The organism is Leyella stercorea, assembly GCF_021531355.1.
Classification (GTDB): domain Bacteria; phylum Bacteroidota; class Bacteroidia; order Bacteroidales; family Bacteroidaceae; genus Prevotella.
Window position 1 is genome coordinate 1 of the sequence record NZ_JADYTS010000016.1, and the last position, 43928, is coordinate 43928.

Genomic DNA, 43928 nt, shown 5'->3' on the forward strand with positions numbered 1-43928 from the left:
AGAAATGATGAATTCTTCACGTTAAAGCTATACGCTCTACACGACAAGCGTCTACGCATTTAACGGAAGAACCGTTTTTAGGCTCTTGTTTACAATTAAAAACTTAATATATGTCAATTATAGATTGACAAAAAAGCAATAAACACTACGATATTTTACAATATGATAGTAAAACAATGCAGTGCCTATTGCCTTTACTTGTTATTTTTATCTTTTTGTTAGACTGAGCTTCTCGTGTCCATTATTTTGTCTCGTCGGTCACGGCAAACAAGTCGTCGAGAGTGACTTCGTCATCGACAATTGCCGAATGTTTTCCAGGTAAAACCCCGTATGTAGTAACCATTGTCATGCGTGTACTGCAACGTGTAGCCGTCTCGGCACGGAAAATAGCCATACGCTCACGTAAGCGACGTTCGTAGTCGGCGCTTATTATATAAGGTGTACCGGAAAACTTCATTTCACAGATGTTTATATTCCGGTCGGCACGCTCTATCACAAGGTCAATCTGTGTGCCATGTCCGCCTTGTCGGCTACGCCATGCGCTTGAATCGTTGAGTATACGGTCGATGCCAAGAGCCTGCTTTATCTCGTCAAGATGCATAAGACACAACAATTCGAAACTGAATCCTTGCCAACTCACCACTTGCTGACTTGAAGACAGATGGGTCCAGCGGTGCGGGTCTTTCGTGTCTACACCTTGTATATATTTATAGAAGAACAGAGTGTAGAAGTCTTTAATGCGGTAGATTGTATTGTTGCGCTTATTGCCGTAGCGTGCGTATGGCAGCACAAAATCGCATTGCTCCAAATCAGAAAGTACCTTCGTGAGCGTAGCTCCACCCAACCCCGTATTTTCTGAAATTTCCTTGCGTGTATATCCTTCCTTTCGTTGTGTGAGCAGACGAATTACCGTAAGATAATTGTCGGGACGCTTGAAGAGCGTAGCGTAGAGTTCGTTGTGTTCAGTACGGAGCATGGCGTGGCTGTCAGCAAAGAACAGCTCGTCGATGTTAGACAATAACGACATGTGCGGATTGAGAAGTGTCAGATAGAAAGGCACACCTCCCAATATCATGTAGCACTGTGCTATCTGATAGCGACTCCAATTGAAGTGGTGTTCGTCCATATATTGTTCCACTTCATACAGACGGAACGGACGCAGATATATCTTGCGCGTGATACGATTGAACAGTCCTCCCTGATTGTGTAGCAGGCTGTCAATCATCCACGACGTAGCCGAACCGCATGCCACAAACACTATGTCGTCGCGCATTGCTGCCCATCCATTCCAAAAATTCTCCAACGACGACACAAAATCAGACTTTGGCGTATCCATCCACGGCATTTCGTCAAAGAAAACCACTTTCTTCTTACTCTTGTCCTTTGCCTCAAGCAGACTGGCAAGGCAGTCGAAAGCCTGTGTCCAGTTCTTCAGTTCTGGGGCGAATTCAGACGATGAGTAGCGCTGCAATGCCTTGGCGAAATCGGCAAGCTGCTGTTCGCGCGGCATCTCGTGCTTGCCTACAAACGAAAAGTCGTAGGTGTCGTTGAAGAAACGACGCACAAGAAAAGTCTTGCCTATACGGCGACGACCGTATATTACAACAAACTCCGAACGTCCCGATTCAAGACAGTTATTCAGTATCGACTGCTCTTTATGTCTTCCTATTAACTTGTCCATAAGCCATTTATTATTGATAACTTGCCAAAATTACGAAAAAAATGCGGTTTTGGCAAGTTATCCAAATCGATAACTTGCCAAAACTTCAAAAAAATCGCAGTTTTGGCAAGTTATCGGATTTTCCAAGGTCACATTACGCCTAACGACTGCATCACTTTTTTGTTGGCTTCAGCCAGCGACGGGTCGAGCAACGCGCGTATATATATTAAGGTGGTGGAGAGTTTGGTGTGCCCCATGGCTTTGGCTATGAGCGAAATGTCTATGCCCGAGCGATAGGCAAGGCTCGCCCACGAGTGGCGCGCAACGTACGACGACAGTGTACGACTGCTGTCGATGAGCTGTGAGAGGCGACGGAGGGCGTAATTGTACGCACGCAACCGTTTTAGGTAAGTGTGGTGAATGTTGGCGGCTGTGGTGTCGGCAAGCATCGGAAAAACATATTCGCAGCCCTGCGTTGTGTGCCGACTGATGATTTCAGCCATATATGGCTCGATAGCCACGCACACCTTATGCCCCGTCTTATGGCGGGCATAGTGCAGCACGCCGTCGTGTATCTGTTGCCATTTCAGATAGGCAATGTCTACAAACGGCATTCCCATAGCCATGAAACTGAACATGAATATGTCGCGAGCAAAGGCGAGGTGTGGCAGATGGTCGAGTTGCAGCGCGAGCAGTCGGCGTATCTCTTCATCAGTGACGCTGCGTTTGGCTGTTTGATCATTGCCGGTGAAGACAGCAGTGAAGGGATTGTCGGCACCATTGCCTGCCGCCCGGTTGTACAAGCTACGCAATGAGCGCATATATGCCGACACGGTATTGAGACGTATGCCTCGGTCGCAAAGCCACCGCTGATAGCATTGGAGCATTGCGGCAGTAATGTCGGCAAAGCTCCATCTGCTATTGTCGAGAAAGCGTGACAACGAGCGTGCAGCCGTAAGATAATTGGCAGCAGTCTTGTGGCGTGCTTGTTTCTGCATGCGCTCAGCCTCAGCCATGGCAAAGCTCATTCCGTCCAGATTCATTGCATTGGTTGCGCTACACTCCTTCTTCTTTGGACTATGACCCAAACCCATCTCTATTCTAAAGTATACCATAATAATAATGTATTAAAAGGTTAGACACTTGTTTTATATTTGTATTTCTAACGCTCAGAATTGTGAGTTGAACTCACGAAGAAATCTTTAGCTCAAAATTCTCGAGTTTTGCGCAGTTTTAGTTACATCGTTCATACTCAGATAGTTATAGTCGCCATTAGCCAATCTTGCAAAATGTACGTTTGCAAAAAAACTCATTTTTATCGCAAATGGGCTACATTTATACATCAAATGGGCTACAGTTGGAGTTCAAATGTTGTCCTTATGCCTTGCAAAAGTAGTCCATTTAGAAAGTAAATATAGTTCATTTGAAGAACTGACGAAGTGAATTGCTGCCAAACCCTATAAAAAACAGCCTCTGAAATCTCTAGAATGGATTTTTTATTTGTAACACTTTTTTACTGCATGTACGATATTTGCATAGCCTTCTCCACCTCCCGGCAAGAGGTAGCGAGGCTCATGTTATATCCATCACAGACATAAAGCTCGATAAAAATACAATTAATTATATTATTCACCAAAAGAGAGAGATTTTATGGTAAAGAAAATTGCACTCACGCTTTGCACAGCGCTCGTTGCCAGCTCTATGGCTATGGCACAGAATCGTACTGTGAAGGGCAAAATCACCGATGCCAACGGCAATCCTATCATAGGAGCTACCGTAAAGGTTGAAGGTTCGAAGACTGTAGGTGCCGTTACCGCTGGTGATGGACAGTTCTCCATCTCGGTGCCTGCTAACAGTAAGCTTAATGTCACTTATATCGGCTACAAGCCCCAGACCGTGCAGGTGAACAACCGTACAAATCTTGTTATTGTCATCGAAGAAGACAACGAGCAGTTGGGCGAGGTGACAGTAGTGGCTTATGGTACTAAGCGCAAGCAGGATGTTGTAGGTTCGGTGACAAACGTCAACAAGAACATTATTGCCAATGCGCAGTCGTCTTCTGTATCAAGTGCTCTTGAGGGTGCTGTAGCAGGTGTACAGGTGCTCAGCGGTTCAGGTCAGCCGGGTAGCGATGCCGCCATCTATGTACGTGGTATCGGTTCTATGTCTGCCAGCAACGCAGCCCTTATCGTAGTCGACGGTGTGCCTTTCAACGGCAAATTGTCAGACATCAACCCCCAGGATATCCAGTCGATTTCAGTGTCTAAGGACGCTGTGTCTAACTCACTTTACGGTTCGCGTGCAGCAGGCGGCGTGGTTATGGTGACCACAAAGTCGGGCAGCAAGGAGAAGGTTGCTATCAACTTCCGTGGCACATGGGGTGTTTCTAACCGTGCCTACAAGGACTATGACATGGCTACCGACCAGAGTGAGTTCTATCGCCTTACATGGTACGGTATCCGCAACACAGAGTGGGCTGCAGGCAAGTCGCTTGCGGAGGCAGCAGAAACAGCAAGTAGCAGCTTGCTCGGCGAGCTGGGCAACTACAATGCCTACATTGTTCCAGAGGGTGAGTATCTCGTCAACACCGACGGTACATTTAATAAGAATGCCAAGCTGCGCTACAACGACTCGTTCGCTGACGCACTGTTCAAGTCGGCATTCCGTCAGGAATACACCATTTCTGCATCGGGTGGCAACGACCGCACCAACTTCTATTTGTCAGCAGGCTATCTTGACAACCAGTCGTACGTTATCGGTTCTTCATACGAGCGCTATACAATGCGTGCCAACGTCAGCTCACAGCTGAAGTCATGGCTTAAGGTGGGTACCAACATCGCTTACTCGCACACCAAGAGCAACGGTGTACAGGAGTCTTCGGGTTCGGCTTCTAACCCGTTTGAGACAGCTCGCGGTTGGGCTCCTATCTATCCGGTACATGCCTATGACGCTCAGGGCAACATGAAACGCGATGAGAATGGCAAACCGATTTATGATGCCGGTACAGGCCAAACTGACGGCACAAAATCACGTCCTACAGCTCAGAACCAGAACATCATATGCTCAATGAACGAGGATATCAACGAGAATATCTACAACAACATCTCTACACGTTCGTTCATCGAGGTGAAGTTGCCGCTCAACTTCAAGTTCGTGACCAACTATGCTTACGACTTCACCAATGTAACAAGCAACAGCTTCATGACTCCTACCATCGGCGACGGTGCTTCGTTCAATGGTCGTGGCACACGTGCAAGTGGTACAGATATGACAAGCAACTTCAACCAGATTCTCTCTTATGAGAATGTGTTCAACGAGGATCACAACTTCTCTGCCAAACTTGGCCATGAGTACTATACATACAAGACAACTTATCTGGAAGGACAGAAGACAAACTTCTTCGATCCGTACAACTCAGAGCTTTACAATGGTGGTCAGATTCAGTCACTGACGAGCAACTCTGTAACTCACAACATCGAGGGCTACTTCGCAATGGCTGACTACAACTATGCTCACAAGTACTACCTCTCGGCTGCGTTCCGTCGCGACGGTACATCACGCTTCCTCGACCGTTGGGGTAACTTCTGGTCAGTAGGTGCCGGATGGCGTATCTCGTCAGAGAAGTTTATGGAGAGCACCAACTCATGGCTCAATGACTTGAAGCTCCGTGCATCTTACGGTACACAGGGTAACGAGGCTATCCTTCCGGGTTATTCTTATGGCTACACTCCGTATGTAGACATGTATGATGTGACATGGGACGGTTCAAAGCTTGGCTACGCTGTAGCTTTCTATGGCAACAAGAACCTCTCTTGGGAGACTCAGAAGACATTCGACCTCGGTCTTGACTTCCGTTTCCTCGACCGTATCTACGGTAACATCGACTTCTTCACACGTCGCACTGACGACATGCTGTTCAAGCGTCCTCTGGCTACATCAAGTGGCCGTCCTTACAACTGGGAGAATATCGGTGCAATGCGCAACAACGGTATCGAGTTTGAACTGAACGCCGACATCATCAAGAACAAGGATATGAAGTGGACCGTTACATTGCTTGGCTCACACTACTCTAACAAGGTGCTCACACTGCCTGAGGAGAACCGTGAGGACGGTATCGTAAGCGGTGTATTCAAGCTCATGGAGGGTAAGAGCCGCTACGAGTACTTCACATACAAGTATGCCGGTATGGACGAGAAGGGCAACCCAATGTGGTATAAAGACGAAAAGGACGAGAATGGAAACGTTACCGGCCAGACTACTACAGGCAAATATACCGAGGCTACAAAGTACTGGCTTGGCAAGCAGGCTCTGCCCGACTTCAACGGTGGTCTGAATACTTCATTCTCATACAAGGGCTTCGACGTGAACATCGCTACTGCATTCCAGCTTGGCGGATGGGCATACGACTCACAGTACCTCAGCGGTATGAGCGTTTCGTACTACGTAGGCCACAGCAGAGATATGTGGGATACATGGAATCCGGAGACAGGCAAGGGTAAGTATCCTATCTGGAACGCCAACAACACGTCTAACTCATACACCCAGACTTCAGATGCCCACCTTATCAGTGCATCTTACTTCAGCATCCGCAACATTACGCTCGGCTACACATTGCCGTCAAGCTTGATGAAGCGTTGGGGTATCGGTTCTATCCGCGTGTTCGCAACAGGTGACAACTTGGCTCTCTTCTCTAAGCGTCAGGGCTTCGACCCGCGCGTTTCAATGAGTGGCGGCAACAGCAGCTATGGTGGCTATTCACCAATGCGCACAATCACTGGCGGTATCAACATCACATTCTAAGTTCATCAAATTTTAAAACAGGAAAACAATGAAAAAAGGAAAAATATTTTTGCTGGCACTTGCGTCGCTTCCACTCTTCACCTCCTGTATCGACGATGCCGAGCAGAACACATATCTGACGGAAGACCGTCGCACAGAGCTGGCCAATGAGAATCCTGACAAGGTGTTCTCGTCAGCAGTAGCTGGTATGTACAGCGATATGCAGAGTTACGTGTATAGTGACATGAGTCACAACTACTTCGGCCAGAAGAGTTTCGACTATCTTACATCGCTTATGGGCAACGATATGGTTATGACCGGCCGATTCGCTATGAGTCTTTATCACTATCTTTGCGACTATTGGGCACAGAACTATACTGCTACTGCCAACCGTTGGCGTGAGTATTATCGTTGCATTGACAATGCCAACCAGATTCTCAAGACCATCGATCCGGAAACTACCGATGAGGCAGTCTTGAAGTATCGTGCCATAGCTCTCGGCATGCGTGGTTATGCCTACCTGCAGCTCTCTTATCTCTATCAGCAGAGCTACTATGTAGGATGCGACGACACCAAGTGGGGTAAGGGTCAGCACTACGACTTCTCAGAGTCGAAGTGTGTACCTATTGTAACAGAGAAGACAGAGGGCGACCAGCCTCTGAGCACTGTCAAGCAGGTTATGGATCAGATTAAGGGCGACCTCGGCACTGCATACGACATCTTCAATAAAATCGGCATGCAGAAGACAACAGATCCTACCGATTTTGACGGATGCGTTGCTGCAAATTACCTTGCACGTGCATACATGATTACTCACGATTGGGATAAGGCTCTGACCTATGCACAGGTGATAGTCGACAACTTCCCCGTTCTTAAGGGCGAGGATCAGATTCTTCAGGGATTCAGCGATATCAATCTTCCTGACGTAGTGTATGGATGCGACATCACTGCCGACAATACTACTCTATACATGTCGTGGTTCTCGCAGATGGACAGCTACAGTAAAGGATATGCAGGTATCGGCGTATGGCGTGCTGCCTATGGTCCGTTTGTAGACAAGATTGCTGACGACGACTTGCGTCTGAAGTGGTTCTGCTGCGACCGTTCTACAGGTATCGACTACAAGGGTGGCCGTCTGACATTGAAGCGCGATGTTATGGCTCCTGCTGCTTGTGAGTATCAGGCTGTGAAGTTCATCGGTGCTGGTCGTGACGCTGTCATTGCCAACGCCAAGAGCATCGCTCAGGGCAATGGCGCTCCAGGTTGGGAACTTGGCGACTACATCTATCTCCGTTCGGAGGAGGCTTACCTCATGAAGGCAGAGATTCTGGCTCATAAGGGCGACCTCGCAGGTGCTAAGACTGCTCTTGAGGAGTTCATGAAGACACGTCAGCCCAGCTACACCTACGCTAAGGGCAACACCAAGGCTGACCTCATTGAGGAAATCAACTTCCAGAAGCGTGTTGAGTTCTGGGGTGAGGGTATCGAGTTCCTTGACAACCGTCGTCTTAACATCACGGTTGACCGCACTTCTACCGACCCGCACAACAACCACTTGCCAGCTGCTCGTCTGAAGCTCGATCAGGAGTCTCGCAACTTCCGTTATCAGATTCCTATCTCAGAGATTGAGAACAACAAGGCTCTCACACCTGACGATCAGAACTAAAATAATAGATTGAACATAACATAAAGAAAGCGTATATCCCGTCCACGCTGTGGTTAGGGATATACGCTTTCTTTTTTTGCTTACGCAGTTAGCGTTTTTATATTATCGATTTATTATCATTTCTCGCAAAAAAGTTATACTTTTGCACGTCGCAACTAATAACAAGTAAGAAATGATAACATTTGTAATTTGTCTCGTAGCCCTTGTGTTGGGCTACGCAATCTATGGCCGTTTCGTTGAGCGCATTATCGCTCCCGACGACCGCCCCACCCCAGCCATTACCAAAGCCGACGGCGTCGACTACGTAGTGATGCCCTACTGGAAGGTGTTCATGATTCAGTTTCTGAACATTGCGGGCACCGGTCCTATCTTCGGAGCTATCATGGGCGCCAAGTTCGGACCCGTTGCCTATCTGTGGATCATATTCGGATGCATCTTTGCAGGAGCCGTTCACGACTACCTTTCGGGCATGCTGTCGCTGCGCAATGGCGGTAGTGATTTGCCGTCGCTTGTACGCCAGTATCTCGGAGGTACCGCTGCCAAGGTGCTGCTGGTGTTTGCCGTATTCCTGCTTATTATGGTCGGAACGGTGTTTGTGTACAGTCCGGCTGAGATATTGGGACACATGGGCGGCTCGAAGGTGATGTGGATGGGCGTAATCTTCGCCTACTACATCGTAGCAACTATGCTGCCTATCGACAAGATTATCGGCAAGATATACCCCGTTTTCTCCTTCTCGCTGCTGTTTATGGCTGTGGCTCTGGTGGTGATGCTATTTGTAAAGATGCCGGCTCTGCCCGAACTGTGGGACGGACTGGGCAACATGGGACAGCAGACCGACCCTGCCGGCTTCACCGACAGCATCTTCCCCTGCCTCTTCATCACTATAGCCTGTGGCGCAATTAGCGGTTTTCACGCTACACAGAGTCCGCTTATGGCTCGCTGCCTGAAGTCGGAACGCAAGGGAAGGCCTATATTCTACGGTGCTATGATTACTGAGGGTATGGTGGCTCTGGTTTGGGCTACGGTGGCAATGTGGTTCTTCTACGACGCTCCGCAGCCGGGCTATGAGCAGATTGCAGGTGGCGCTGCCAACGGATTCCATACTTCAGCCCCGATGGTTGTCAATCTCGTGTGCAACGACTGGCTCGGTGTGCTGGGTGGAATACTGGCAATGCTGGGCGTTGTGGCTGCTCCTATCACGAGCGGCGACACGGCTTTCCGCTCTGCACGACTCATCGTTGCGCAGGCATTGAAGATTAACCAGCTCCCGAAGGCAAACCGTCTGTACATCTGTATTCCGCTGTTCGTGGCATCGTTCGCCCTGCTTATCTGGCAGATCAGCAATCCCGACGGTTTCAACACGATATGGCAATACTTCGGATGGGCCAACCAGACGCTGTCGGTATTCACTCTGTGGAGCATCACCGTCTATCTGGTGCGCGAGAAGAAGCCCTACATCATCACACTCATACCCGCTCTGTTCATGACCTGTGTCTGCACGACGTTCCTGGCTGTGTCGAAGACAGCGTTCGGACTGCCGCTTGGCGTGAGCTATGCGGTTGGAGCAGCTGCCCTCGTGATTGCTGCTGCGTGGTTTGGAATGTGGTTGAAGAAATACAAGAAGGCATAAAAGAGGGAGTGTCAAAATAGAAGTTAGAGGAAGTTTGGGCTTTGCCCGAAGTTAACAGAAGTCAACAGAAGTTAGCAGACGTATGTATATTTTACTGAAAACAAAGCATTTGTCTGTTAACTTCCATCCATCGTAGATGGATTAACTTCTTCTTAAATCCCGATAACTCCCTCTGGTTGTCACAGTTTTCCTTCTTCCGAATAACTGAAATAGCGTCCGTCGGTGACGATGACGTGGTCGACCATATATATCCGCATGGTCTCGCACGCCTTCTTCAGGCGTAGGGTCAGACGGTCGTCGTCGCCGCTGGGCCGTGTGTTGCCCGAAGGATGGTTGTGGACAAGGGTTATGACGGTGGCGTTGTTGAGCAACGCCTCGCGCAGGATTATGCGCACATCGACAGCCGTTTCCGACAGTCCGCCGTGCGAGAGTCGCACCGCCTTGATGAGTCGCATGCGCTGGTTCATCAGCAACACCCACGCCTCTTCGGTATCGAGGTCTTGCATCTTCGGCAACATATACTCATATACCGCCATGGCAGAACCCATATCGGGTCGCTCAGCCGCCCCAACAGCCTGTCGCCGCTTGCCCAATTCGCAAGCGGCAATAATCGTTATGGCCTTCGCCTCACCAATGCCGTTGTAGCTCATCAGCTCGTTGAGCGACATCTTTCCAAGCGTATTGAGGTTGTTATCGCAGTCGGCAAGTATGCGTTGCATCAATCCAACAGCGCTCTCCTTGGTCGAACCCGACCCTATAAGAATTGCAAGCAACTCAGAATCGGACAATGCCGCAGGACCTTTTGCCATGAGCTTCTCGCGAGGTCGGTCTCCATCAGCCCATCGGGTGATGGAGAGTTGAGAGTTGAAAGTTGAGGGTTGAGAGTTATGATTTGTTTTGTCTGTTATACCATTCATAAACAATGCCTTTCTTTAGTCGTTTTTATTATCTTTACAAGGATTCGTACTATCTCTTGAATATCATTATTCATTGATGAATATTGCGCCTCAGTTATATATTCACCTCCATAAAGACATTTCAGCCAATAAGTCGTTTCGTCGGCTTCCTTTAAAGCAATACTAAGCTTGCTAATGAAATCGGAAGTACTCTGAGCATTCCTGCTTTCATTCACATTAGCCCCGACACTTGTTCCACTTCGAAGAACCTGTTTAGACAAAACACGTTCGTTCTTTTGGGAAGAAAGGTATTTGTACATCCTTATCACCCTTATGGAAAAGGCTTCCGACTTTTGCTTGATTATAGATTCTTTATGAGGTAGCATATCAATAGATTTTCAACAGATTTCATTAATCAATGTATATACAATCGTTTTAGCATTAAGAGTAATCATAACTCTCAATTCTCAACTCTCAATTCTCAACTACTTGTAGAATGTTTTTTCGAAGGCAGAGAACTCTGACTTACCTCTGACGCAGCGTTTCCACCACGACTCGATGAATCCGAAGCCGTAGCCCATGAGCTGTATGTAGGCTGAGATGATGCTGAGGAAACCTATTTTAATGCTACGATTCACGCACGAAGAATCAACGAATATCAGCACACAGTAGAGCACTAACGGAACAAGCGGAACCCATGCCAACGCCGGGCTTACAACCAACAGCACCAGACAGAGCAGGAGCATGGCGAGAACGCCTACTGTGAACACCATAGGAAGCATGTGTACAAGCTTCAACGATTCGGGATATTTCTTATAGAGATTGATGCGTGCAATGCCGGAGTTGTACACCTGACGGAAGAACTTGCTGAAATCGGTGCGACGCTTGTGCCATACCCATGCCTCGGGGAACAGGCGGCAACGGCAACCTGCCTTGAATATACGGATAGAGAAGTCGATATCTTCGCCGAAGCGCATCTTGGAGAATCCGCCCAAGCGCTCGTACACATCACGACGCACACCCATATTGAACGAACGCGGATAGAACTTGTCGAGCTTCTTCTTGCCACCTCGTATGCCACCTGTGGTGAAGAACGATGTCATAGAATAGCTAATCGCCTTCTGAGTGTCGGTGAACGACGAGTGGGCAGAATCGGGTCCGCCGAACGCATCGGCCTCCTCACGCTGCAACTCGGCGTTGACGGCTACGAGATAGTTCTCGGGCAGCACTACGTCGGAATCGAGTATGAGCACATACTCGCCCTTGGCACGCTCCACACCGTAGTTGCGACTCTGACCGGGTCCGCTGTTGGGCTTGGCAAAGTAGTGAAGGTCGAGTCTGTCGGCATATTTATTGCACACGTCTTGGCATGGTACAGCCGAACCGTCCTCAACTACTATCACCTCAAAATCGGTCAGCTTCTGCCGTGTGAGGCTGTCGAGCAACTCGTCTACTTCATCAGGACGATTGTATACTGGAATTATAAAACTGAACTTCATGGTTTAAGAGAAAAGTGAAAAGTGAAAAACGAAAAGAGATAACCGAAAAGAGCAAAGTGGAATGTGTAAAACGAAAAAGAGTAAAAAAGTAGAAAGCACTATTACGGGCATACGCATAACGTCATCCCAAATGCTTTTTACTTTTTTACTCTTTTACTATTTTACCTTTAAAAGCTCTTTACTTTCAAGAGTCTCTTACTCCTTAACGCGCTGCAGATAGCTGCCGTCGCGTGTGTCTACCTGTACAAGGTCGCCCTCGTTAACGAAGAGAGGTACACGAATCTCAACGCCAGTCTCAAGAGTAGCAGGCTTCAGAGTGTTTGTAGCTGTATCGCCCTTGATGCCCGGCTCTGAGTGAGTAACGCGCAGATTGGTCTTCACCGGCATCTCACCGAAGAGAACAGTCTCAGTAGAAGCGTCAGAAACAACCTCAACGATGTCGCTCTCCTTCATGAAGTCAACACCTGTGATAAGGTTGCCAGAGATAGGAATCTGGTCGTAAGTCTCCTGATTCATGAAGATATAGTCCTCACCCTCCTTGTAAAGGTACTGGTAGGGGCGGCGCTCTACGCGAACGTCCTCGAGCTTCTCAGAGATGTCGAAACGACGCTCCAACACGCGGCCGTCAACAACGTTCTTAAGCTTAACGCGCATAAATGTGTTGCCCTTACCTGGTTTAACGTGGAGGAAGTCGATGACGAAGAACAGCTTGCCATCCATACGGATGCAGGTTCCCATCTTGATGTCTTGTGAATTGATCATTGCTGTGTATATTATTGTATTATTAATTATTCGTTACGACGGATTGTCCTGTTCGTTACAATCATTTGTCTTATCCGTTATATTCATTCACGGGGCGAATACCTGAAAATAGCCCAAGTGTTTGAGTGTGTCTATGTTAAGACGATGCAAAGTTACTGAAATTCACTCAATAATGAGCAATGGGCGGTTGATTTTTTTATTATTATACGTATTCAGCGAGAAAAGAGGGGCATTTTTACAAAAAAATACATAAAATCATGGCTAAAAGGACTTTAAATCTTGCTTGTTTCAAAAATAATGAGTAATTTTGCAACCCAAAAGTGTGAACATATAACAAATAAATAAAAACAAGACAATGAAAAGAACATTTCAGCCTCACAATCGTCGCCGCGTAAACAAGCATGGCTTCCGCGAGCGCATGGCTACAAAGAATGGTCGCCGCGTGTTGGCTTCTCGCCGCGCTCATGGCCGCAAGAAGTTGACAGTATCTGACGAGCACCACGGAAAATAATCCGGTGCACGCACTGTAACGGCAGGGTGTGAAACCCAGTCGGTAGCGACGACAAAAGCGGCAGGTCATACCATGCTTGGTGTGTACGGTCTGCTGCTTTTAAAAATTAACCCCACAACGATTTGCGGACAATGCCGCAAACATGTATAACCAAATTAATTAAAAGTAAAAAAAATGATTATTGTACCAGTAAAAGATGGTGAGAACATCGAAAGAGCACTCAAGAAGTTCAAGAGAAAATTCGAAAAGACAGGCGTTGTAAAGGAGCTCCGCGCTCGTCAGCAGTACAACAAGCCTTCTGTTTTGAAGCGTCTCAAGATGGAGCACGCTATCTATGTTCAGCAGCTCCGTGCTAACGAGGAATAATCCACGTCCCTCACATTCTCACATTATTAATCTTTAATGACCGCGCACACGCACGAACGGCACAAGCCACGAATGCAGCGACGGATCGGATGGACCAGGAGGTGTATTTCCCCTTTAGACATATAATCATTTATACATAGAAATAAGCCTGCGACAACGGCATGATACCGGTGACGATATGGCAAAAAAGAGATGACAACACATCTAACCGTTTGGTTGAATGTGTTGCCATCTCTTTTTTTGTGTATTCTATTCTCTGTGGTCGGCTATTGCCTGCTTGATGAGACCCTCGAGTTCTTCCATGAGTTCGGGATTGTCCTTGAGCAGCGACTTTGTGGCGTCGCGACCCTGTGCCAGCTTCGATCCGTTGTACGAATACCATGAGCCTGACTTCTGGATGATGCCGTACTCTACGCCGAGGTCAACGATTTCGCCCACCTTAGAGATGCCTTCGCCGAACGTAATCTCAAACTCGGTCTTGCGGAACGGAGGTGCCACCTTGTTCTTGATAACCTTGACGCGCACCTGATTGCCTATAATCTGGTCGCCGTCCTTGATGCCCGTTACCTTACGGATGTCGAGACGTACTGATGCATAGAACTTCAGAGCGTTACCGCCGGTAGTGGTCTCGGGATTGCCGAACATCACACCAATCTTCTCACGCAGCTGATTGATGAAGATACATGTAGTGTTGGTCTTGGAGATTGTAGAAGTAAGCTTGCGCAGAGCCTGCGACATGAGGCGTGCCTGGAGGCCAACCTTGTTGTCGCCCATATCGCCTTCGATCTCAGCCTTAGGTGTAAGCGCAGCTACAGAGTCGATAACGATGATGTCGATGGCAGACGAACGGATGAGCTGATCGGCAATTTCGAGAGCCTGCTCGCCGTTGTCGGGCTGCGAAATCCACAAGTTGTCGACGTCAACGCCAAGCTTTGCCGCATAGAAACGGTCGAAAGCGTGCTCGGCATCGATAAAGGCTGCGATGCCGCCAGCCTTCTGCGACTCTGCAATAGCGTGAATGGCGAGTGTTGTCTTACCAGACGACTCCGGACCATAAATCTCTATAATACGTCCCTTCGGGTATCCGCCTACGCCAAGAGCAGCGTCAAGGCCGATACTTCCGGTAGGAATCACCTCGACATTCTCCACCTGCTCGTCGCCAAGCTTCATGATGGAGCCTTTGCCGAAGTCCTTTTCTATCTTTGACATCGCTGCCTGGAGTGCCTTGAGCTTGCCCTCCTGAGCGAGTGAAAGTTCTTCTGATTTAGCCATATTTTAAGTTTTGAATTTTGAATTTTGAGTTTTGAATTGTTGCCTTCGGCAATTTTGAATTTTGAATTTTGAGTTTTGAATTATCGCTACGCGATTTTGAATTATTCAATTTTGAATTGCTGTGAACAATCTTGTATATTGTCTGCTATTGTCATTTTCTTTGTTATGGACACAAGCATGCGTTTCAGTTCTTCACAATCTTTATATATAGACTCGTATTGTTTGTTCGTTATATATTGCGTTCGTTGTAGAAGACGCAACCAATACAAAGTCTCGTTTGACTCTTTAAGCGATATATATAGTTTTGCAATAAAATCCTTTTTACTTATTGCGCATTGTGCTTCCGCGATGTTTGCACCGATACTCGTACCACTGCGGAACATCTGGTCAGCAATTCTATATTCATGCTTTTCCTCATTCAGAAATCGGCATAGTCCTATTATACGAATAGAAAAATTCATGCACTTATCTTCCAAGAGGTGTCCAAAGTCACTCATAGACCGTAATTTTAAAGTAATTCAAAATTGAACAATTCAAAATCGCGTAGCGATAATTCAAAACTCAAAATTCAAAACTCAAAATTTTTACAACTCCAGGTCTCCTCCGAAGATCTCATGCCAAGGCAGACCCTGCTTGTTGAGCTGCTCCATGAACGGATCGGGATCGAACTCCTCGACGTTCCAAACGCCCGGCTTGCGCCACAGACCCTTGAAGAACATCATGGCACCGATCATTGCCGGGACACCAGTGGTGTAGCTTACGCCCTGCATACCGGTCTCCTTGTAGGCAGCCTCGTGCGAACAGTTGTTGTAAACGTAGTAGGTCTGCTCCTTGCCGTTCTTCAATCCGCGGATGCGGCAACCGATAGAGGTCTGTCCGTCGTAGTTCTCGCCGAGGTCCTGAGGGTTAGGCAGCACAGCCTTGAGGATCTGCAGAGGAACTATCTTCACCTTAACCTTCTCGTTAGGATTGTCGGCGAGCGGAGCCTCATAGGTAATCTCGTCGATGCGCGACATTCCGAGGTTCTGTATGCAGTCAAGGTATGTGAGGTACTGCTGGCCGAATGTCATCCAGAAACGTGCGCGCTTGATGGTAGGATAGTTCTTCACGAGCGATTCAATCTCCTCATGGTGGAGCAGGTAGCTCTCCTTAGGTCCTACCTCAGGATATGTGAGCGGCTTGTGGATTTCGAGCGGCTTGGTCTCCACCCACTTTCCGTCTTCCCAGTAGAGACCCTTCTGAGTGATCTCGCGGATATTGATTTCGGGGTTGAAGTTGGTAGCAAAAGCCTTGTGGTGGTTGCCTGCGTTGCAGTCGACGATGTCGAGATACTGAATCTCGTCGAAGTGATGCTTGGCGGCATAAGCGGTGAAGATGCTTGTAACACCGGGGTCGAAGCCACATCCGAGGATAGCTGTCAGTCCGGCATCTTCAAAGCGTTTCTTGTAAGCCCACTGCCAAGAGTACTCGAAGTGAGCCTCGTCCTTAGGCTCGTAGTTGGCGGTGTCGAGATAAGAGCATCCGCAAGCCAGACATGCCTCCATGATGGTGAGGTCCTGATAGGGCAATGCGAGGTTGATGACGAGCTCTGGCTTGTAGTCGTTGAAGAGCGCCTTGAGCTGCTCTACATCGTCGGCATCCACCTGAGCGGTCTTGATGTTAGGGTTGCCGATAGCCTCAACGATGCGGTCGCACTTGGCCTTTGTGCGGCTTGCGATCATGAAATCGGTGAAAACGTCAGCGTTCTGTGCAATCTTGAACGCTGCAACTGTAGCGACGCCACCGGCGCCGATCATAAGTACTTTTCCCATTGTTTCCTGTTATTTTAGTTTGTTTTAATCAAGTAAATTGCTTCTGACATCCGGAAGGATGAGCATTACAGCTCACTGCCCTTTATTCCCAAAGCGTTCATGAGCGAGTAGCCCAGTATCTCCTGACGGAAATTGCCGCCTTCGAGCGGTTGCATGGCGAAGAGCGTGACGCGCTTGTCCTCGTCGTCGACATCGCGCAGGGCGTGGCGCAGAGCGTCCCACAGTGCGGGATGTTCGGCGTTGGGTATTGCCATGACACGGTGTACGTCCTTGTGGTTGACTACCGTCTTGAGTATGTCGAGGAAGAAGTCGTCGTGCTTCACCACCTCCTCTACGGGATACGAACTGATGATGAACTCGCCCAACGTGTCCTTGAAGGCACGTGCATTGAGGTCGTCCTCGTAAGAACCGGGAGTAAAGTTGTCGAGCGCCGGCTTGTCCTTGGAGTGTATGAATATCACCTGTGTCTCGCCGTCGGCGTCGCGTTGCTCGCGCATTCCGCCGTCGAGAGCCACGCAGTCAATCCATCGTGCGGTGTCGGCCTTTGGTATGCGTCTGCCGAGCATACGTTCGAAGTTGACTATAAGATTGAAAGCCACCGAGTCGACGTAGTCGCCGTCGACGAGTATCACGTTACGGCTCCACTTTGTATTGTTGAATTCCTGTATGTCCATGTATTGATTTTTGCAGAATTACGTTGCGCCTGCAGGGCGTGTTCAGACACGGTGCATGCGCTCTACAAAGTTAAAAAAAAATTGCGAGAATATCAGTTTTGAATTGCGAGATTATTGGTTTTGAGCACAAAAGATTTGCATCAACAAAAAAGGTGCGCCAAGACGAAACCGCAGTCTCGTCCTGGCGCACCCATTGCGCTGCCCTATCCAGGGCATTATCGTAAGATTTGATTACTTCTGGAGAAGGTTCATTGTGTCCTTGGCAATCATCAGCTCCTCGTCAGTCGGGATAACGCAAACGGTAACCTTTGAGTCAGGAGCAGAGATGATGGCCTCTTCGCCACGCACCTTGTTGGCCTCTGCGTCCATCTTAACGCCGAGGAACTCGAGTCCTGAGCATGATTCGAGACGTGTGCCAACCTGGTTTTCGCCTACGCCTGCTGTCCAAACGATGATATCAACGCCACCCATTGCAGCTGCATAAGCGCCGATGTACTTCTTGATGCGGTAGTTGTACATCTTCAGAGCGAGCTGAGCACGCTCGTTGCCCTCTTCGGCTGCCGACTCAATCTCGCGCATGTCGCTTGAGATGCCGGTAATACCGAGCACGCCACTCTCCTTGTTGAGGAAGTCAGCCATTTCCTGAGGCTTCTTGCCGAGCTTCTCCATGAGGAATGTAACGGCTGAAGGATCGATGTCGCCCGAACGGCTACCCATCATAACACCTGCCAACGGAGTGAGACCCATTGATGTGTCTACGCACTTGCCGAACTTAACGGCTGATACAGAAGCACCGTTGCCGATGTGGCAGGTGATAATGCGCTGAGTGTTGATGTCGCGTCCGAGGAACTCGCAAACGCGCTGTGAAACGTAGCGATGGCTGGTTCCGTGGAAGCCGTAACGACGTACGTGATACTTCTCGTACAACTCGTAAGGAATTGCATAGAGGTAAGCGTAGTCGGGCATTGTGCTGTGGAAGGCGTTGTCGAACACGCAAACCTGCGGTGTGTTAGGCATGAGCTTGTCTACAGCACGCAAGCCTTTGAGGTGTCCGGCGTTGTGAACGGGAGCGAGGTCGCACAGACTCTCGATGCCATCCTCTACGCTCTTGTCAACAATGACGCTCTTCTCGAAGAGGTCGCCACCCTGCACGATACGGTGACCTACTGCATCTATCTCGTCAAGGCTCTTGATTGCGCCGATTTCCGAGTCGAGCAGACACTGGAATACGAAGTTGACACCTTCCTTGTGGTCGGGCATGTCGTGCATGATCTTCTTCTTCTCGCCATTAGGCAGAGTCACCTTGATGAATGCTTCGTCAAGACCGATACGCTCAACACCGCCTGCTGCGAGGACAGAGTTGTCGTCCATGTTGTACAACTTGTATTTGATTGATGAACTTCCGCAGTTCAATACTAAGATTTTCATGTTTAGAATTTTGAATTTTGAGTTTTGAGTTTTGAATTGTCGGCTTACAGCCGATTTTGAGTTTTGAGTTTTGAGTTTTGAATTGTTGCGACAATGCCGCAATTTTGATTTATTTATTTTTGATTTGGTCAATCACCTTTGTCTGTCATCTTTTTTGTGATGGATACAAGCATACGCTTTAGTTCTTCACAATCATTATTTACAGACTCAAACTGCCTGTTGTTAATAAACTGCGTTCTTTGCAGAAGGCGCAGCCAATAAAGAGTTTCGTTAGCCTCTTTTAAAGAGATGTAGAGTTTTGCAATGAAATCGCTCTTGCTTATGGCACACTGTGCCTCAGCTACATTTGCGCCAATGCTTGTTCCGCTTCGGAACATCTGGTCGGCAATTCGGTATTCGTGCTTTTCTTCGTTCAGAAATTTGCACAATCCGACTATACGAATGGAGAAGTTCATACACTTCTCTTCCAAGAGTTTACCAAAGTCACTCATAGGCGTAAGGCGCTTCCTGCCAATTCAAAATTGGGAAATTCAAAATCGGCTTGCCGATAATTCAAAATTCAAAACTCAAAACTCAAAATTGTAATAACGCATCTGCGTTATTACTTTGCGTCCATTGCCTGGCAAGCTGTGATAGCTACCATGTAGTAGATGTCCTCTACTGAGCAACCACGAGAGAGGTCGTTGACCGGACGTGCGATACCCTGAAGGATCGGACCGATGGCAATGGCATCGCCGAGACGCTGTACGAGCTTGTAAGAGATGTTGCCTACTTCGAGGTTTGGAACAACGAGTACGTTGGCATGACCGGCAATAGGTGAACCAGGAGCCTTCTTCTCGCCTACTGCAGGAACGAGAGCGGCATCAGCCTGAAGCTCGCCGTCGAGCTTGAGCTCGGGAGCCATTTCGTGAGCCAGACGTGTAGCCTCAACTACCTTGTCTACAACCTCGTGGCTTGCAGAACCCTTAGTTGAGAAGCTGAGCATAGCAACGCGCGGATCCTGGATGCCGGCAACTGAGCGTGCAGTCTGTGCTGTACATACAGCAATCTGAGCAAGCTGGTCGGCTGTAGGAACCGGTGTTACGGCAACGTCACCCATAACGATGATGCCGTCGTCGCCATACTGATGCTCGTGTGTGAGCATAAGCATTGCACCGCTGACACATGTCACGCCCGGAGCGCACTTGATAATCTGCAAAGCAGGACGCAGTGTGTCGCCAGTTGTGCTCAACGCACCCGAAATCTGACCGTCAGCACCCTCTGTCTTGATGATCATGCAACCGAGATAGAGCGGGTTCTTCACGAGTTCGCGAGCCTGCTCGATGGTCATGCCCTTCTTCTTGCGCAGTTCGGCAAGCAGTGTGGCATACTCCTCGGCCTTGGGATTGTTCTCTGGGTCGACAATTGTTGCCTTGTCGATGTTGTGGAGATCCCACTTCTCGGCGAGAGTCTTGAGTTCCTCAGGGTTGCCGATGAGGATAAGATTGGCAATGTCGTCGGCCAATACGCGGTCGGCTGCTCTAAGTGTACGCTCCTCGGTAGCCTCGGGGAGCACGATGCGCTGTTTGTCGCTCTTGGCGCGCGCAACGATGTGTTCAAGTAAGTTCATAATTATGTGGAATAACTTTAGTTTTTAATAATTCGTGTTTAGCTGTTTTGTCACGTTGACTTTGCAAAATTAGTAAAAATAAATGAGCTACGCACCGCGTAACTCATTTATTTTAGAAGTTCATCTCTTTAGAGAGTATATTCTCCAGTTTCTCAGCCGAAAGACGCAGTTGGAACTCGCCTTTTATTGCCACACTGATGCCTCCGGTCTCTTCGGACACCACAATGGCTATACAGTCGCTATCCTGCGAAATGCCGAGTGCGGCACGATGGCGCAGTCCTAATTCCTTGGGAATGTCATGGTTGTGGGCAACAGGCAGAATGCAGCCGGCGGCACGTATGCGCTTGCCGGTGATAATCATGGCTCCGTCGTGCAGCGGCGAGTTCTTGAAGAAGATGTTCTCGATGAGCCGCTGGTTGATACGCGCGTCGATAAGGTCGCCCGTGTCCACGATGTCGTCAAGCCGTACGCCTCGCTCTATCACCATGAGGGCACCCACCTTGCCACGCGACATATCCATACACGCCAGCACGATGGGCATGATGGTCTCCTTGTCAATGAGTTTCTTCTTGTCCTTGCCGCCTACCATGAACAGCTGCGTGAACTGCTTGAAGCGCTGATGGGCGCCAAGCGAGTAAAGGAATCGGCGTATCTCTTCCTGAAAGAGCACTATCAATCCGATTACTCCCACACTTACCAGCTTGTCCATAATGGCACCCAAGAGTCGCATCTCAAGCACCTGGCTCACGAAGAGCCACACCATTACAAACACGATAATACCGATGAAGACATTGAGCGAGCGGCTCTCCTTCATCAGACGGTAGATGTAGTAGAGCATCAAGGCGACAAGCAATATGTCGATGATGTCTTTTATTCCGAATGCGAACATATATTCTAAATTTTGAGTTTTGAATTTTGAATTTTGAATTATTGCGGTATGTTACCGCAATTTTGAGTTTTGAATTTTGAATTTTAAATGATGAGTTCATATAGTATATGTTGGCTGAGAACTCAACATTGAACAATTCACAATCGGCTATAAGCCGACAATTCAAAACTCAAAATTCAAAATTCAAAATTGTTGAAGCAACCGAGTTGCTTCTACCGCCTCCTTCACATCATGCACACGAAGTATTGAGGTTCTCTTCTGCAAAGCTATGGTGTTGAGTACGGTGGTGCCGTTGAGCGATGTAGTAGGGTCGCCGCCCAGAAGCTTGTATATCATGCTCTTGCGCGAGATGCCCACGAGCACGGGCAGACCAAATTCCAGCAACCGCTCCGAATGCTTCATAATCTCGTAGTTCTGCTCAAGCGTCTTGCCGAAGCCGTAGCCGGGATCGAGTATGATGTCCTTGGCACCCAGGCTATGCAGTCGCTGCACCTCTTCGGCAAAACCGAGCATCATCTTCTCAAGCGTGGGCTGCACCGACATTAATATATAAGGTACGCCAAGACGCGCCACCGTCTCAAACATGTCGCCCTCTTCGTGTATCGCCTGACCTACAATGCCAGTCAGTCCGCCCTCCGACACATCGTTGATTATGTCGGCACCGAACTCCTCTACACATCTACGTGCCACAAGCGGACGATAGGTATCGACGCTGACTATGGCATCGGGCTGCTCACGGTGCACTATCTGGAGGGCGCGCTTCAAGCGCGCTGTCTCCTCCTCAACACTCACCACTTCAGCACCGGGACGTGTCGAGAAGGCACCGACATCAATGATTCTGCCACCTTCGGCAATGATTTGGTTGGCTCGCTCGGCTATCTCAGCCTCTGTCTGCTTGCGCGAACCGCTATAGAAAGAGTCGGGTGTTGCATTGAGTATGCCCATTACCATGGGTTGTGAGAGGTCAACGAGTCGGCCTCTTACATTAATAGTATATTGCATTGTAGATTATTGTTTTCGTTATTAGGCGCAAATTACGCAATAAAAATCGAAACAGCCAAATTATTCAAGTGAATTAAGTGTAATTGCATATAAAAAGCAAAAGCCGCCTGGCATCACTGTCAGACGGCCCGATTCAAATTGTCATTATCAAACAATTACAAACTGCTTTTACTTGTTTTCTGTTTCTAAAAAAGAATAGCTGCTACTCTTGCAGCCCAAAAATAATGTTCGATTCTACATTACTGATTTTTTAATTCATTGTTTCAGCTCATCAATCTGCTTTGTGTACAACCTTCAGTCTACACGCAGCACATGAGCCATTATATATTGAAGTTTCTGTGTCGTCACTTTCCTGCTCATTTTACCTTGTGTGTTCTATCTCTAAGCAGCGATAGCAAAGGTAGAAAATTGTTTCTTTAAACGCGTGTCATTCAGTAAAAATGATGTACCATAAAGTAAAAAGTGAGACGCAAAAAAACAAAAGAAGTTGGAGTCCATTTGTCAAAACTTTGCGAAACGCACGTTATGCGACTCTCACAAAGCCATTTCGCTTCGATATTGTTGCGGACTACATCCATTCTTCTGGATGAAAGCGCGTCGGAATGTTGACAGCGAATTGAAGCCGGACATCTCTGCTATTATCTCAAGAGTATAGTCGGTGTCGCTCAGAAGCCCCATTGAATGACGCACACGATAGTTGTTCACATACTCGTAGAACGACTGTTCGCACGTATGATTGAAATACTGGCTCATATAGGTTCGGTTGGTGCCGATACGTGCAGCAAGGTCTGACAGACGTAGTTTCGGATTAAGATAAATCTTGTCTTCTTCGAAGGCTTTATATATATCAGCAACCATCTGCTCGTCTACATCTGATGTCTGTGGCGAGGACTCCACACTGACGGGAGCTGGAACTGCAGGTTGCGGACATGGTTGTTGTTCTGAACTGTCTGTTGTCTGCGCCTCAATATCACTACTATCCATCGCCCCACTGCCACTGCTACCCACCACTTCGCGGAACACAACGTCCTGTCTGTTGATGAAATAGCACACTACCGACCACGACACAAGCGAGACTGTCATATAAACCAAGTCGGAGAAATAGCCTTTGAACAAAGCCTGGTATACCCAGGCGGCAAGTATAATATAGAAAAATATCATCACTCCACGAAGCCAATGCAGATTGATTTCTTCATCGTACGAGTATTCCTCTTTCAGTCTTCGGTGGTATATGGGCAATTCGTGCAAGGTCCACACGGCACACCATGTGCCATAGGCAATAGACATGGCTATAAGAGCATAGAAAAAGAATGAGTTGACGAAGACTATATATAATAAGGAGAATATCAGAAACGGCAACTCAGCCAGTAAGCCACGACGCAACGTAACAGAACCTGGACGACAGAACTCGAACAACACCATGGCGTAAACCGGTACGGTGACCATGTCTAAACACGTTGACAAACGATCACGAAAACAATCGTCGGTATAAAAAAAACTCACCCATGGCAAGTCCTTGATATACTGAAACGCTATCAACAGCATAAGAGCACCTATCAGTCGTTTGGACAACGGCAGACCACGACGGCTGAATATCCAAGCCATCATCAAGTGAAACATGATGCACATTCCGTACATCAAATAAAGAATATGTTCGAGTTCCATAGTTAGCAGTTTGTGCAGGCTATGGCTTCAAAACCATAGCCTGGTGAAAATTCAGGTAAATAAGCGTATCAGAACATCTGACTAACTCTTCTCACGCCAGCGACAAGAGCGTCGATTTCTTCCTTTGTATTATACAGTGCGAACGATGCACGCACTACGCCTTGCACACCAAGACGGTCCATTACGGGCTGGGCGCAGTGATGACCGGTGCGCACGGCTATGCCAAGACGGTCGAGCAATGTTCCCATGTCGAGATGATGTATGTCGCCAACGAGGAACGACACTACCGCATCCTTACCCTCGGTGGTGCCGAAAAGGCGCATATCGGGTATCTCAGCCAACTGCTTCATACAGTATTCGGTGAGTTCGTGCTCATGTCGGGCGATGTTGTCCATGCCGAGAGCCGACACATAATCGATGGCTGTTGCGAGTCCGTGAGTGGCTACATAGTCGGGAGTGCCTGCCTCAAACTTGAACGGAAGTTTCTCGAACACCGTCTTCTCGAAGCTCACACTCTCTATCATCTCACCTCCACCCTGATAGGGCGGCATACGGTCGAGCCACTCTTCCTTGCCATACAGCACTCCGATGCCCGTCGGACCGTAAATCTTATGACCCGAGAAGGCGAAGAAGTCACAGTCCATAGCCTGCACGTCTACTGCAAAATGAGGAGTCGACTGCGCTCCGTCTACCAATACGGGCACGCCATGGTCGTGGGCTATGCGGATGATGTCATTCACGGGATTGACTGTTCCGAGCGTATTGCTTACGTGGGCTATGCTGACAATCTTGGTCTTGTCGCTGAACAGCTGCTCGTAAGTCTCCATATCGAGCTTTCCGCTGTCGTCCATCGGTATCACCTTGAGCGCAATGCCACGCTTGGCGGCTTGCAACTGCCAAGGCACAATGTTGGAGTGATGCTCCATGACCGACACTATCACCTCGTCGCCCTCGTGCATAAACTCCTCGCAGAACGAAGAAACGACAAGATTGATGCTCTCCGTTGTGCCGCGTGTGAAGATAATCTCCTCAGTCTTGGGAGCATTGATAAACTTGCGTACGGTTTCACGGGCAGCCTCGTGCAGGTCGGTGGCACGCTGCGACAGATAATGCACTCCACGATGTACGTTGGCATTAGCGTTGAGATATTCATCGCGCATGGCATCAAGCACACACAATGGCTTCTGTGTCGTAGCCGCATTGTCGAGATATACGAGTGGGCGGTCGTAGACGGTGCGAGACAGTATTGGGAAGTCCTCGCGAACTTTATTGATATCGTACATTTGTATATTAGTTAAGAATTGAGAGTTGAGAGTTATGAAATGTAATACAATTATAACTCTCAATTCTTAATTTTCAATTTACTTGCACATTTTGCAGCCTTCACACTTGCTCAGTTCGCCACGGAATCGCTTCTCTACAAGATAGTGCAGGCGGTCGCGCAGTGGTTCAAGCTGTATCTGGTCTATCACTTCATTGACAAAAGCGAACTCAAGGAGCAGTTTGGCCTCCTTCTCGCTGATGCCACGCTGTCGCATATAGAACAATGCGGCATCATTGAGCTGTCCTACGGTAGAGCCATGCGAGCATTTCACGTCGTCGGCGTATATCTCAAGCATCGGCTGGGTGTACATTCTGGCTGTCTTTGTGGTGCAAAGGTTCTGGTTTACTTCTTCACTGACAGTCTTCTGTGCTCCATGACGCACGAGAACACGACCTGCGAACGCTCCAGTCGACTTGTCGTCGAGCACATACTTGTAGAGTTCGTGACTCGTGCAGTGGCTCACCTGATGGTCGATGAGCGTGTTGTTGTCGACGTGCTGTGTCTTGTCGGCTATCACGCAGCCGTTGCACCAGCACTCAGCACCCTCACCCTTCAGCATCACGTCGAGACGGTTGCGGGTCACGCCGTTATGCAGGGTGATTACGTTGTGGTGGAAACGTGAGTCGCGCTGCTGCTCAACATATACGTTCGACACGCGTGTGTTCTTGTAGTGGGTCTCCTCCATGCAGTACAGCTCAAGCGAAGCGTTGGCTCCGACATAAGCCTCTATGATCTGCGTTGTAAGGAACTGGCTGTCGTCGGCGGCATGGTCGCAGAAAAGAAACTTGGCATTGGCGCCTTCCTCCATGACGATGAGCACACGACGGTTTACCATCAGGTCTACAGCAGAGCGCAGAATGTTTATCACCTGCACCGTCTTGTCTACTACGACATTCTTCTTCACGTACACCAACAGTCCGTCCTGTGCCAGCATTGTGTTGAGAGCGGTGATGCCGTCCTCGTCGGTCTTTGCCAGACGGGCGTAGTATTTGGCAACAAACTCAGGGTTCTGCTTGGCATAATCGGCAAGCGACGCCACTACGATGCCCTCCGGAAGATTCTCCTTAGGCTGCAAAGCCTGGCGGAACTGGTCGTTTACGATGAAGTAGAGCGATGTGCTTAGATTGGGCACGTCACAACGGAATGCCTTATACGGGTCGACAGGCACTTCAATACGGTTGATGTTCAATCCGTAGTTTGGTTCGAAGAGCTTGTCGTTGGTTGTGTATTTATATCTCTCAACCTTTCGCGACGGGAAACCCAAGCGCTCAAAATCAGCAAAAGCAGCGTCACGCACGGCGTTCAGTGCGTCGGCGCTGTGTGCGCAGATTTGTTCGCGTGTGTCGCGATATAGGTCGATGTATTGTTGTTCGCTGTTCATTATTACTCCTCTCCTATCTCTGCTTTAATCCAGTCGTATCCTCTCTGCTCAATCTCCTTGGCAAGTTCTGGTCCGGCAGTCTTCACGATGCGTCCCTTGTAGAGCACGTGCACAACGTCGGGCTTGATCATATCGAGCAGACGCTCGTAGTGAGTGATTACGATGGCTGATGTCTCGGGATTGTGCATCTTGTTTACACCGTCGGCAACAATGCGCATTGCGTCGACATCAAGTCCTGAGTCTGTTTCGTCGAGTATGGCAAGCTTCGGTTCGAGCATTGCCATCTGGAATATCTCGTTGCGCTTCTTCTCTCCGCCCGAGAAGCCCTCGTTTACAGAGCGGCGTGTGAACTTAGAGTCAAGTTCTACAATCTTGCGCTTCTCGTTCATGAGCTTAAGGAAGTCGCCTGCCTTCAGTTCGGGCAGACCCTGATACTTGCGTTTCTCGTTGACAGCAGCCTTGAGGAAGTTGGTCATCGACACGCCCGGTATCTCCACCGGATACTGGAACGAGAGGAAGAGTCCCTCGTGTGCGCGGTCTTCAGGCTTCATCTCAAGGATGTTCTTGCCGTTAAACCAAGCCTCGCCCTCAGTGACCTCATAGAGAGGGTTGCCGGTGAGCACAGCACTAAGAGTAGACTTACCGGAACCGTTAGGTCCCATGATGGCGTGGATTTCGCCGTCTTTTATTGTGAGGTTGATGCCTCGTAGTATTTCCTTGCCAGCAATTGTGGCGTGGAGGTTCTTAACTTCTAACATATTGAATTTTGAATTTTGAGTTTTGAATTTTGAGTTTTGAATTTTGAGTTTTGAGTTTTGAATTGTTGCGGCAAGCCGCAATTTTGAGTTTATCAATTTTGAATTTTATCAATTTTGAATTCAAAATTCAAAAATGTTCAATTCAAAATCGGCTCTGCCGATAATTCAAAACTCAAAACTCAAAATTCAAAACTCCTTTTATCCAACTGTTCCCTCAAGCGATACGCTCAGCAGCTTCTGAGCCTCAACGGCAAACTCCATCGGAAGCTTGTTGAGCACTTCCTTGGCGTATCCGTTTACGATGAGTCCTACTGCCTGCTCAGTCGGTATGCCACGCTGATTGCAGTAGAATAGCTGGTCTTCTGAGATTTTTGAGGTTGTAGCCTCATGCTCTACTACAGCAGTATCGTTGTGAATATCCATATATGGGAAGGTGTGTGCTCCGCAGTCGGAACCGAGCAGCAACGAGTCGCACGACGAATAGTTGCGGGCGTTGTCGGCATTGCTTGTGGCACGTACCAGTCCACGGTATGAGTTCTGGCTGTGCCCAGCAGATATACCCTTCGAGATGATTGTCGACTTGGTGTTCTTGCCCATATGAATCATCTTCGTTCCAGTGTCTGCCTCCTGATAGTTATTGGTCACTGCCACTGAGTAGAACTCTGCCTGCGAACCGTCGCCACGCAGAATGCACGACGGATACTTCCATGTTATGGCAGAACCTGTCTCCACCTGAGTCCACGACAGTTTTGAGTTGACACCGCGCAGGTCGCCACGCTTTGTAACAAGGTTGAGCACACCGCCCTTGCCATGCTCGTCACCCGGATACCAGTTCTGCACAGTTGAGTACTTCACCTCGGCGTTGTCGTTGACGATAATCTCCACGATAGCGGCGTGCAGCTGGTTCTCGTCGCGCATCGGAGCGGTACATCCTTCAAGATACGAAACGTATGCATCGTCATCAGCAATGATGAGAGTACGCTCAAACTGACCCGTATTGCGGGCGTTGATGCGGAAGTAAGAGCTCAGCTCCATCGGACAGCGCACGCCCTTAGGGATATATACGAACGAACCGTCGCTGAATACGGCGCTGTTGAGCGCTGCATAGAAGTTGTCACGATACGGCACTACCGAACCGAGATACTGCTTCACGAGGTCGGGATGATTCTTTATGGCGTCGCCGATAGAGCAGAATATGATGCCCTTTTCGGCAAGATGCTGTGAGAATGTTGTCTTCACCGACACTGAGTCCATGATGGCATCTACAGCAACGCCGCTCAGTGCGAGACGTTCCTCAAGAGGAATGCCAAGCTTGTCGAATGTCTTCATCAGCTCCGGGTCAATCTCCTTCTTCTCGTCCTTGGGCTTCTTTGCGAGCGGGTCGGCATAATAGGATATTGCCTGATAGTCGATTTCGGGCAGATGAACATGTCCCCATGTGGGCTGTTCGAGTGTCTGCCAGTGGCGGAACGCCTTCAATCGGAACTCGAGCATCCATTCCGGCTCTCCCTTCTTTTGGGAAATCAGGCGCACGACGTCCTCGTTGAGTCCCTTCTCTATGATGTCGGTATGCACGTCGGTGGTGAAGCCGTATTCGTATTTCTGCTCTGCCACCTGGCGCACAAAGGCATTTTTTGTATCTTTATTTTCCATTTTTGCAGTAAGTTAGCCGGATGCCGGGCGCTCATTTGAGCCGTGCATTCCGACGTTCTGTTTTAAAATGCAAAATTACTAAATCCGTAGTGATTTAACGAAAAATATACATTATTTTATTATAACAAAAAATTGCCGTGCAAGGAACTAATTCCCAACACGGCAATTTTGCTTATGTAAGTATTATTACAGAGTCTGCTTAACCTCAATCTCGGTGAAGGTCTCGAGCACGTCACCCTGCTGGATGTCGTTGAAGTTGACGAGCGAGATACCACACTCGAAGTTGGTGGCAACCTCCTTAACGTCGTCCTTGTAGCGCTTGAGGGCTGCAATCTCGGCGGTGTGAACCACGATACCGTCGCGTACGACGCGGGCCTTGTCGGCACGGTGTACCTTACCCTCAGTGACGTAACATCCGGCAACGGTTCCGACCTTAGAAATCTTGTAAACCTCGCGTACCTCAACCTGACCGGTGATAACTTCCTTCTTCACCTTGTCGAGCATACCGATCATGGCTGACTTGACGTCGTCGATAGCGTCGTAGATGACTGAGTAGGTATTGATTTCTACACCCTCCTGCTCAGCAAGCTTGCGTGCTGCTGCCGAAGGACGCACCTGGAAGCCTACGATGATGGCATCGGAAGCATCGGCAAGCGTAACGTCGCTCTCCGAAATCTGTCCCACAGCCTTGTATATAACGTCCACCTTGATTTTCTCGGTAGACATCTTGATGAACGAATCCGACAAAGCCTCGATAGAACCGTCGGTGTCGCCCTTGACGATGATGTTGAGCTCCTTGAACGATCCGAGTGCGATACGGTGAGAGATGTCCGACAGTGTAAGACGCTTCTGAGTACGCAGACCCTGCTCACGCTGCAGCTGCAGACGCTTGTTGGCAATGTCGCGTGCCTCCTGTTCGGTCTCAAGAGTGTGGAATGAGTCACCTGCAGTAGGAGCACCGTTGAGACCGAGGATGATAGCCGGCTCAGCCGGTCCTGCCGACTCGATGCGCTGGTTACGCTCGTTGAACATAGCCTTGATACGGCCCCATGATGTTCCGGCGATGATGTTGTCGCCTACGCGCAGTGTACCGTTGCTTACGAGCACTGTCGAAACATAGCCACGACCCTTGTCGAGCGACGACTCGATGATAGAGCCTGTAGCCTTGCGGTTAGGATTGGCCTTGAGGTCAAGCATTTCTGCCTCAAGCAGCACCTTCTCCAGAAGGTCGTTAACGCCCTGACCCTTCTTGGCACTGATTTCCTGACACTGGTACTTACCGCCCCACTCCTCAACGAGGAGGTTCATGGCAGAGAGTTCCTCACGTACACGGTCGGCATTAGCGCCCGGCTTGTCTATCTTGTTGATAGCAAACACCATCGGTACGTTGGCAGCCTGACAGTGTGCTATCGCCTCCTTGGTGGTAGGCATCACGGCGTCGTCGGCAGCGATGATGATGATGGCGATATCGGTAACCTGAGCACCACGGGCACGCATGGCGGTAAACGCCTCATGACCCGGAGTATCAAGGAATGTTATCTTGCGTCCGTCCTCAAGCTGAACGTTGTATGCACCGATGTGCTGTGTGATACCACCAGCCTCACCTGCGATAACGTTGGTCTTGCGTATATAGTCGAGCAATGATGTCTTACCGTGGTCTACGTGACCCATCACGGTAACAATCGGCGCACGCGGGATGAGGTCGTTCTCGTCGTCCTCTACCTCGGTGATTGCCTCCTGCACCTCAGCGCTGACATATTCGGTCTTGAATCCGAACTCCTCAGCCACGAGGTTGATGGTCTCGGCATCCAGACGCTGGTTGATCGACACCATGATACCTACGCTCATGAGTGTTCCGATCACCTGGTTTACCGATACGTTCATCATCGTAGCCAGTTCCGAAACAGTCACAAACTCGGTCAGCTTCAGTGTCTTGCTCTCCTTCTTCTCCTCGCGACGCTCCTCATTCATCTTTTCCTGAGCAGCCTCACGCTTCTCCTTACGATACTTGGCACCCTTCTTGTTCTGGCTCTGCTTGCTTGTGAGTCGTGCAAGCGTCTCCTTTACCTGGCGTGCTACGTCCTCGTCGTTCACCTCAGCAGGCTTCTGCTGTCCGCGTCCGCGATTCTTCTTCTTGTTCTTGCCGCTTCCGCCACCGTTGCCTCCGGCGTTGGTGTTCTTGCCACCCTGTCCGCCAGGCTGGTTGGCAGCAGCATTGATGTCTACGCGCACCTTGTTGATGCGTTCGCGCTTCTTCTTGTCGCCGCGCTGCTGCTGCGACTTCTCCTCGCGCTCCTTACGCTTCTCTTCCTTCGACTTCTTCTTGGGGCGTGTGCTCTGGTTGAGCGCGTTGAGGTCGATCTTGCCGAGTACGTTCACCTTAGGTGTGTTGAGCATCTTCTTCTCGCTCTTGGTGGTGAACAGTGTTGAGTCCGTCTTAGTGGTCTCAGCGGCTGGTTTCTGTTCGGTGGTTGCGGCTGGTTTCGCATCCGTTTTTGTGGCAGCCGTAGTAGGCTCCTGCTTCACTTTGGGTTTGTTCTCTTTGTCTTGAACCACTGGCTTTTGTATTTTTTTTGTTTCCGTCTTTTCCACAGTCTTGCTGGCAGTAGCCTCGCTGCCCTGTGTATTTTTGTTGTTTGCCGGCTTCTGACTTACGGCAGCAGTCTTGGCCTGAGGCTCCTTACGAGCCTCAGGTGCAGCTGGCTTCAGCTCGGAAGGCTTCTTTCCGATGCTGTCAAGGTCAATCTTGCCCAACGGCTTGTACTGCTGCTGGGTAGACGATGAAAGGATTCGTTCGGCACGTGTGTCGTCCTTCTTCTTCTCTTTCGGCTTTTTCTGCAAGAGTTTTTCAGCTTGAGAACGCACCTCCTTGTCCTGCTGGAATGCTCCGGCGAGGGCATTGTACTGAGCGTCACTCAGTTTGAAGCTCGGCTCTGCCTTCACTTCTCCCAGTTCGCTTCTTTTCTCAAGGAACTCCACTGCCGTCTGGAGTCCTATATTCAACTCTCGTAATGCTTTGTTTAACCTGATGCTCATATTTATCTGTTTTAAAAGTAAAAGAGTAAAAGAGTAAAAAAGTAAAACGTCTACCTACCTCTGCTTTGTCGCTACTCTATTTACGTCTTTTCCTTTTGCTTTGTTAGGGTTTTATTATTAATTACTTACAGCATGTCCGCAACATGCCAAACTTGAGTTCCTATTAGATACTCGCTAAGGGAGTTCCAAGAAACCTCGCGGTTTCTGAAGCCCCCTTATATGCAATATCAGCTTACTCGAACTCAGCGCGGAGCACTTTCAGCACGTTGTCTACGGTCTCCTCTTCGAGGTCGGCCTTTTCAACAAGCATGTCGCGCGGTGCGTTGAGCACGGCCTTGGCGGTGTCGAGACCGATGCCCTTGATGGCGTCGATCACCCACTGGTCGATCTCGTCAGAGAATTCGTCGAGATAGATATCCTCGTCGGCATCCTCCTCGCTCACCTCGCGGAATACGTCGATGGTGTACTCGGTCAGCATTGACGCGAGCTTGATGTTCATACCGCCACGGCCGATGGCAAGGCTCACCTCCTCCGGCTTCAGATATACCTCAGCCTTGTGGTTCTCCTCGTCAATCTTGATGGTCGACACCTTAGCGGGCGAAAGCGCACGCTGGATGAAGAGCTTTGTATTGGCGGTGTAGTTGATTACGTCGATGTTCTCGTTGCACAGTTCGTGCACGATGCCGTGTACGCGGCTGCCCTTCACGCCTACGCAGGCTCCTACGGGGTCGATACGGTCGTCGAAGCTCTCAACGGCAATCTTGGCGCGCTCGCCCGGCATGCGTGCTATGCGGCGGATGGCGATGAGTCCTTCAGCGATTTCGGGCACCTCAGCCTCCAGCAGGCGCTGCAGGAACATTGGGCTTGTGCGCGAAAGTATAATCTTGGGGTTGTTGTTCTCGTTGTCTACACGCTCAATGACGGCGCGTATTGTCTCGCCCTTGCGATACTGGTCGGCAGGTATCTGCTCTGCCTTAGGCAGGATGAGCTCGTTGTTCTCGTCGTCTACTACGAGCACCTCGCGCTTCCACACCTGATAAACCTCGGCTGCGATCACCTGTCCTACGCGGTCCTTGTACTTGTTGTAGAGCGAGTCGTGCTCAAGCTCAAGAATCTTCGATGCGAGGGTCTGTCGCAGGTTGAGTATGGCACGGCGGCCAAACTTGGCGAATTCAACACGTTCTGATACGTCCTCACCCACCTCGTAGTCGGGCTCTATCTTGCGTGCCTCCGTCAAGGCTATCTGCTTGTTTTCGTCCTCTACCTCGCCGTCAGCTACAACCACACGGTTGCGGTAAATCTCGAAGTCGCCCTTGTCGGGGTTGACGATAACGTCGAAGTTCTCGTCGCTGCCGAATATCTTTGCCAGAACGTTACGGAAGCTCTCTTCCAGAACGCTTACTAAAGTGGTGCGGTCGATGTTCTTGGTCTCCTTGAATTCCTTGAACGAGTCGAACATGCTCACAATGTCGTCTTTCTTTGCTGCTGCCATAGCTTATTTGAAATTTATTAAGTATTTTGTATATTTCACCTTATCCATCTGGAATGTGCGGTCTACGTCCACAAGCTGCGGGCGCTTCTTGCCTTCCACTTTCTGTTTCTCCTGAACAGTCACCACAAAGTCATTGCCGTCGACGCTCTTCAACACGCCCTTGTACTTCAGTCCATCGGCATCAAGCACCTCTACGTCCTTGCCCACAAAGCAGTGATACTGCTGCGGCACCTTAAAGGGCTGACCCAATCCTGCCGAACCTACTTCGAGTTCGTAGTCTTCCTCGTCGCGGCTCAGATGATCTTCGATGTAACGGCTCAACTCCACGCAGTCCTCAATCCACACGCCATCGGCATGGTCTATCTCAACTACGATGCGGTCGTCGGGGCTTACTTCCACGTCGACAAGAAAGTACTCCTTGCCGTCGAGCCACTCATTAACAATACTTTTTACGGTGTTTTTGTCTATCATATAAATACATTAGAGAATAAAAAATGAGGAGCTCTCTCGGAGCCCCTCATTCCACTGAACGATGCAAAATTACTAAATTTCTGCAACGTACACAAATATTTACTACATTTTCTATTCTATAGTCCCCAAAAAGCCGATACACAACAACAATAACCACAAAAACATGCAAGTTTGCAGTGCATACTACTCCCCTCCCTACGGGGGAGGGGCTGGGGGTGGGGCTTTGTGGGGCTTTGTGGGGCTTCCTTTTTACCTTCCAATCCACGCCTCAGGATTCAGGCGGTTCTGCATCTTGCGCAGCTGGAACTGAAGGATATTATCCTGTGCCACTGTGCCCAGACTCTGACGTGTAGACACCTTCTGTCCACGCTGCACAGCCACCGAGCGCAGATTGCAATATACTGATATGTAGGCACCATGGCGCACCATCACCACGTACGAACCGCCGTATCCGAATACGGCACTCACCTCGCCATCATATATCGCGCGTGCCTGACAGCCCGGCTGACCCATGATGTTGATGCCCTTGTTGTCGATGGTCACGCCCTTGAGTCCTGCCACGGAGTTCTGTCCGTAATGACTGACGATGCGTGCACTGCCCGTGATAGGCATTGGCAGACGACCCTTGTTGGCTTCAAATCCTCCCGACATCATGCGATCTACCGACGACATGGTGGCGGTCTGTTCCACTTCCTTGCGTGCCTGGGCTATCTCCTTGGTGGAGCGCTGCTCGTCGGCGCGTGCCTTACGCTCCACAGCCTCGCGCTGAGCCGCAGCCTCGCGTGCACGCTGTTCGGCGGCAGCCTTCTGTTCGGCAGCCTCGCGTGCCGCAGCCTCAGCCGCAGCCTGCGCCTTTCTCTTAGCCTCGGCATCGCGCTGGCGCTGTGCTTCGGCACGGGCGGCAGCCTCACGTTCCTGTGCAGCACGAGCTTCAGCCTTGGCACGTGCCTCAGCCTCGCGTGCCTCACGCAGTCGGCGTTCGTTCTCTATACGTGCGCGTTCAGCCTCAGCACGCTTGCGTGCCAGTTCCTCCTCACGGCGTTTCTTGGCAGCGGCAGCCGCAGCCGCACGGCGCTTTGCCTCCTCGGCAGCACGCACACGAGCCTTCTCCACCTCGATGGCAATGAGTCGGTCAATCTGAGCGTTGATAGCCGAAGCGTCCTTGCGCTGCTTGTCTATGACGCGCTGTATGGTCTTCTGCTGTTTCTGCAGCGAGTTCACCACCTGCTGCTGCTCCTGTTGCTTGCCTTCAAGCTGCTTTCGTTCCTGCTGTCCACGATAGAGCATGTTGTTCTTCTGGCCCTTCACCTGCTGCAGCTGCGCGTGCTTCTCGTTCACCTGCGCCTGCTTCACCTTCACCATTTCGCCCTGCGCCTTCTGCCATGAGGCATACTCACGCACAAAGCGCAGTCGTCGGTACATCTGGGCGAAGTTCTTCGCCGAGAAGATAAACATCAGTCGGTCCTGCAACGTGTGCTGGCGGTTGATGTATCGCATCGACTTCACATACTTAGCCTTGCGGTCCTGCAGCTGCTTCTGCAATGTCGTGAGCTGTGCGTTGAGCAGTCCGATATTGCCGTCGATGTGCTGTATGTCCTTCTGTATGCCGTCGATGTTCTTCTGGTGCTTGTCTATCTCGCTGTTGATGACGAGCAGGTCGTTGAGACGCTTCTTCACATCCGCCTGATTGGCACGCAGCGCGGCCTCCTGCTTCTTTATCTCCTTCTGCATGGCTGTGCGCTTGCTCTGCAGTCCGCGTATCTCGGCTGTAGAGTAAGTGGGGCGTGCCGCCTTCTTGGTTGTTTTCTTTCGGGCGGTGGTCTTCTTGGCGGTAGTCTTTCTCTTTGTGCTGGTCTTTCTTCTTACTGGCGTCTTTGCCGCCTGCTTCTTCTTGGCCTGCGTCGTGGTGTGCTGGCGCTGCTGCATGAGCGTCAGAGCCGTGGCATCCGTAGGAGCGGCAAGCATCGCTGTGGCAAGAAGTGCCATTATAAATTGCTTCATTGGCTTTTACTGTATTGACATGAGTTTCTTGAGTATGTCCTGTGCCTCTATCTTCTTGTATTTGCCCGACAGCTGAGTCTCCACGTCCCAGTCGGCTGAGTTCTTGGGCGACGACATCTTCACCGTCAGCTGCGCTGCCTGCTGGCGTCCGGTGATGTCGGTGGTCACGGCAAACTGCTGCGACAGCGGGAACTGTCTGCCTGCAAACGTGCGGAAGTTGTCGTAGGTCCATATGAGCGACGACTTGCCGTGGCCCGCACTCTCATAGTTGGCACCGGCACCTGTTATCAGCGCTGTAGCCTTCGATGCCTTCCACTGATATTCTATCTTGCCGCTCTTGTAGCCCATGGGCACTGTTGTAGCCACGTCGGTCAGGCTGCACGTGAATCGTTGCAGCATCTGCTCGCCCACCGTCTTTTCGCCGGGCAGGAACAGCTGGTTCCAGAACAGAGCCTGCAGCGAGTAGAACGACAGTCCGTTGTCAGCCAGGAAGCTCACGTCCTTGTACGATGCCTTGATATATTCCTTGTGAAAACGGTCTACGAGCAGCACATAATCGGGTGTGAAATCAATGCGTGCTATCTCCGTACGTATAATGGGCAGCAACAGCTGCAGACGTATCACCTCGTCGCGACGCATGCTTATCTTGCCGTCGCAGCTGAGGTCTTTGTTGCCCGCTACCAGTCGGAAGTCGGCGCTTGCCACGATGTTGCGTGCCTGCACCTGATTGTCGAGCACACGCTTCATGAACGCCTGCTGTTCTGACTTCTGTGTCTTGGCCAGCCCCGTTGTGGCGCTGCCGTCGGTCACAGCCTTCTTGCTTGCACACGAGGCGAGCAAGACGATTACAGAGATTATCGTTATTAGTCGTTTCATTTTTTTCTTTATTGTTCCTCAATCTTCAGTTTCTTTGTCTTTATCTTTCGTGTCAGCACCGCCTTGTCGCCTCCTGCCTTGAACGCGCGCTGCCACAGCTCCACGGCACGGTCGGTGTCGCCGCACATGCAGTAGATGTCGCCGGCGTGTCCTATCACCACTGCGCTCGGTCCGTTCACGGTGTCGGTGTCGTTCTGCAGAGCGCGGTCGATGTAGGCACGTGCCTCGTCATATCGCTTCTGCAGGAACAGAATCCAGGCGTAGGTGTCGAGATAGGTGGCGTTGGTGGGTTCAGCCAGCACCGTCTTGAAGCTCATCTGCTCGGCACGCTTCAGGTCGCGTCGCAGTTCGGAGAGGTAGTAGGCATAGTTGTTGAGCACCACGATGTTGTCCTCCTTCCATTTCAGGCTCTTGTCGTAAGCCTCGAATGCCTCCTCCTGCTGTTTCTTCTTGAACAGGATGTCGCCCATCGCGCCGTAGAAGTCGCTTGCCATGTCGGGGTCGGCATGGTCGTCTATCTCGTCGGCGCCACGCTTCAGGGCGTCGAGAGCGTGGTCGTCGTCGTCCTTCTGGAAGTAGGCGAGTCCGAGGAAGTAGTAGAAGGTCATGTCGTCGGGGTTGTATTGCGTTCCGGCAGTGCTCAGGGCTATCACCTCGTCCCACTTCTTCTTCTCCCACTTGTCCTGTATCAGCTTGATACGAGCCAGGTTGTTGTCGGGCTCGAAGGTGAGCGTGTGCTCGAAGGCGGCATTAACGGAGTCGACGGGCATGCCCTTCAGCTTCATGTACATAGCCTTCATGTTGGATATGTCGGCATTCTTGGGCGATGCTGCCATGGTGCGATCGAACAGATTGAGCACCACCACGCTGTCGCCGCCGTTCTGCTCCGACTCCTTTATGGCTTGCTGCAGCATGGTCACCTTGGTCTTCGATTCGGTCTGCGAGCTGAACAGTATCTTCTCGCGCAGTTCGTCGGCAGCCGCATTGTCGCCTCCGGCACGATAGTAGTCGTACATCGAGTTGAGGGCGAAGGCGTTCTGCGGGTCGTCGGCAAGTGCGCCCTGGAAGCATTTGAATGCCTCGTCGCGGCGGCTGTGGTTCATCAGCCAGTTGCCCAGCATCACCTTATAGTTGGGTTCATTGGGATGGGCGTCGTTCAGGGCCTTGAGCATGCGGTAGGCATTCTTGGTGTCGTGGCGCATCTCGTAGACATTCATCCTCATAAATGTCAGCTCGTCGCTCTCGCCGTCAATCTTCTCTATGCGCTCTATGGTCGAGAGCATGCGTGTATAGTCCTTCTTGGCACCGTACAGACGCGCCAGGATGTCGAGCACGTCGGTGCGCTCGCGGTGGTGCGAGTAGAGATTCTCATAAGCCTTGATGGCGCTGTCGTAGTCGCGCTGCTGTATGTACGTTGCGGCTACGCTCTCCTGATAGGTGTCGTTGGCTGGTTGCAGACGTGCGGCACGCTCCATATACTTCGTGGCTATAGAGTCGTTGCCCGTATCGAAGTACTGTTGTGCCAGCCGATAGTAGGCTTCGGCTGCATTGGGATTTACCTCTCGGCACGAGTCGAGCAGGCGAAGGGCTGTAGAGTCGTCGCCCCTGAGCTGGCTGCACACCGCATCGAGAAAGAGCCTGTCTGCCAACGGTGTGGCGTCGAGCAGTTCCTTGGCGCTGATGGTCATCGTGTCGGCATCGAGTCGCTGAGCCACGCCTCGCGTACGATTGTCGATGCCCGTAGCAATGGCTGGGGCAATGGCGAGCAGGGCGGCTGCTCCGATGCCGATTATCTGATTCTTGTATGGGTTCATTGCTTATTGTGTGTTTGCTGCTTTACTTCACTCCGGTGTGGCCATATCCGCCCTCACCGCGTTCGGTCTGGTCGAGTTGCTCAACCACCTCAAACTGTCCCTGCTCATGGCGTGCTATCACCATCTGTGCTATGCGCTCGCCCTCGGTGATGACAAACGGCTCTGTAGAGAGGTTGACGAGCAGCACGCCTATCTCGCCACGGTAGTCGGCGTCGATGGTTCCGGGCGAGTTGAGCACAGTGATGCCGTGCTTCAGTGCCAAGCCTGAGCGTGGGCGCACCTGAGCCTCATATCCCGGAGGCAGCGCAATGTACAGACCTGTGGGTATGATGCGGCGCTCCATTGGGTTGAGCGTGATTGACTCGTCGATATTGGCACGCAAGTCCATGCCTGCGCTCAGCTCGGTAGCGTACGCCGGCAGTTGCTGACGGCCACGGTTCACTATCTTTATTTTCACCATATTGTTATTGTCGTTATCTTATGTTTCTTATACAATTAATCTGCAAAAATACTGATTATTGACGAGATAACGGACGTTTAGCTACAAAATAACATTAATTTAGAGAATGCAAATATTGTACTGGCAGTAAAAAAGTGTTACAAACAAAAAATTGATTTTAGAGATTTCTGAAGCGATTTTTATAGGTTGACGAGGGGTCTTTCAGTCGTTTTTTCTTAATTAGGAGCTTCCTTGCACTCCAAAAGGACTACATTTGGTGTGCAAGTAGGCCCTAATTGCAATGCAACGGAAGCCATATTGCAGTGCAAATATAATCCTTTTGAAATAAAATGTAGGGTTTTCGCACGGCTTACTATTGCACACCAGCACCCACCATCATCACAATCCGCTGAATACTAACATAATAATCGCTGCACGCGCAAAACTCACGATTTTAGAGCAAAAGATTTTGTTGTGCGCTCAACTCACAGTTTTGAGCGGTTAAAAATGCAAATATAATTTTCGTCACGAATGCACACGAATTATTCACGAATTATTTTAGTCACAAACATTCATGGATAATTCATGGTAATTCGTGACCATAAAGCAAACCATAGGAGGGTATGGCATCCCTGCCGTATCCACTCAATCTACTATAAATAAAGGCAGAGTGAGTAGGGCAAAAATAAAGCACCCTGCAAAGGCAAAAGCACTGAATTGGTTAATGCTTTCACTCTTGCAGGGCGCTCAACTTTAATAAAATAGTGAGTTTTTTGGTTGTCTATAGTTTAGAAATCTTCATCACTGTAATCATCATCCCCTTCTTCTACGATGCCGAATCCATGGGTTTTGTCATCGTCGGGAGTCCAGCCGCTCGCGGTCATTATCTGTGAAGGCTCCATCTCGATAACGGTAATCTCAGGAGCAATATATTTCTTCTTTTTCATATTGTCGTACTTTTTATTTCTTTACCACTACTTTGTTGTTAACGATATACACACCCTTCGACAACTTGTCTACATTGTTGGTGTTCATACGCACACCGCCAAGGTTGTAGATGCCGGTGTTTGTATTCTGCTTGTTCTCCTCAATCACGTGGATGCCGGTTGTACCGCCCATACCGTTGCCATCAAGCGAGAACATCAACATTCTGCCAGAAGGTGCATCTTCTTTAAGCCAGCAACGGTAAGCCTTTACGTTATGATCCTTATTTGTGTGAACCAAGTTACCGTTGCTGAACATATAAGAATCCTTTGACACCGCAGTCGGATTGCTGTACGAACCAGTGTAGGTCATGTCTCCGCCGCCATTTACTGTGTGTGTCATTGCAGATGTCTGATCCTGATAGTTGATACCATTGGCTACATATACCGGACCATTAAGGGTTTTAGTCTCACGGTCGATAGTGTATGTATAGTTGCCAAGCGGCTCCCTTGTAGGATATATTATATAAGGAGTGTTCTTCTCAAGCACTACGTCCTCACCGGCTACGTCTACTGTAGAGAACTTTATCCAGTTGTCTTCCAAGGCATTGAATTTTGCTAACTTTGTACCATCACCGAAAGCTTCATTAACCTGAGCTGCTGTCATATCAACGGGAAGAATGATAGAGTTCCATCCCTTCTTGTCGTTGGTAGCATTCTTGGTGAATGTACGGTGGAGCAGCATCTTGGCACCTGTGTATGTCTTGGTTACGTTGAGAGTAGAGTCCTCGTCAAGAATCAGCAGGTCGTCACATCCGTTGAGTGTTCCGTCGTCGTTCATGTTGCTGCGCAGAGCGAAACCCTTAATCTGCAGATTATTGAGAGCTGTCAAAACCTTTATTGGCTTAATACGAACCTGATCGAATGGCAGAGTCGGATTAAGCACTGCATAAGCATTAGCTTTACCACCAATTACGTCAGCACCAAGAACCTTCCAGCTTGTCAATTTTTCCTGCTGTTTACCGTCAAGCCAAGTTGTCAACTCCAGACCTTCACCGAGACTTGCACCCAATCCTAATGTAAGATGATCTGTCACCATTACGAGTTGTTGTCCCTTATCTACTGTCTTACCTATATTGACAGAGATATTAGCTCCACCCAAGTCTACACCCATAGGGAGTGTCAAGTGTGTATCCAAACTACTATCTACCAAGTTGCTCAATTCGTTGTAGCCGTTGCCAATGTTAGCTACTTGGAACATCGTAGTATTTTCGAAGTCAATTGAAGCATTAGTATTCTCAAAAGATACCACCTCAGCACCATAAAGCATATCAGTAGTAGCGTTAACTATATTAGCATCGCTTACGTATGCATAGTATACATTAAGCTGCGAAAGGTCAACACTAGCCACTCCGGTTTTATAGAGTACTACCTCATCAAATTTGCAACCTTGTGGTGCAATTACTCTGAGACGCATTTTACGAACATCTCCACTACCGATAAGTCCTGCAGAGATTGCATCCCAGTAGGTAGTTATTTTTTCTGTTACTTCCTGTCCGTCACAATAAAGTTTGATGTTGTAGAGATTAAGAACATCGGCACTGAGTCCGGTTGCCTTAGTCGTTACAACGAAGCCAACCTCCATTTTACCATTAAAGCCGTTGCTAAGCAAAGAGCCATCTACCGTCTTAATACCGACAAGCCCCTTATTATTTATCAAACTAAGACCTGGTTTACTATATACAAAGTCATTAAGTGTAGGTGTAAGGATAGCAGATCTATTATCCATACCATCAGCAATCTGCACGGCGCTGAAGCCGTTATTATCACTTAACTTATATTTAGCGGGTTCACCTTCCTTATTGACAAGGATATTTACTCCGTGCTCCTCAGGATTGTAATATGGCGCATAGTTGAGAGTAACTTCTTCGGCACAACCATCAGTAGCTGTAGCAACGAAAACATACTTGCCCGGAACAACGAGATTTGTAACCTTGCCAGTTGTTTCATCCAAAGTGACATTTGAGTCAGATGGTTGTTCTTTGATTTGCCATGTTACAGATACTGCATCGTTATGCTGTAACTGGAATTCATTCTCGCATCCACATACATCACGGCTTGATGTAGCATTGATTGGACAATGATGAGAAGCTGCATCGGGAGCCATGCGCACAAAGGCGTAGTTAACAGTAGTACCACCAATTTTTATTCCGACTCCCGTAAAGAAAATCTTTACTGCAGAAAAGGCTGCAGGAGCCTTAATTACAATTTCACCATCCTTATCCGCCTTAAGCACTCCAAGGCCCAAAACGGAACTCGAGAGTCTGTATGTGTCTATTTTTTTATTCTCCTTGTTGAAAAGCGTAAGTTCAGCACCATCGCCTATCGAAAGTTTGGCCACATCAAGACCATTAATCTTGAAACCAACCTCTGTTCCCTTAGGAAATGCTTCCTCATTGTCAGAAGGTTTGGCAACGACTGTAACTGGGGTTGATACTGGTATTAATACCGCTGTAACAGCAGCATAGCCATTGGTAAGATCCTCATCAATCACGTCGCCGCGTGATGCCTCTGCCAATAATGGTTTAGTTGGCTTTTCGCCATGCGCCTCCAGTGTGAACGCCTCACGCCCCTGTTCCTGAGCATATTTGCTGATGCCATTCTCCTTGTTGTTGGTAATAGTATACTCACGAGCATTGCCTACAAAAGCATACTTGATATTTATAGCAGTACCCAACTTGGCTTCAACTCCACACTGAACGAGCTTGATTTCATCGAAATTACCGGGAGCTTTAGCCGTGTACAATTTGTTGACCTGACCTGAACCAGGGATTGTCAGCAGCGACAAACCAAGACCAGTGACAGAATTGCCAGCAGAGATAGTTTGGAGTTTGCCAACCGCTACTCCGTCCTTAAGGAACTGTATTTTGTAGTAATCTGCCAAATTGAGAGTAAGGATGCTTGCATCTGATTTTGCACAAATAACAAAACCTGCCTCTGTACCACCAGCATAATAATGCTGATTGTCCTTAACGCTGATAATAGGACTTCCTACAACGGTAGCATCAACAAGCGCCGGAATCGTAGCATAATCATCCAAATTATCATTACAGATGTTCTGAAGGTCTTTTGTTCCTGATAGCACTTTAACGCCATCGAAAAGGCTGTTGATCATACAACCGGGTCCTACGAGAGCACGACGGTTTTTAAAATAATTCTCCGTGTTAGGGTCTAAATCCTGCCAAACCTTCTTCTCTATTTTGCCTCCGCCATTTATGGTTGCGGCAACCATTGGCAGAGCAAAGAGCAAGAGAGTTGCGACAAAACAAATTTTCCTGAAAAATTTCTTTGACATCGTTAATTTGTTAAATATTATCGTTTCACTTAATTAAAATCGAACACGTCTAAGTATAGCATTCGAGCCTACCGGATTTTATTGTGCAAAGGTATTATAATTTGGAATAATAAATAAAAATGAGTAGGCTTAGAGTAGGGGTATAGTATATATGCCAAGTCGTATCTATCTAACAATCAGTCGCTTATAAAATCGGGGGGGGGGGGGGGAATTTTAAAGGTTTAAAAAAAGCGAAAAAAAAACCGACGAAATTTTAAAGAAATTTAGGGGAAAAAAAATAAAA

34 protein-coding genes are annotated in these 43928 nt (G+C 49.3%); 5 read left to right on the plus strand and 29 right to left on the minus strand.

All coding sequences use genetic code 11. From position 1 onward, the window contains the following. Positions 1 to 241: 241 nt before the first annotated feature. Positions 242 to 1681 carry an AAA family ATPase gene (locus I6E38_RS05450; RefSeq protein ID WP_235393036.1) on the minus strand — a complete coding sequence of 480 codons (1440 nt, stop codon included), beginning with the start codon at positions 1679 to 1681 and terminating at the stop codon, positions 242 to 244. A gap of 128 nt (positions 1682 to 1809) precedes the next feature. After that, complete coding sequence (locus I6E38_RS05455; protein ID WP_235393037.1) at positions 1810 to 2775, minus strand: tyrosine-type recombinase/integrase; 966 nt, start codon at positions 2773 to 2775, stop codon at positions 1810 to 1812. A gap of 535 nt (positions 2776 to 3310) precedes the next feature. On the opposite strand from I6E38_RS05455, the gene I6E38_RS05460 reads away from it, so the two are divergent. The 3 genes from I6E38_RS05460 (at position 3311) to I6E38_RS05470 (ending at position 9738) form a co-directional block, all read left to right on the plus strand. After that, a complete protein-coding gene (locus I6E38_RS05460; RefSeq protein WP_235393038.1) occupies positions 3311 to 6460 on the plus strand; it encodes a SusC/RagA family TonB-linked outer membrane protein in 3150 nt (1049 codons plus the stop codon). A 28-nt stretch (positions 6461 to 6488) separates the two neighbouring features. Next, positions 6489 to 8105 carry a RagB/SusD family nutrient uptake outer membrane protein gene (locus I6E38_RS05465; RefSeq protein WP_235393039.1) on the plus strand — a complete coding sequence of 539 codons (1617 nt, stop codon included), beginning with the start codon at positions 6489 to 6491 and terminating at the stop codon, positions 8103 to 8105. A 172-nt stretch (positions 8106 to 8277) separates the two neighbouring features. Further along, positions 8278 to 9738 (plus strand): carbon starvation CstA family protein, encoded by a 1461-nt coding sequence (locus I6E38_RS05470; RefSeq protein WP_235393040.1) that lies wholly within the window; start codon positions 8278 to 8280, stop codon positions 9736 to 9738. Positions 9739 to 9917: 179 nt separating this feature from the next. Here I6E38_RS05470 and radC read toward each other — a convergent pair whose 3' ends face one another. From radC to efp, 4 genes are all read right to left on the minus strand, one after another. After that, positions 9918 to 10655, minus strand: coding sequence for a RadC family protein (gene radC / locus I6E38_RS05475; RefSeq protein WP_235393041.1), 738 nt, complete (start codon positions 10653 to 10655; stop codon positions 9918 to 9920). Next, positions 10652 to 11020 carry a four helix bundle protein gene (locus I6E38_RS05480; RefSeq protein WP_235393042.1) on the minus strand — a complete coding sequence of 123 codons (369 nt, stop codon included), beginning with the start codon at positions 11018 to 11020 and terminating at the stop codon, positions 10652 to 10654. The genes radC and I6E38_RS05480 overlap by 4 nt, the downstream gene beginning before the upstream one ends. Before the next feature lie 99 nt (positions 11021 to 11119). Next, positions 11120 to 12133 carry a glycosyltransferase family 2 protein gene (locus tag I6E38_RS05485; RefSeq protein WP_235393043.1) on the minus strand — a complete coding sequence of 338 codons (1014 nt, stop codon included), beginning with the start codon at positions 12131 to 12133 and terminating at the stop codon, positions 11120 to 11122. 195 nt (positions 12134 to 12328) lie between these two features. Beyond that, entirely contained in the window at positions 12329 to 12895 is a 567-nt protein-coding gene (gene efp / locus I6E38_RS05490) for an elongation factor P (RefSeq protein WP_235393044.1), read from the minus strand. A 355-nt stretch (positions 12896 to 13250) separates the two neighbouring features. Here efp and rpmH point away from each other — a divergent pair, with 355 nt between their 5' ends. Then, positions 13251 to 13406, plus strand: coding sequence for a 50S ribosomal protein L34 (gene rpmH, locus I6E38_RS05495; protein WP_004351099.1), 156 nt, complete (start codon positions 13251 to 13253; stop codon positions 13404 to 13406). A 174-nt stretch (positions 13407 to 13580) separates the two neighbouring features. Next, on the plus strand, positions 13581 to 13772 hold the full coding sequence (gene rpsU / locus I6E38_RS05500) for a 30S ribosomal protein S21 (RefSeq protein WP_106811406.1): 192 nt from the start codon (positions 13581 to 13583) through the stop codon (positions 13770 to 13772). A gap of 249 nt (positions 13773 to 14021) precedes the next feature. Here rpsU and recA read toward each other — a convergent pair whose 3' ends face one another. From recA to I6E38_RS05615, 23 genes are all read right to left on the minus strand, one after another. Further along, positions 14022 to 15044: a recombinase RecA gene (recA, locus tag I6E38_RS05505; RefSeq protein ID WP_235393045.1), complete on the minus strand. Its 1023-nt coding sequence runs from the start codon at positions 15042 to 15044 to the stop codon at positions 14022 to 14024. A 101-nt stretch (positions 15045 to 15145) separates the two neighbouring features. After that, a complete protein-coding gene (locus I6E38_RS05510) occupies positions 15146 to 15541 on the minus strand; it encodes a four helix bundle protein (protein WP_235393046.1) in 396 nt (131 codons plus the stop codon). 87 nt (positions 15542 to 15628) lie between these two features. Then, positions 15629 to 16855, minus strand: coding sequence for a saccharopine dehydrogenase family protein (locus tag I6E38_RS05515; protein ID WP_235393047.1), 1227 nt, complete (start codon positions 16853 to 16855; stop codon positions 15629 to 15631). Between the two features lie 65 nt (positions 16856 to 16920). Further along, positions 16921 to 17529, minus strand: a complete 609-nt coding sequence (locus I6E38_RS05520; protein ID WP_235393048.1) for a DUF6621 family protein — start codon at positions 17527 to 17529, stop codon at positions 16921 to 16923. Positions 17530 to 17760: 231 nt separating this feature from the next. Continuing rightward, positions 17761 to 18957 carry an acetate kinase gene (locus I6E38_RS05525; RefSeq protein WP_235393049.1) on the minus strand — a complete coding sequence of 399 codons (1197 nt, stop codon included), beginning with the start codon at positions 18955 to 18957 and terminating at the stop codon, positions 17761 to 17763. 128 nt (positions 18958 to 19085) lie between these two features. Next, a complete protein-coding gene (locus tag I6E38_RS05530) occupies positions 19086 to 19448 on the minus strand; it encodes a four helix bundle protein (RefSeq protein ID WP_235393050.1) in 363 nt (120 codons plus the stop codon). Between the two features lie 110 nt (positions 19449 to 19558). Next, positions 19559 to 20566, minus strand: a complete 1008-nt coding sequence (gene pta / locus I6E38_RS05535) for a phosphate acetyltransferase (protein ID WP_235393051.1) — start codon at positions 20564 to 20566, stop codon at positions 19559 to 19561. Between the two features lie 112 nt (positions 20567 to 20678). Continuing rightward, complete coding sequence (gene cdaA, locus I6E38_RS05540) at positions 20679 to 21455, minus strand: diadenylate cyclase CdaA (RefSeq protein ID WP_235393052.1); 777 nt, start codon at positions 21453 to 21455, stop codon at positions 20679 to 20681. Positions 21456 to 21638: 183 nt separating this feature from the next. Then, positions 21639 to 22457, minus strand: coding sequence for a dihydropteroate synthase (gene folP, locus I6E38_RS05545; protein ID WP_235393053.1), 819 nt, complete (start codon positions 22455 to 22457; stop codon positions 21639 to 21641). Between the two features lie 534 nt (positions 22458 to 22991). Next, entirely contained in the window at positions 22992 to 24122 is a 1131-nt protein-coding gene (locus I6E38_RS05550) for a helix-turn-helix domain-containing protein (RefSeq protein WP_235393054.1), read from the minus strand. 68 nt (positions 24123 to 24190) lie between these two features. Next, positions 24191 to 25405, minus strand: coding sequence for a cysteine desulfurase (locus I6E38_RS05555; RefSeq protein ID WP_235393055.1), 1215 nt, complete (start codon positions 25403 to 25405; stop codon positions 24191 to 24193). 78 nt (positions 25406 to 25483) lie between these two features. Beyond that, positions 25484 to 26827: a Fe-S cluster assembly protein SufD gene (gene sufD, locus I6E38_RS05560; protein ID WP_235393056.1), complete on the minus strand. Its 1344-nt coding sequence runs from the start codon at positions 26825 to 26827 to the stop codon at positions 25484 to 25486. 2 nt (positions 26828 to 26829) lie between these two features. Next, positions 26830 to 27585, minus strand: coding sequence for a Fe-S cluster assembly ATPase SufC (gene sufC, locus I6E38_RS05565; protein ID WP_235393057.1), 756 nt, complete (start codon positions 27583 to 27585; stop codon positions 26830 to 26832). Positions 27586 to 27783: 198 nt separating this feature from the next. Then, entirely contained in the window at positions 27784 to 29238 is a 1455-nt protein-coding gene (gene sufB / locus I6E38_RS05570; protein WP_235393058.1) for a Fe-S cluster assembly protein SufB, read from the minus strand. Positions 29239 to 29424: 186 nt separating this feature from the next. After that, entirely contained in the window at positions 29425 to 32274 is a 2850-nt protein-coding gene (gene infB / locus I6E38_RS05575) for a translation initiation factor IF-2 (protein WP_235393059.1), read from the minus strand. Between the two features lie 232 nt (positions 32275 to 32506). Continuing rightward, on the minus strand, positions 32507 to 33766 hold the full coding sequence (gene nusA / locus I6E38_RS05580; RefSeq protein WP_235393060.1) for a transcription termination factor NusA: 1260 nt from the start codon (positions 33764 to 33766) through the stop codon (positions 32507 to 32509). 3 nt (positions 33767 to 33769) lie between these two features. Next, positions 33770 to 34237 carry a ribosome assembly cofactor RimP gene (gene rimP, locus I6E38_RS05585; protein WP_235393061.1) on the minus strand — a complete coding sequence of 156 codons (468 nt, stop codon included), beginning with the start codon at positions 34235 to 34237 and terminating at the stop codon, positions 33770 to 33772. 249 nt (positions 34238 to 34486) lie between these two features. Continuing rightward, a complete protein-coding gene (locus tag I6E38_RS05590; RefSeq protein ID WP_235393062.1) occupies positions 34487 to 36238 on the minus strand; it encodes a murein hydrolase activator EnvC family protein in 1752 nt (583 codons plus the stop codon). A 6-nt stretch (positions 36239 to 36244) separates the two neighbouring features. Continuing rightward, positions 36245 to 37114 carry a lipoprotein insertase outer membrane protein LolB1 gene (lolB1, locus tag I6E38_RS05595; protein ID WP_235393063.1) on the minus strand — a complete coding sequence of 290 codons (870 nt, stop codon included), beginning with the start codon at positions 37112 to 37114 and terminating at the stop codon, positions 36245 to 36247. A gap of 8 nt (positions 37115 to 37122) precedes the next feature. Continuing rightward, positions 37123 to 38928, minus strand: coding sequence for a tetratricopeptide repeat protein (locus I6E38_RS05600; protein WP_235393064.1), 1806 nt, complete (start codon positions 38926 to 38928; stop codon positions 37123 to 37125). A 22-nt stretch (positions 38929 to 38950) separates the two neighbouring features. Then, positions 38951 to 39388, minus strand: coding sequence for a dUTP diphosphatase (dut, locus tag I6E38_RS05605; RefSeq protein ID WP_235393065.1), 438 nt, complete (start codon positions 39386 to 39388; stop codon positions 38951 to 38953). A gap of 767 nt (positions 39389 to 40155) precedes the next feature. Next, entirely contained in the window at positions 40156 to 40314 is a 159-nt protein-coding gene (locus I6E38_RS05610) for a hypothetical protein (RefSeq protein ID WP_235393066.1), read from the minus strand. A gap of 13 nt (positions 40315 to 40327) precedes the next feature. Beyond that, a complete protein-coding gene (locus I6E38_RS05615) occupies positions 40328 to 43645 on the minus strand; it encodes a hypothetical protein (RefSeq protein WP_235393067.1) in 3318 nt (1105 codons plus the stop codon). Positions 43646 to 43928: the final 283 nt, after the last annotated feature.

Excerpts from the sequence above, each read along its gene's own strand:
- I6E38_RS05450 (WP_235393036.1), bottom strand. The coding sequence starts at position 1,681 with ATGGACAAGTTAATAGGAAGACATAAAGAGCAGTCGATACTGAATAAC.
- I6E38_RS05455 (WP_235393037.1), bottom strand. The coding sequence starts at position 2,775 with ATGGTATACTTTAGAATAGAGATGGGTTTGGGTCATAGTCCAAAGAAG.
- I6E38_RS05460 (WP_235393038.1), top strand. The coding sequence starts at position 3,311 with ATGGTAAAGAAAATTGCACTCACGCTTTGCACAGCGCTCGTTGCCAGC.
- I6E38_RS05465 (WP_235393039.1), top strand. The coding sequence starts at position 6,489 with ATGAAAAAAGGAAAAATATTTTTGCTGGCACTTGCGTCGCTTCCACTC.
- I6E38_RS05470 (WP_235393040.1), top strand. The coding sequence starts at position 8,278 with ATGATAACATTTGTAATTTGTCTCGTAGCCCTTGTGTTGGGCTACGCA.
- radC (WP_235393041.1), bottom strand. The coding sequence starts at position 10,655 with ATGAATGGTATAACAGACAAAACAAATCATAACTCTCAACCCTCAACT.
- I6E38_RS05480 (WP_235393042.1), bottom strand. The coding sequence starts at position 11,020 with ATGCTACCTCATAAAGAATCTATAATCAAGCAAAAGTCGGAAGCCTTT.
- I6E38_RS05485 (WP_235393043.1), bottom strand. The coding sequence starts at position 12,133 with ATGAAGTTCAGTTTTATAATTCCAGTATACAATCGTCCTGATGAAGTA.
- efp (WP_235393044.1), bottom strand. The coding sequence starts at position 12,895 with ATGATCAATTCACAAGACATCAAGATGGGAACCTGCATCCGTATGGAT.
- rpmH (WP_004351099.1), top strand. The coding sequence starts at position 13,251 with ATGAAAAGAACATTTCAGCCTCACAATCGTCGCCGCGTAAACAAGCAT.
- rpsU (WP_106811406.1), top strand. The coding sequence starts at position 13,581 with ATGATTATTGTACCAGTAAAAGATGGTGAGAACATCGAAAGAGCACTC.
- recA (WP_235393045.1), bottom strand. The coding sequence starts at position 15,044 with ATGGCTAAATCAGAAGAACTTTCACTCGCTCAGGAGGGCAAGCTCAAG.
- I6E38_RS05510 (WP_235393046.1), bottom strand. The coding sequence starts at position 15,541 with ATGAGTGACTTTGGACACCTCTTGGAAGATAAGTGCATGAATTTTTCT.
- I6E38_RS05515 (WP_235393047.1), bottom strand. The coding sequence starts at position 16,855 with ATGGGAAAAGTACTTATGATCGGCGCCGGTGGCGTCGCTACAGTTGCA.
- I6E38_RS05520 (WP_235393048.1), bottom strand. The coding sequence starts at position 17,529 with ATGGACATACAGGAATTCAACAATACAAAGTGGAGCCGTAACGTGATA.
- I6E38_RS05525 (WP_235393049.1), bottom strand. The coding sequence starts at position 18,957 with ATGAAAATCTTAGTATTGAACTGCGGAAGTTCATCAATCAAATACAAG.
- I6E38_RS05530 (WP_235393050.1), bottom strand. The coding sequence starts at position 19,448 with ATGAGTGACTTTGGTAAACTCTTGGAAGAGAAGTGTATGAACTTCTCC.
- pta (WP_235393051.1), bottom strand. The coding sequence starts at position 20,566 with ATGAACTTACTTGAACACATCGTTGCGCGCGCCAAGAGCGACAAACAG.
- cdaA (WP_235393052.1), bottom strand. The coding sequence starts at position 21,455 with ATGTTCGCATTCGGAATAAAAGACATCATCGACATATTGCTTGTCGCC.
- folP (WP_235393053.1), bottom strand. The coding sequence starts at position 22,457 with ATGCAATATACTATTAATGTAAGAGGCCGACTCGTTGACCTCTCACAA.
- I6E38_RS05550 (WP_235393054.1), bottom strand. The coding sequence starts at position 24,122 with ATGGAACTCGAACATATTCTTTATTTGATGTACGGAATGTGCATCATG.
- I6E38_RS05555 (WP_235393055.1), bottom strand. The coding sequence starts at position 25,405 with ATGTACGATATCAATAAAGTTCGCGAGGACTTCCCAATACTGTCTCGC.
- sufD (WP_235393056.1), bottom strand. The coding sequence starts at position 26,827 with ATGAACAGCGAACAACAATACATCGACCTATATCGCGACACACGCGAA.
- sufC (WP_235393057.1), bottom strand. The coding sequence starts at position 27,585 with ATGTTAGAAGTTAAGAACCTCCACGCCACAATTGCTGGCAAGGAAATA.
- sufB (WP_235393058.1), bottom strand. The coding sequence starts at position 29,238 with ATGGAAAATAAAGATACAAAAAATGCCTTTGTGCGCCAGGTGGCAGAG.
- infB (WP_235393059.1), bottom strand. The coding sequence starts at position 32,274 with ATGAGCATCAGGTTAAACAAAGCATTACGAGAGTTGAATATAGGACTC.
- nusA (WP_235393060.1), bottom strand. The coding sequence starts at position 33,766 with ATGGCAGCAGCAAAGAAAGACGACATTGTGAGCATGTTCGACTCGTTC.
- rimP (WP_235393061.1), bottom strand. The coding sequence starts at position 34,237 with ATGATAGACAAAAACACCGTAAAAAGTATTGTTAATGAGTGGCTCGAC.
- I6E38_RS05590 (WP_235393062.1), bottom strand. The coding sequence starts at position 36,238 with ATGAAGCAATTTATAATGGCACTTCTTGCCACAGCGATGCTTGCCGCT.
- lolB1 (WP_235393063.1), bottom strand. The coding sequence starts at position 37,114 with ATGAAACGACTAATAACGATAATCTCTGTAATCGTCTTGCTCGCCTCG.
- I6E38_RS05600 (WP_235393064.1), bottom strand. The coding sequence starts at position 38,928 with ATGAACCCATACAAGAATCAGATAATCGGCATCGGAGCAGCCGCCCTG.
- dut (WP_235393065.1), bottom strand. The coding sequence starts at position 39,388 with ATGGTGAAAATAAAGATAGTGAACCGTGGCCGTCAGCAACTGCCGGCG.
- I6E38_RS05610 (WP_235393066.1), bottom strand. The coding sequence starts at position 40,314 with ATGAAAAAGAAGAAATATATTGCTCCTGAGATTACCGTTATCGAGATG.
- I6E38_RS05615 (WP_235393067.1), bottom strand. The coding sequence starts at position 43,645 with ATGTCAAAGAAATTTTTCAGGAAAATTTGTTTTGTCGCAACTCTCTTG.